At 71.8% G+C, this 57,671-nt stretch carries 46 protein-coding genes; 28 read left to right on the top strand and 18 right to left on the bottom strand.

Features of this window, described 5'->3' with window-relative positions:
- Nucleotides 1-439: 439 nt before the first annotated feature.
- The 4 genes from ACIPFH_RS27195 to ACIPFH_RS27180 all read left to right on the top strand — a co-directional run bounded on the left by ACIPFH_RS27195 (nucleotide 440) and on the right by ACIPFH_RS27180 (nucleotide 4,482).
- Complete coding sequence (locus ACIPFH_RS27195; protein WP_401830320.1) at nucleotides 440-1,147, top strand: LPXTG cell wall anchor domain-containing protein; 708 nt, start codon at nucleotides 440-442, stop codon at nucleotides 1,145-1,147.
- Nucleotides 1,148-1,179: 32 nt separating this feature from the next.
- Nucleotides 1,180-2,019 carry a hypothetical protein gene (locus ACIPFH_RS27190; RefSeq protein ID WP_401830317.1) on the top strand — a complete coding sequence of 280 codons (840 nt, stop codon included), beginning with the start codon at nucleotides 1,180-1,182 and terminating at the stop codon, nucleotides 2,017-2,019.
- A 16-nt stretch (nucleotides 2,020-2,035) separates the two neighbouring features.
- A complete protein-coding gene (locus ACIPFH_RS27185) occupies nucleotides 2,036-3,142 on the top strand; it encodes a hypothetical protein (protein ID WP_401830314.1) in 1,107 nt (368 codons plus the stop codon).
- Between the two features lie 68 nt (nucleotides 3,143-3,210).
- Nucleotides 3,211-4,482, top strand: a complete 1,272-nt coding sequence (locus tag ACIPFH_RS27180; RefSeq protein WP_401831122.1) for a hypothetical protein — start codon at nucleotides 3,211-3,213, stop codon at nucleotides 4,480-4,482.
- Nucleotides 4,483-4,573: 91 nt separating this feature from the next.
- On the opposite strand, the gene ACIPFH_RS27175 is transcribed toward ACIPFH_RS27180, so the two are convergent.
- Entirely contained in the window at nucleotides 4,574-6,070 is a 1,497-nt protein-coding gene (locus tag ACIPFH_RS27175; protein ID WP_401830312.1) for an oligopeptide:H+ symporter, read from the bottom strand.
- A 527-nt stretch (nucleotides 6,071-6,597) separates the two neighbouring features.
- On the opposite strand from ACIPFH_RS27175, the gene ACIPFH_RS27170 reads away from it, so the two are divergent.
- Entirely contained in the window at nucleotides 6,598-7,275 is a 678-nt protein-coding gene (locus ACIPFH_RS27170) for a response regulator transcription factor (RefSeq protein ID WP_020128522.1), read from the top strand.
- 133 nt (nucleotides 7,276-7,408) lie between these two features.
- Nucleotides 7,409-8,683, top strand: coding sequence for an ATP-binding protein (locus tag ACIPFH_RS27165; protein WP_356247210.1), 1,275 nt, complete (start codon nucleotides 7,409-7,411; stop codon nucleotides 8,681-8,683).
- A gap of 15 nt (nucleotides 8,684-8,698) precedes the next feature.
- On the opposite strand, the gene ACIPFH_RS27160 is transcribed toward ACIPFH_RS27165, so the two are convergent.
- A complete protein-coding gene (locus ACIPFH_RS27160) occupies nucleotides 8,699-9,214 on the bottom strand; it encodes a GtrA family protein (RefSeq protein ID WP_401830310.1) in 516 nt (171 codons plus the stop codon).
- A gap of 198 nt (nucleotides 9,215-9,412) precedes the next feature.
- Between ACIPFH_RS27160 and ACIPFH_RS27155 the strand changes: the two genes are divergently transcribed.
- The 4 genes from ACIPFH_RS27155 (at nucleotide 9,413) to ACIPFH_RS27140 (ending at nucleotide 14,114) form a co-directional block, all read left to right on the top strand.
- A complete protein-coding gene (locus ACIPFH_RS27155; protein WP_401830309.1) occupies nucleotides 9,413-10,585 on the top strand; it encodes a 5-(carboxyamino)imidazole ribonucleotide synthase in 1,173 nt (390 codons plus the stop codon).
- A 77-nt stretch (nucleotides 10,586-10,662) separates the two neighbouring features.
- The gene (gene purE / locus ACIPFH_RS27150; RefSeq protein ID WP_401831120.1) at nucleotides 10,663-11,160 is read left to right on the top strand and encodes a 5-(carboxyamino)imidazole ribonucleotide mutase; all 498 of its coding nucleotides are present in this window, start codon (nucleotides 10,663-10,665) and stop codon (nucleotides 11,158-11,160) included.
- Between the two features lie 5 nt (nucleotides 11,161-11,165).
- A complete protein-coding gene (locus ACIPFH_RS27145; RefSeq protein ID WP_401830306.1) occupies nucleotides 11,166-12,344 on the top strand; it encodes a dipeptidase in 1,179 nt (392 codons plus the stop codon).
- Nucleotides 12,345-12,968: 624 nt separating this feature from the next.
- On the top strand, nucleotides 12,969-14,114 hold the full coding sequence (locus tag ACIPFH_RS27140) for a dipeptidase (protein WP_401830304.1): 1,146 nt from the start codon (nucleotides 12,969-12,971) through the stop codon (nucleotides 14,112-14,114).
- A 60-nt stretch (nucleotides 14,115-14,174) separates the two neighbouring features.
- Here the strand turns inward: ACIPFH_RS27140 and ACIPFH_RS27135 are convergent, their stop codons facing one another.
- Complete coding sequence (locus tag ACIPFH_RS27135; RefSeq protein WP_401830303.1) at nucleotides 14,175-14,573, bottom strand: VOC family protein; 399 nt, start codon at nucleotides 14,571-14,573, stop codon at nucleotides 14,175-14,177.
- A gap of 137 nt (nucleotides 14,574-14,710) precedes the next feature.
- Nucleotides 14,711-15,070 (bottom strand): VOC family protein, encoded by a 360-nt coding sequence (locus tag ACIPFH_RS27130; RefSeq protein ID WP_401830302.1) that lies wholly within the window; start codon nucleotides 15,068-15,070, stop codon nucleotides 14,711-14,713.
- Between the two features lie 133 nt (nucleotides 15,071-15,203).
- On the opposite strand from ACIPFH_RS27130, the gene ACIPFH_RS27125 reads away from it, so the two are divergent.
- Entirely contained in the window at nucleotides 15,204-15,809 is a 606-nt protein-coding gene (locus ACIPFH_RS27125) for a CGNR zinc finger domain-containing protein (RefSeq protein ID WP_401830301.1), read from the top strand.
- A gap of 115 nt (nucleotides 15,810-15,924) precedes the next feature.
- Here the strand turns inward: ACIPFH_RS27125 and ACIPFH_RS27120 are convergent, their stop codons facing one another.
- Nucleotides 15,925-17,268: a UDP-glucose dehydrogenase family protein gene (locus ACIPFH_RS27120; protein WP_401830298.1), complete on the bottom strand. Its 1,344-nt coding sequence runs from the start codon at nucleotides 17,266-17,268 to the stop codon at nucleotides 15,925-15,927.
- 200 nt (nucleotides 17,269-17,468) lie between these two features.
- Between ACIPFH_RS27120 and ACIPFH_RS27115 the strand changes: the two genes are divergently transcribed.
- Entirely contained in the window at nucleotides 17,469-18,626 is a 1,158-nt protein-coding gene (locus tag ACIPFH_RS27115; RefSeq protein WP_356247192.1) for an acyl-CoA dehydrogenase family protein, read from the top strand.
- Between the two features lie 230 nt (nucleotides 18,627-18,856).
- On the opposite strand, the gene ACIPFH_RS27110 is transcribed toward ACIPFH_RS27115, so the two are convergent.
- Entirely contained in the window at nucleotides 18,857-19,417 is a 561-nt protein-coding gene (locus ACIPFH_RS27110; protein ID WP_359121713.1) for an acyl-CoA thioesterase, read from the bottom strand.
- 120 nt (nucleotides 19,418-19,537) lie between these two features.
- On the opposite strand from ACIPFH_RS27110, the gene ACIPFH_RS27105 reads away from it, so the two are divergent.
- Entirely contained in the window at nucleotides 19,538-20,818 is a 1,281-nt protein-coding gene (locus ACIPFH_RS27105; RefSeq protein WP_401830296.1) for an LCP family protein, read from the top strand.
- Nucleotides 20,819-20,885: 67 nt separating this feature from the next.
- Here ACIPFH_RS27105 and ACIPFH_RS27100 read toward each other — a convergent pair whose 3' ends face one another.
- Nucleotides 20,886-21,248, bottom strand: a complete 363-nt coding sequence (locus ACIPFH_RS27100; protein WP_356247186.1) for a four-helix bundle copper-binding protein — start codon at nucleotides 21,246-21,248, stop codon at nucleotides 20,886-20,888.
- A gap of 130 nt (nucleotides 21,249-21,378) precedes the next feature.
- The gene (locus ACIPFH_RS27095; protein ID WP_401830295.1) at nucleotides 21,379-22,740 is read right to left on the bottom strand and encodes an LCP family protein; all 1,362 of its coding nucleotides are present in this window, start codon (nucleotides 22,738-22,740) and stop codon (nucleotides 21,379-21,381) included.
- A gap of 222 nt (nucleotides 22,741-22,962) precedes the next feature.
- Here ACIPFH_RS27095 and ACIPFH_RS27090 point away from each other — a divergent pair, with 222 nt between their 5' ends.
- Entirely contained in the window at nucleotides 22,963-24,009 is a 1,047-nt protein-coding gene (locus ACIPFH_RS27090; protein ID WP_401830292.1) for a glycosyltransferase family 2 protein, read from the top strand.
- A gap of 177 nt (nucleotides 24,010-24,186) precedes the next feature.
- On the opposite strand, the gene ACIPFH_RS27085 is transcribed toward ACIPFH_RS27090, so the two are convergent.
- From ACIPFH_RS27085 to ACIPFH_RS27070, 4 genes are all read right to left on the bottom strand, one after another.
- Nucleotides 24,187-25,770 carry an LCP family protein gene (locus tag ACIPFH_RS27085; protein ID WP_401830290.1) on the bottom strand — a complete coding sequence of 528 codons (1,584 nt, stop codon included), beginning with the start codon at nucleotides 25,768-25,770 and terminating at the stop codon, nucleotides 24,187-24,189.
- A gap of 132 nt (nucleotides 25,771-25,902) precedes the next feature.
- Entirely contained in the window at nucleotides 25,903-27,684 is a 1,782-nt protein-coding gene (locus tag ACIPFH_RS27080) for an LCP family protein (RefSeq protein WP_401830288.1), read from the bottom strand.
- Nucleotides 27,685-27,928: 244 nt separating this feature from the next.
- Complete coding sequence (locus ACIPFH_RS27075) at nucleotides 27,929-29,116, bottom strand: LCP family protein (RefSeq protein WP_401831118.1); 1,188 nt, start codon at nucleotides 29,114-29,116, stop codon at nucleotides 27,929-27,931.
- Between the two features lie 516 nt (nucleotides 29,117-29,632).
- Nucleotides 29,633-30,391, bottom strand: coding sequence for a TIGR03089 family protein (locus ACIPFH_RS27070; protein ID WP_401830285.1), 759 nt, complete (start codon nucleotides 30,389-30,391; stop codon nucleotides 29,633-29,635).
- 139 nt (nucleotides 30,392-30,530) lie between these two features.
- Between ACIPFH_RS27070 and ACIPFH_RS27065 the strand changes: the two genes are divergently transcribed.
- Complete coding sequence (locus ACIPFH_RS27065) at nucleotides 30,531-32,129, top strand: N-acetylmuramoyl-L-alanine amidase (RefSeq protein ID WP_401830283.1); 1,599 nt, start codon at nucleotides 30,531-30,533, stop codon at nucleotides 32,127-32,129.
- 231 nt (nucleotides 32,130-32,360) lie between these two features.
- Entirely contained in the window at nucleotides 32,361-33,443 is a 1,083-nt protein-coding gene (locus tag ACIPFH_RS27060) for an NDP-sugar synthase (protein ID WP_356247170.1), read from the top strand.
- 201 nt (nucleotides 33,444-33,644) lie between these two features.
- On the opposite strand, the gene ACIPFH_RS27055 is transcribed toward ACIPFH_RS27060, so the two are convergent.
- The 4 genes from ACIPFH_RS27055 to ACIPFH_RS27040 all read right to left on the bottom strand — a co-directional run bounded on the left by ACIPFH_RS27055 (nucleotide 33,645) and on the right by ACIPFH_RS27040 (nucleotide 38,090).
- Nucleotides 33,645-34,670 (bottom strand): DNA-3-methyladenine glycosylase family protein, encoded by a 1,026-nt coding sequence (locus tag ACIPFH_RS27055; RefSeq protein WP_401830280.1) that lies wholly within the window; start codon nucleotides 34,668-34,670, stop codon nucleotides 33,645-33,647.
- 463 nt (nucleotides 34,671-35,133) lie between these two features.
- On the bottom strand, nucleotides 35,134-36,477 hold the full coding sequence (locus ACIPFH_RS27050) for a coenzyme F420-0:L-glutamate ligase (RefSeq protein WP_401830278.1): 1,344 nt from the start codon (nucleotides 36,475-36,477) through the stop codon (nucleotides 35,134-35,136).
- Complete coding sequence (gene cofD / locus ACIPFH_RS27045) at nucleotides 36,474-37,433, bottom strand: 2-phospho-L-lactate transferase (RefSeq protein ID WP_401830276.1); 960 nt, start codon at nucleotides 37,431-37,433, stop codon at nucleotides 36,474-36,476. Before cofD ends, ACIPFH_RS27050 begins: the two co-directional genes overlap by 4 nt.
- 102 nt (nucleotides 37,434-37,535) lie before the next feature.
- Entirely contained in the window at nucleotides 37,536-38,090 is a 555-nt protein-coding gene (locus tag ACIPFH_RS27040; protein ID WP_401830274.1) for a cysteine dioxygenase, read from the bottom strand.
- 726 nt (nucleotides 38,091-38,816) lie between these two features.
- Between ACIPFH_RS27040 and ACIPFH_RS27035 the strand changes: the two genes are divergently transcribed.
- From ACIPFH_RS27035 to ACIPFH_RS27025, 3 genes are all read left to right on the top strand, one after another.
- The gene (locus ACIPFH_RS27035; RefSeq protein ID WP_020128551.1) at nucleotides 38,817-39,086 is read left to right on the top strand and encodes a WhiB family transcriptional regulator; all 270 of its coding nucleotides are present in this window, start codon (nucleotides 38,817-38,819) and stop codon (nucleotides 39,084-39,086) included.
- Between the two features lie 238 nt (nucleotides 39,087-39,324).
- Complete coding sequence (locus tag ACIPFH_RS27030) at nucleotides 39,325-42,996, top strand: glycosyltransferase (RefSeq protein WP_401830272.1); 3,672 nt, start codon at nucleotides 39,325-39,327, stop codon at nucleotides 42,994-42,996.
- Nucleotides 42,993-44,516, top strand: a complete 1,524-nt coding sequence (locus ACIPFH_RS27025) for a DUF5719 family protein (protein WP_401830271.1) — start codon at nucleotides 42,993-42,995, stop codon at nucleotides 44,514-44,516. The genes ACIPFH_RS27030 and ACIPFH_RS27025 overlap by 4 nt, the downstream gene beginning before the upstream one ends.
- A gap of 73 nt (nucleotides 44,517-44,589) precedes the next feature.
- Here ACIPFH_RS27025 and ACIPFH_RS27020 read toward each other — a convergent pair whose 3' ends face one another.
- Nucleotides 44,590-45,042, bottom strand: coding sequence for a metallopeptidase family protein (locus ACIPFH_RS27020; protein ID WP_359121802.1), 453 nt, complete (start codon nucleotides 45,040-45,042; stop codon nucleotides 44,590-44,592).
- A 294-nt stretch (nucleotides 45,043-45,336) separates the two neighbouring features.
- Between ACIPFH_RS27020 and ACIPFH_RS27015 the strand changes: the two genes are divergently transcribed.
- The 8 genes from ACIPFH_RS27015 (at nucleotide 45,337) to ACIPFH_RS26980 (ending at nucleotide 55,008) form a co-directional block, all read left to right on the top strand.
- Nucleotides 45,337-45,756, top strand: coding sequence for a DUF3499 domain-containing protein (locus tag ACIPFH_RS27015; RefSeq protein ID WP_401830269.1), 420 nt, complete (start codon nucleotides 45,337-45,339; stop codon nucleotides 45,754-45,756).
- Nucleotides 45,757-46,636: 880 nt separating this feature from the next.
- Nucleotides 46,637-48,001 carry a phosphomannomutase/phosphoglucomutase gene (locus ACIPFH_RS27010; RefSeq protein WP_401830267.1) on the top strand — a complete coding sequence of 455 codons (1,365 nt, stop codon included), beginning with the start codon at nucleotides 46,637-46,639 and terminating at the stop codon, nucleotides 47,999-48,001.
- A 434-nt stretch (nucleotides 48,002-48,435) separates the two neighbouring features.
- Nucleotides 48,436-48,606, top strand: coding sequence for a Trm112 family protein (locus tag ACIPFH_RS27005; protein WP_401830265.1), 171 nt, complete (start codon nucleotides 48,436-48,438; stop codon nucleotides 48,604-48,606).
- Between the two features lie 191 nt (nucleotides 48,607-48,797).
- Nucleotides 48,798-49,931: an SIS domain-containing protein gene (locus ACIPFH_RS27000; RefSeq protein WP_401830263.1), complete on the top strand. Its 1,134-nt coding sequence runs from the start codon at nucleotides 48,798-48,800 to the stop codon at nucleotides 49,929-49,931.
- 211 nt (nucleotides 49,932-50,142) lie between these two features.
- Complete coding sequence (gene manA / locus ACIPFH_RS26995) at nucleotides 50,143-51,294, top strand: mannose-6-phosphate isomerase, class I (protein ID WP_401830261.1); 1,152 nt, start codon at nucleotides 50,143-50,145, stop codon at nucleotides 51,292-51,294.
- 136 nt (nucleotides 51,295-51,430) lie between these two features.
- A complete protein-coding gene (locus ACIPFH_RS26990) occupies nucleotides 51,431-52,411 on the top strand; it encodes a cation diffusion facilitator family transporter (protein WP_401830259.1) in 981 nt (326 codons plus the stop codon).
- Nucleotides 52,412-52,735: 324 nt separating this feature from the next.
- Nucleotides 52,736-54,193 (top strand): adenosylhomocysteinase, encoded by a 1,458-nt coding sequence (gene ahcY / locus ACIPFH_RS26985; RefSeq protein ID WP_356247147.1) that lies wholly within the window; start codon nucleotides 52,736-52,738, stop codon nucleotides 54,191-54,193.
- Between the two features lie 194 nt (nucleotides 54,194-54,387).
- Complete coding sequence (locus ACIPFH_RS26980) at nucleotides 54,388-55,008, top strand: hypothetical protein (RefSeq protein WP_401830256.1); 621 nt, start codon at nucleotides 54,388-54,390, stop codon at nucleotides 55,006-55,008.
- 17 nt (nucleotides 55,009-55,025) lie between these two features.
- Here the strand turns inward: ACIPFH_RS26980 and ACIPFH_RS26975 are convergent, their stop codons facing one another.
- Nucleotides 55,026-56,177 carry an RDD family protein gene (locus ACIPFH_RS26975; RefSeq protein WP_401830254.1) on the bottom strand — a complete coding sequence of 384 codons (1,152 nt, stop codon included), beginning with the start codon at nucleotides 56,175-56,177 and terminating at the stop codon, nucleotides 55,026-55,028.
- A gap of 130 nt (nucleotides 56,178-56,307) precedes the next feature.
- On the opposite strand from ACIPFH_RS26975, the gene ACIPFH_RS26970 reads away from it, so the two are divergent.
- Nucleotides 56,308-57,315: a stage II sporulation protein M gene (locus ACIPFH_RS26970; protein WP_401830251.1), complete on the top strand. Its 1,008-nt coding sequence runs from the start codon at nucleotides 56,308-56,310 to the stop codon at nucleotides 57,313-57,315.
- Nucleotides 57,316-57,671 lie beyond the last annotated feature (356 nt).

The raw sequence follows: 57,671 nt of genomic DNA, 5'->3' as shown, positions 1-57,671 counted from the left end.
GGAAACCCGCGGCCGGCCGTGCCCTGTGCTCCGGCCGTCGTGCGTGCCCTGTGCTCCGGCCGTCGTGCGTGCCCTGTGCTCCGGCCGTCGTGCGGGCCTCGGCCTCCGGGGAAGCGGGGGAAGCCCGCTCTCGTGGCACCCGGCCGACGGCGGGTATCCGCGGTGCGGGCATGCCTGCAACGGCCCGGGGCCTCCCGGCCGTCCGCTGCCGACTCTTCCGGAGCGGCATCGGTGTCCCGACGGGACGGTCGCCGTCCCCCACATGCCTCGGCGCCGGGCGGTTCCGCGCGTCCGCACAACCCCCTGAACCCGCGCGCCGGATCGTCACAACTCCGGCGCGTACCTTCTCTTCCCTCCTCATCGCCCCCGGCGTACCTTGACGGCTCAATCTGATGCCTCGTCAGTAAGGGCGGGGTGGTGGCAGTGAGGGGACGGGACCGTGTCGAACCGGAAACGAACCGCAGCGCTCGCGACTGCCGCGGCCCTGGCCGGCTCGGCGGTGTGGATGGCCGCCCCGGCGGCCATGGCCCAGGTCGTGAACGTCAACTACACCTGTGACACGCCCATCGGCGTGAAGACCGCCGTATCGCCGATCGACATCCAGGGCGTCAAGAGCGGCAGCGGCTACAAGATCACCATGTCCTGGCAGAAGGGCGTCTCCTCCAGCCCCATCGAACTCGGCGCGGGCGCCATGAAACCGAGCGCCACGATCAAGCTCGGCGGCGTGGACGGCGGCACCCTGAACGTCACCGGCCCCGCCAACCAGGCCGCGATACCCGAGAACACCCCCATCAAGATCAACGACCTGAGCGGTACGTACACCCCGAAGAAGACCGGCAAGGTCACCTTCACGGCCGGTGTGCTCACCATCAAGGCGATGGGCACGACCACCACCTGTACGCCGAGCAACAAGCCCGGCCCCTCCCTGACCCTCGACGTGACGGCGTCCGGCGGCGGGAGCGGCACGAGCGGCGGCGGGTCCGGCGGCACGACGAGCGACGGCGGCTCCGGCGGCGACCTTCCGCAGACCGGCCCCGAGGACTCCGCCATCGCCCTGGGCACCCTCGGCGGCACGGTGCTGCTCGCGGGCGCGGCGGGCGCTCTCTGGCTGACCCGGCGGAACCAGACGGCACGCGCCCGCCGCTGACCGCCCCCTCCGTACGAGTGCTGGAGCCGCCGATGCCGTACGCCGCCGCCCGTGCCCTGTTGCTGACCCTGTCGCTCCCGCTGCTGCTCGCGGCCACCCCGGCCGACCCCGGCGGCTGGTCGGTCGCGCCCTCCGGTGGCGGGCGGCCGTCCTTCTACGCGGAGGGTGCGCCGGGGGCGGTGCTCCAGGACACGCTCTCCGTGACCAACCGGGGTACGCGGCCGCTGACCGTGCGGCTGCGCGCCACCGGTGGCGGCCTGCGGGTCGCCTTCGCCGAACCGGCCCTCGACATCCCCGCCCGCACCCGCGCCGAGGTGCCCTTCACGGTGACGGTCCCTGCGGACGCGCCGCCCGGCGACCGGGCCGGTCAGCTCGTCGTACGGGACTCCACCGGCCGGGAGTCCGCCGTCCGGCTGCTGATCCGGGTCGGCGGCCCGGAGCTGGCCGCGCTGACCGTCGAGCATGTGGCCGTACGCGGCGACCGCATCACGTACGAGCTGGTCAACCGCGGGACGACGGCCGTCGTCCCGCGGCTCGCCGTGCACGCGGACGGTGTCCTCGGCGCCGTCCTGGACCGCGCTCCGCGCACCCTGCCCGTCCGCCTGGCCCCGGGCCGCCGCCTCGAACTCGACGAACCGTGGCGCGACCGCCCGGCCCTGGACGCGGTCACCGTCCGGCTGACCGTGACCGCACCGGGCGCGGCACGGGCCACCGGCCGGGCGTCGGCGCGGTTCGTGCCGTGGGGCGCGGCGGCGGGTACGGCGGCAGGCGTCCTGTCGGTCGCGGCGGCCGTCGTGGCCGTACGGCGACGCGGACGCCGGGCGGCCGCGGCTGCCACCCGGGCGAGGGGAGCGTTGAGTGAGACGCGCTGACGTGAGACGCGCCGGCATGAGCGGAGCCGGCGTAAGGGGCCGGCCGCGGATCACGGTGCTGGTGACGGCCCTGATCCTGACGCTGCTCCCGCTCTCGCTGCCGTGGGCCGGTGCGGCCGCCGCGGAGGGCAAGCCGGCCGTCACCCTCTCCAAGTCGCAGGCGGGCACAGGCGGTTCGATCACCGTGAGCGGCAGCGGCTGGCGGTCGCGCACGCTGCTGATGCTGCTGGTCTGCGGGCGGGCGACACCGGCCCGGGGCGTGGTCGGCGGTACCAACTCCTGTGCCAACGGCGACGGTCGCGCCGTCACCACCGACGCCGACGGCCGCTTCAGCCGGGCGCTGCCGGTGGCCGAGCCGCCGGTGCCGTGCCCCTGTGTGGTGCACGTGGCCACGGCGACCGGGGCGAAGGCGCAGGCCGACGCGGTGTTCCAGGTGGCCGGACACCCGGTCGAACCGCTTCCCGCGCAGACCGCCGGCGGACGCCTGTCCGTGCTCAGCGACACCCGGCTCGACGGCTCCGGCGGTCTGCTGACCTGGTTCGGCGCGCCGCCCTCGCGCACGCTGGCCTTCACCGTCGGCAACGTGGGCACCGCGGCCGTCAAGGACCCCGTCTTCCAGGTGGGCACCGCTCACGGGGTGTTCGCCCCGCAGTGGGACGAGCGGCAGTGGCACGGCACACTCGGCCCCGGCGAGAAGGCCCGCGTCGAACTGCCCGTCGAACTCACCGCCGGCGCCCACGGCGACTACACCGTCTCCCTGAAGTACGGCGGGAAGGTCCTGGCCGAGCAGCCGTGGGGCGTGGGCCGCCCCTGGGGCGTGACCCTGTTCTGGATCCTGCTCTGCCTGGTGGTGCCGGCGGCGGTCTTCCGCGTCGGGATGGCGGTGGTGGACCGGATGCGCCCGCGCCATGCCGCCCGACGGCCCGCGCGCACCCCGGGACGCAGGCGCAGGACGGCGACCACGCCCCCGCGGCCCGCGCCCCCCACCCCGAACGCGACCCTGCCGTGGTTCACCCCGGACACCGGTCCGGGCGGCCCGGCGGGCCGGCTCTCCGCACCGCACGAAGACCGTCCGGCGAGTCCCACGACTCCCACGACTCCTGGCAGGAAGGGATCCACGTGAGTGAGAGAGCCGTATCACCCCACCGTGCGCCCGCGCGGAAGAGAGCGGCAGCGGCGGGCGCCGCCGTCCTGTTCACCGGGGCGGCCGTCCTGCTCGGCGTGACCGCCGGGCAGGCGCAGGCCGCCGAGGTGTCCTACGCCACCAAGTGCGTTCCGCCCTCGGGCATCGGCCTGCCCGACGTCATCGGCACCACCAAGGTCGACATCTCGGTGCCGGCCACCGCGAAGGTCGGCGACACCGTCGACATCGTGTGGAAGTTCACCCAGGCCGCTTCGAAGAACCCCGACCTCATCGACCTGCCCGCGAACTCGGTCCAGCCGTCCGGCACCCTCAAGGCGGCCGGCGCGCAGACCGCGGACATCGCGATGCAGGGCCCCCGCGAGAACCCGGCGATCCCCAAGGGCGGCGCGATGACGCTGTCCGACATGAAGGGCACGCTGAAGCTGACGGCGGCCGGGCAGGTGACGCTGACTCCGGACGCGTACGTCGTCAACGCGCTGTCCACGGACACCAAGTGCGGGCCGACGGAAGCCGTCCAGCCGGCGGCGACCATCACCGTGACGGCGGGAGGCGGGAGTTCGGGAACGGGCTCGGGTTCGGCCTCGCCGAGTACGTCGCCCGACCCCTCGCAGAGCCAGAGTCAGTCACCCTCGTCGAGCCCGTCCAGCACGCCCAGCACCTCCCCGTCCTCGTCCGCGACCGGCGGTGACGGCGGGCAGACCGACTTCACCGGCAAGGTCGTCGACATCCCCTACACCTGTGACTCGCCCCTCGGGGTGAAGAAGGCGACCTCGCCGATCCAGATCAACGCCAAGAAGAACGGCGGGAGTTACGCCCTCACCGTGCAGTTCAAGAAGTCGGTGATGGACAGCCCGATCGACATCCCGGCCGGCAAGGTGAAACCCACCATGCAGATCGTGCTGGGCGGGGCGGACCAGGGCTCGGTGAAGGTGCAGGGCCCGCTGAACTCCGCGCCGATCGCGCAGAACGACCCGATCGAGATCCCGGACCTCACGGGCGTCTACAAACCCGGCGCGACCGGCACGTCCACGCTCTCCCCGGGCGTCCTGACGATCGAGGCCATGGGCACGACCACCACCTGCACTCCGGACAGGACGGCCGTCTCCCTCACCCTGGACACCTCGGAACAGGCGAGCGGCGCGTCCGGCGGCAGCGGCTCTTCGTCCTCCTCGGGCGGGACGTCGTCGACCGGCGGCGGCCTCGCGGAGACGGGCTCCGGCGACCACGGCACGCTGAAGGCCCTGGGCCTGGTGGCGGGCACGGCGATCCTGCTGGGCGGCGCGGTCTTCACGTTCATGCCGGGCAGGAGGATGCGCTGAGTCCGGCCCGGAGACCCTGAGCCGGAACGGGGGGAGGGCCGTCGTACCCACCCGGGTACGACGGCCCTCCCGGCACGCACGGAAGCGGACGTCAGCGCACGTCGCCCATGAGCGTCCTGACCTTCTTGCGGTACATCCACACCGCGACACCGGCGACCACGGCGAGCATGGCCTCCAGGGTGACGACGCCGGTCTTGTCGAGGTCGACGCCCGCGATGGACAGCAGGCCGGTCGTGGCGTCACCGGCGGTGACGGCCAGGAACCACACGCCCATCATCTGCGAGGCGTACTTCGCGGGCGCCATCTTCGTCGTGACGGACAGGCCGACGGGCGAGAGCAGCAGCTCACCGACGGTCTGCACGAAGTAGATCGCCACCAGCCACAGCGCGGCCGCCTTGTGACCGCCCTCGGCGATCGACAGCGGGGCCAGGAAGAGGAAGAAGGACGCGCCGACCAGGAGCAGACCCGAGGCGAACTTCACGATCGTGCTCGGCTCCTTGCCGCGCCGGTTCAGCGCGAGCCAGGTCCAGGCGAAGACCGGGGCCAGGGCCATGATCAGGACCGGGTTGACGGACTGGTACCAGGAGACCGGGAACTCCCAGCCGAAGACGGTGTTCTCGGCCGACGAGTCGGCGAAGATCGACAGGGTCGAGCCGCCCTGGTCGTAGATCATCCAGAAGACGGCCGCGGCGACGAAGAACCAGATGTACGCGGACATCGAGGACTGCTCGGTGCGGTCCAGGTCCTTGTCGCGCTTGATGCGGGTCAGCACCATGACCGGGATGATCACACCGAGGAGGGTCAGCGGGACCAGGAGCCAGTTCAGCGTGTAGTGGCCGGAGAAACCGACGATCGCGTAGAAGACGAGGGCGATGCCGGCCCAGATCGCGGCCTTGCTCAGCGTCGAGGACTTCTCCTCGGCGGACAGCGGCGTCGGGACGACGCTGGAACGGTCGGCGAGGTGGCGGCTGCCGAGCAGGAACTGGGCCAGACCCAGCGCCATGCCGAGCGCGGCGAGCGCGAAGCCGAAGTGCCAGTTGACGTTCTCGCCGATGGTGCCGATGATCAGCGGCGCGGCGAAGGCGCCGAGGTTGATGCCCATGTAGAAGACGGTGAAGCCACCGTCGCGGCGCGCGTCGTCCCGGCCCTCGTAGAGGTGGCCGACCATCGTCGAGATGTTGGCCTTCAACAGGCCCGAGCCGATCGCGACCAGGCCGAGGCCGGCGTAGAAGGTGCCGGACGTGGGCAGCGCCAGCGTGAGGTGGCCGAGCATGATGACCCCGCCGGCGACGGCGACGGTCTTGCGCGGACCCCAGACCCGGTCGCCGAACCATCCGCCCGGCATCGCGAGCAGGTACACCAGCGACACGTACACGGAGTAGATCGCGGTCGCGGTCGCCGCACCGAGGTGCAGGCCGCCCGGAGCGACGAGGTACAGCGGGAGCAGGGCCCTCATGCCGTAGTAGGAGAACCGCTCCCACATCTCGGTCATGAAGAGAGTGGCCAGTCCGCGGGGGTGGCCGAAGAAGGTCTTCTCGGAACCGGGGGTGCCCGGAGTCACCGAGTCCTTCGTCAGGCTGGACGCCATGGTCGTTCCTTGCTGCTCGGGACGCGCGCCGCGGTGGAGCGTCGCGCGCCCGGTGGGGGGCGGCCGGCACCGGCGGACCGTGTCGTCCACCCCCACGCCCCGGGGGAGTCCGCTCCGGGTCTCGGAGCGGCGGACGGCGGCCGCCGGGATCCACGCCCCTCGAGTCGGGGGCCCGGCCACAGGTCATTCCTTCGGGGGCCGGCGGGGACCGGCCCGCACACAAAGGAGACCCTCGACGTCAAGCCGACCGCCGAAGGTCCGTGCGTGCTACAGGCGTTACTTCACCATACGACAGCACAACGCCTGATATGGAAGGACTTGAGACACGGATCACAGGTGATCAAGGAACCGTGGGCGGTGTTTTGAAGGTCTCCACCAGGATGCCACCCCCCGACCGCAGGTCCGTACCAAGATCGACGGGGGAACGGCCGACCGCTCGGCACGCCGTCTGTCCGGCATGTCCCTGAGTAAGAGACAGCTGGGCGATCACACTTCGGCCGCCGCCCGGCGCGGTCTACCATCAGCTCATGACCCGTGTACTGCTCGCCGAGGACGACGCGTCCATCTCGGAGCCGCTGGCCCGCGCTCTGCGCCGGGAAGGCTACGAGGTCGAGGTGCGTGAGGACGGCCCCACCGCGCTCGACGCCGGAATGCAGGGCGGCGTCGACCTGGTCGTGCTCGACCTCGGGCTGCCCGGCATGGACGGCCTGGAGGTGGCCCGCCGGCTGCGCTCGGAGGGCCACGCCATCCCGATCCTCATCCTGACCGCGCGCGCCGACGAGGTGGACACCGTCGTCGGTCTGGACGCGGGCGCCGACGACTACGTCACCAAGCCCTTCCGGCTGGCCGAGCTGCTGGCGCGGGTCCGGGCCCTGCTGCGGCGCGGCGCGTCCGAACCGCAGCAGCCGCCCGCCACCCACGGCGTCCGCATCGACGTCGAGTCGCACCGCGCCTGGATGGGCGAGGAGGAACTCCAGCTCACCGCCAAGGAGTTCGACCTGCTGCGGGTCCTCGTCCGTGACGCGGGCAGGGTCGTCACCCGCGACCAGCTGATGCGGGAGGTCTGGGACACCACCTGGTGGTCGTCGACCAAGACCCTCGACATGCACATCTCGTGGCTGCGCAAGAAGCTCGGCGACGATGCGGCCAACCCTCGTTACATCGCCACCGTGCGGGGCGTCGGTTTCCGCTTCGAGAAGAGCTGACCGCTCCACCGGGGTCGGCCGACCGCGCGCGTCGCGTCGTCGGTTGCGGGCCGTGGGGCTTCTCGCGCAGTTCCCCGCGCCCCTGAGTCGGTTGCCCGCACCGGCCCTGTGAAGTCACCGTCCGGAGGGCTCCGTGCGTCGCCGTCTCATTCAGTCCACGCTTGCCGTCGTGCTCGTGGTCATCGCCGTCTTCGGGGTCTCCCTCGTCATCGTCGAGACCCGCACGATCAGCAACAGCGCCCAGGAGCGGGTGGACTCCGAGGCGCTGCGGCTGGCCAGCATCGTGGACAGCCGGCTGGTGGGCTCCGAGAACGTCACCTCCGAGATACTGCGCGACCAGGTGACGCAGGACCGCTACGCCGAGATCCGGATCCCCGGCCGGCCGGTCATCCAGGTCGGCACCAAGCCCGAGGGCGATGTCATCAGGGCCACGGCCCAGGGCGAGGAGGGAGAGAGCATCCTGGTCCAGGAACCGCGCTCCACGGTCACCCGGGAGGTCGGCCGCACGCTGCTGATCATCGCTCTGGTGGCGCTGCTCGCGGTGGTCGCGGCGGTGCTGCTGGCCATTCGCCAGGCCAACCGCCTCGCCTCCCCCCTCACCGACCTCGCGGAGACGGCGGAACGGCTGGGCTCGGGCGACCCGCGGCCCCGGCACAAGCGGTACGCCGTTCCCGAGCTGGACCGGGTCGCCGACGTCCTCGACGCCTCCGCCGAGCGCATCGCCCGCATGCTGACCGCCGAACGCCGGCTGGCGGCAGACGCCTCCCACCAGCTGCGCACGCCCCTGACGGCCCTCTCCATGCGCCTGGAGGAGATCACCCTCACCGACGACCCGGACACCGTGAAGGAGGAGGCGACGATCGCCCTGACGCAGGTGGAGCGCCTGACGGACGTGGTCGAACGCCTTCTGACCAACGCCCGGGACCCGCGCACCGGCTCGGCGGTCACCTTCGACCTCGACGAGGTCATCCAGCAGCAGCTCGCCGAGTGGCGCCCCGCCTACCGCGGTGTGGGCCGGGCCATCGTCAGCTCCGGCAAGCGCAATCTGCGGGCGGTGGGCACGCCGGGCGCGGTCGCCCAGGTCCTGGCCGCGCTGATCGAGAACTCTCTGATGCACGGTGGCGGCACGGTGGCGCTGCGCACCCGCGTCACCGGCAACCAGTCCGTCGTGGAGGTCACCGACGAGGGCCCCGGCGTTCCGGCGGATCTGGGCGCCCGCATCTTCGAGCGGGCCATCAGCGGCCGCAACTCCACGGGCATCGGCCTGGCGGTCGCCCGCGACCTGGCGGAGGCCGACGGCGGCCGGCTGGAGATGCTCCAGGCCCAGCCCCCGGTCTTCGGCCTGTTCCTGTCCCGCACGGCCCCGCAGAAGCGGACGGCGGAGGACGGCGAGCCGACGGTCAGGTAGCGCCGGGTCAGCGGCTCAGCCCACCCGCTGTTCGGCCCTCGGCTCGGGCTTGCGGGCCTGCTCGGCCACGGTGAGGAGCGAATCGGCGCCGGCCACGGCCTCCTTGGCCGGCAGCGCCCGGAACACCCACGTCCGGTACGACCAGAACCGGAACAGGGTCGCGATGCCGATGCCGACGAACTTGAACACGTTGCTCTGGAGCGGACTGTCCCAGCCGAACCCGTACGTCGCCGCGAACAGCAGCCCGTTCTCGATCACCAGTCCCACCGCGCTGAACAGCAGGAACAGGGTCAGTTCCTTCGTCCGCCCGCTCTTGTCGCGGTCACGGTAGGTGAAGTAGCGGAACCCCACGTAGTTGAAGACGATCGACACGACGGTGGCTATGACGCTGGCCCGCACCACCTGCAGGTCGGTCACATGCCGGACCAGGTTGAAGACGCCGAGGTTGACCAGCAGCCCCGCGCCGCCCACGGCTCCGAACTTGGCGAGCTCGCGGACGACCCTCCTCAGCCCCGAGGAACCATGTGCCATGGTCGTACAGGCCCCCGTCCGGGATCGGTTTCGTCAACCCAGCCATGCTAACCACCACTCTTGTCGGTTTCCTGTGGTCCGGCTCACGGGTCGGTGACCAGCGGGGAAGAAGCGGGGAAATGACAGGTATGAGACGGGGAAGGTGCCGGTAAGAGACACGGGATTCGGCCTCGGTGGCGTGGCCGATATCCTGGGGTCGTGACGTTTCCGGTAGTCGGCATGGTCGGCGGGGGCCAGCTCGCTCGTATGACACACGAGGCGGGCATCCCGCTCGGCATCAGATTCAAGCTCCTCAGTGACACCCCACAGGATTCCGCGGCGCAGGTCGTGAGCGATGTCGTCATCGGCGACTATCGCGATCTCGACACGCTCCGTGAGTTCGCCCGCGGGTGCGATGTGATCACCTTCGATCACGAACACGTTCCCACCGAGCACCTCAGGGCGCTGGAGGCGGACGGCATCCCCGTCCGCCCGGGCCCCGACGCGCTGGTGCACGCCCAGGACAAGGGGGTGATGCGCGCGAGACTCGACGCGATCGGCGTCCCCTGCCCCCGGCACAGGATCGTGACCGACCCGGCGGACGTGGCCGCGTTCGCCGCCGAGGGCCTGGCCGAAGGCGACGAGGGCGACGGCTTCCCGGTGGTCCTCAAGACCGTCCGCGGCGGCTACGACGGCAAGGGCGTGTGGGTCGTCGACTCGGCCGAGGAGGCGGCGGACCCCTTCCGGGCCGGCGTCCCCGTCCTGGCGGAGGAGAAGGTCGACTACGTCCGCGAGCTCGCCGCCAACGTCGTACGCTCCCCGCACGGACAGGCGGTCGCCTACCCGGTGGTCGAGTCGCAGCAGGTGGGCGGCGTCTGCGACACGGTGATAGCACCGGCGCCCGGTCTGGACGGCGCCCTCGCCCTGCGGGCCGAGGAGATGGCCCTGCGGATCGCCAAGGAACTGGACGTCGTCGGTCACCTCGCGGTCGAACTGTTCGAGGTACGCAACGCCGACGGCTCCTCCGGCGTCCTCGTCAACGAACTGGCGATGCGCCCGCACAACTCGGGCCACTGGTCGATGGACGGCGCGATCACCTCGCAGTTCGCCAACCACGTCCGCGCCGTCCTCGACCTCCCGCTCGGCGACCCGCGCCCCCGCGCCCCCTGGACGGTCATGGTCAACGTCCTCGGCGGCGACTACCCGGACATGTACTCCGCGTACCTGCACTGCATGGCCCGCGACCCCCAGCTGAAGATCCACATGTACGGCAAGGACGTGAAGCCCGGCCGCAAGGTCGGCCACGTCAACACCTACGGCGACGACCTGGACGACGTCCTCGAACGCGCACGTCACGCAGCCGGTTACCTGAGAGGCACGATCACCGAATGAGCCCTGCCCTCCCGTCGCCCGACCACCACCCCTCGACGAGCGCTGACGCGCCCCCCTTCCCCGTGGTCGGCATCGTCATGGGGTCGGACAGCGACTGGCCCGTCATGGAGGCGGCCGCCCAGGCCCTCGACGAGTTCGAGATCACGTACGAGGTCGACGTCGTCTCCGCGCACCGCATGCCGCGCGAGATGGTCGCGTACGGCGAGCAGGCGGCCGAGCGCGGCCTCAAGGTGATCATCGCCGGCGCCGGCGGCGCGGCCCACCTGCCCGGGATGCTCGCCTCCGTCACCCCGCTGCCGGTGATCGGCGTACCGGTGCCCCTGAAGTACCTGGACGGCATGGACAGCCTGCTGTCGATCGTGCAGATGCCGGCCGGTGTCCCGGTCGCCACGGTCTCGGTGGGCGGCGCCCGCAACGCCGGTCTGCTGGCCGCCCGCATCCTCGCCGCCCACGACGAGGAGCTGCTCACCCGTATGCGGGACTTCCAGCAGGAGCTGAACGACCAGGCCACCGAGAAGGGCAAGCGCCTGCGCGCCAAGGTCCAGGGTTCGAACGGCTTCGGTTTCGGAAAGTGACGGAGATGACCTCACTGGACGCGGCCCGCGAGCTCCTGCGCGAGTTCCCCGTCGTCGACGGCCACAACGACCTGCCCTGGGCGCTGCGCGAGCAGGTCCGCTACGACCTCGACGCCCGTGACATCGCCACGGACCAGCACGCCCACCTGCACACCGACATCCCCCGGCTGCGCGCGGGCGGGGTCGGCGCGCAGTACTGGTCGGTGTTCGTGCGCGCCGACCTCCCCGACGCCGTCCCGGCGACGCTGGAGCAGATCGACTGCGTGCGGCGGCTCATCGCCCGCCACCCGCGGGACCTGCGCGCGGCGCTGACGGCCGCGGACATGGAGGCGGCCCGCGCGGAGGGCCGCATCGCCTCCCTCATGGGGGCGGAGGGCGGCCACTCCATCGCCAACTCGCTCGGCACCCTGCGCGGCCTGTACGCGCTCGGTGTGCGCTACATGACGCTCACCCACAACGACAACGTGGACTGGGCGGACTCCGCGACCGACGAACCCAGGGCCGGCGGCCTGTCCACCTTCGGCCGTGAGGTCGTGCGCGAGATGAACCGCGAGGGCATGCTCGTCGACCTCTCGCACGTGGCGGCGACGACGATGCGGGACGCGCTGGACGCGACGGCCGCGCCGGTGATCTTCTCGCACTCCTCCGCGCGGGCGGTGTGCGACCACCCCCGCAACATCCCGGACGACGTCCTCGAACGCCTCCCCGCCAACGGCGGCGTGGCGATGGTGACCTTCGTGCCGAAGTTCGTCCTCCAGGCGGCGGTCGACTGGACGGCCGCGGCCGACGAGAACATGCGCGCCCACGGCTTCCACCACCTCGCCACCACCCCCGAGGCGATGAAGGTGCACCGGGCCTTCGAGGAGACCAACCCCCGCCCCGTCGCCACCGTCGCGACGGTCGCCGACCACCTCGACCACATGCGCGAGGTCGCCGGCATCGACCACCTCGGCATCGGCGGCGACTACGACGGCACCGCCTTCACCCCCGAAGGCCTCGGCGACGTCTCCGGCTACCCCCGCCTGATCGCGGAGCTCCTCGACCGAGGCTGGTCCGAGCCGGATCTCGCCAAACTGACCTGGCAGAACGCGGTACGCGTGCTCGGCGCGGCGGAGGACGTCGCCCGCGACCTCCAGGCGACCCGGCCGCCTTCCCACGCGACGATCGAATCGCTGGACTGCTGACGGTAACGTCGGTCGGGGCGGGCGGCCGATGCGGCCCCCGCCCCTGCCGGGCCGCCCCTGCCGGGCCGCCCCTGCCGGGCCGCCTCTTCCGGGCCGCCCCTGCCGGGCCGCGCCTCCCGCACCGCCTCTTCCGGGCTGCCTCTGCCGGGCCGCCCCTGCCGGGCCGCGCCTGCCGGGCCGCCTCTTCCGGGCTGCGCCTGCCGGGCCGCCCCTGCCGGGCCGCGCCTGCCGGGCTGCCTCTGCCGGGCCGCCCCTGCCGGGCCGCGCCTGCCGGGCCGCCTCTTCCGGGCTGCGCCTGCCGGGCCGCGCCTGCCGCACCGCCTCTTCCGGGCCGCCCCTGCCGGGCCGCGCCTGCCGGGCCGCCTCTTCCGGGCTGCCTCTGCCGGGCCGCGCCTGCCGGGCCGCCCCTGCCGGGCACCCCCTGCCGGGCCGCGCCTGCCGGGCTGCGCCTCCCGCATCGCCGCTCCCGTCCCGGCGCCAGGTCTCCAGGGCCCCGGGCGACGTGGTCCAGCCCCCGGACGGGCGCCTGACCGGCGCGCGTACCCCGAACGCCCCGTCCACCAGGAAGCGTGGCGTCCTCCGTGCGACGGTGACCGTACTGCTGATCGACGTACGGAGACCGCCATGGCCGACCTCCATGACGAGCCGCACACCCTTCCCCGGGACGGTGAGCTCGACGACGAGGCGCAGGCGGAGGCCCCCTTCACCCCGTACACGCGGCTCGCGGCCGAGCAGACCGCCCTGGACGCCCAGGAAGCCGAGAGCGCCCCGCTGGAGCGTGCCCGCGTCCTCCTGGCCGCGCACCCCGTCGCGGACGGCTACAGCGGACTGCCCTGGGCCCTGCGCCACCTGCCCTGGTACGACCTCCAGCTCGGCGAGGGCGCGGTAGCAACGGACGTGCCCCGGCTGCGGCAGGGCCACGTCGGCGCGCTGCTGTGGTCACTGCACCTGCCCGAGGGACTCGCCGCCGGCCGGGCCGTCGGAGCCACCCTGGAGCAGCTGGATCTCGTCCGGTCGGTGATCGCCGCCCATCCCGAGGGACTGCGGCTCGCCCGCAGCGCCGGCCAGGTCATCGACGCCCGCCACTGCGGCCGCGTCGCCGTGGTCCTGGGCCCGGCGACCGCCGCCGCGCTCGACGACTCGCTGGCCGTCCTGCGCATGCTGCACTCGCTCGGAGTGCGCGTCCTCACCCTCGCCGGCACCTCGTGGGCGAGCGACGGGGGACTGACCCGGTTCGGCGAGGAGGTCGTCCGGGAGATGAACCGGCTCGGCGTGCTCGCCGACCTCTCCGGCGCCTCCGACACCACCGTCGGCCGCGTCCTCGCGCTCTCCAAGACGCCGGTCCTGTGCACCCGCTCCGCGGCCCGCGCACTGCGTCCGCACCCCGCCAACCTGTCCGACGACCTGCTCGCCGGGCTGGGCGCGGCCAAGGGGCTGTGTCTGGTGCCGCTGACCGCCGAGCAGACCGGCCCCGGTCTGCGGGACGTCGCCGACCACCTCGACCACGTCCGCGCGATCGTCGGCGCCGACTGCGTCGGCCTGTCCGGCAGCCACGACTCCGGCGCCGCCCATCCGCGGGGCCTCACCGACGCCTCCGGCTATCCGCACCTGATCGCCGAGCTGCTCGACCGGGGCTGGCCCGAGACCGACATCGCCCTGCTGACCTGGGGCAACGTACAGCGGGTCCTGCGCACCGCGGACTTCACGGCCCGCGCGGCACAGGAGCGCAGAGAGCCGTCGACGGCGCGGATCACGGAGCTGGACGGATAGGGCCTCCCGCCACCCGGCGGTCAGGGCGCCCGGCGGATCAGGGCGGGGGAGCCGCAGGAGCTACGGGCGCTCGATCCGGCACAGGCAGAACGGATGCCCCGCCGGATCGGCGTACACCTGGAAGTCCTTCTTCTCCCGGTCCTCCAGGTCCAGCGGCCGCGCGCCGAGCGCCAGCACCCGCTCGTGGGCCGCGTCGATCTCCGCCCAGGTGGCGCCGCCGTCCAGATCGAGGTGGAACTGCTGGGGATTGCGGTCGGCGCGCGGCCACTCCGGCGGGGTGTAACCCTCCACCTGCTGGAAGGCGATCCGGGGACCGCCGGGGACGTCGAGTACGAACCAGTCCTCCTCGCCGTCCTCGGCATCGGGCGTACCGCCCAGAACCGCCGCGTAGAAGTCGGCGAGCGCGCGCGGATCGGGACAGTCGAGGACCACGGAACGGAAGCGGGCGACGGGCGGCATGAATTCCTCCTGGCTCGAGTGCGGTACGGGGCTTGCGCAGTCGTGGCTTCTGCAGTCGTGGCTTCTGCAGTCGTGCGGGCTCCGACGGTCGGACCGGCTTCCATCGCCGGACCGGCCAGAACGGTCGTTGCGGGGGTTCAGCAGTTGCACAGGCAGAACGGGTGCCCAGCCGGATCGGCGTACACACGCCAGCCGCGCGAGCGGTCGTCCGCGTCCAGCGGCTTCGCGCCGAGCGCGAGCACGCCCCGCTCGGCCGCGTCCAGATCGTCGACGGTCAGGTCCAGATGGAACTGCTGCGAGTGCTCCGGCGCGGGCCACACGGGCGGCACGAACCCGGGGGCGGCCTGGAAGGCCAGCGAATGGCCGCCGGGCACCTTCAGATCCACCCAGTCACCCTCGCCCTCGACGCTGCCGCCCAGCACTTCGGCGTAGAAACCGGCCAGCGCGCCCGGGTCGGGACAGTCCAGAACGACGACACCCAGCTTGGCGAGAGCCATGACTTCTCCTCGCGATCCGAACGGACCTGCCTTCGGGGCACCCGAGCCGGGTCACCCGAAGCCGGTTACCCCTAGAGTCGGGTAACCGGTAACGGTTACTGCATGCTCCGGTATAGGCGGTAACGTCGCAAGCATGAATGACCGATCGGTCGCCCCGGGAGGCCTGGCCCTGGTCGAGTCCCTGGTGAACACGCTGGACATCGAGTCGGGCGCGGACGCGCTGGACACGGCGGAGGGCCGGGCCCGGTTCGGGCTGCCGGAGACCATCGGGGGCGCCGAGGGCGCAGACGGCACCAGGGGCGCCGAGGACGAGCTGGCGCGGGCCCGTGAGCTGCGCGAATCCCTGCGCGCTGCTCTGCTGGCGCACGCGGGCCATCCCCCGCACCGCGAGGTGACCCCGCTGGGCGAGCTGCTGGCGGCGGCGCCCCTGCTGGTCGCGATCGACGAGCACGACGGCTCCGCCCACCTGGCCCCCGCCGGTCTCGCCCCCGCCGCTCTCCCCCCGGCGGGTCCCGCTCCCGCAGGTCCCGTCCCCGTCGGCGCGGTCCCGCTGCTCTCCCGTACGGCCGCGGCGGTGGCGGAGGCGCTGATCGCGGGTACCTGGACCCGACTGAAGGCCTGCGAGGCCGTCACCTGCCACTGGGCGTACTACGACCGCAGCCCGGGGGGCCGGGGGCGCTGGTGCTCGATGCAGGTGTGCGGGGCGCGCGCCAAGATGCGGCGGTACCGGGCGAAGTAGTTCACCGGCCGAGGCACAGGCCGGTGGTGCAGAATGCAGCAAGACGCCGGTTCGGCCGACTGAGCCTCGGCCGAACCGGCGTCGCTCCGTATGCCTCCGCGTCCGCGTACGTTTCCTAGGCGGTCGGGCGGCCCATCGCCCGGTACGTCCAGCCGGCCTTGCGCCACAGGACGGGGTCGAGCGCGTTGCGTCCGTCGAGGATCAGCCGGGTCGTCACGACCTCGCCGAGTTCCGCCGGGTCGAGCTCGCGGAACTCCCGCCACTCGGTGAGGTGGAGTACGACGTCGGCGCCCCGGACGGTCTCCAGGGCCGAGTCGGCGTAGCCGAGCGTCGGAAAGACCCGGCGGGCGTTCGACATCCCCTTCGGGTCGTACACCGTGACCTGGCCGCCCTGGAGATGGATCTGCCCGGCGACGTTGAGGGCGGGCGAGTCCCGTACGTCGTCGGAGTCGGGCTTGAAGGTGGCGCCGAGCACGGCGACCCGCTTGCCCAGGAACGAGCCGCCGCCCAGCGCCTGCCGTGCCAGCTCCACCATCTGCCCGCGCTGACGCATGTTGATGGAGTCGATCTCGCGCAGGAAGGTCAGCGCCTGGTCGGCCCCGAGCTCACCGGCACGCGCCATGAATGCCCGGATGTCCTTGGGCAGACAGCCGCCGCCGAACCCGATCCCGGCCCGCAGGAACTTCTTGCCGATCCGGTCGTCGTACCCGATGGCCTCGGCCAGCTTGGCGACATCGCCGCCGGCGGCCTCGCACACCTCCGCCATGGCGTTGATGAAGGAGATCTTGGTGGCCAGGAAGGAGTTCGCGGAGGTCTTCACCAGCTCGGCGGTGGGGAAGTCGGTGACGACGAACGGCGACCCTTCGCCGATCGGCGTCTCGTAGACCTGCCGCAGCAGCGCCTCGGACCGCTCGCTGCGCACCCCGACGACGATGCGGTCCGGGTGCAGGGTGTCCTGGACCGCGAACCCCTCGCGCAGGAACTCCGGGTTCCAGGCGAGTTCGGCGTCCGCGCCGGCGGGCGCGAGCTCGGCGATCGTCCGGGCCAGCCGGTCGGCGGAGCCCACCGGCACCGTGGACTTGCCGACGACGAGCGCGGGCCGCGCGAGATGAGGAGCGAGGGAGCCGATGGCGGACTCGACGTACGACATGTCGCACGCGTACTCACCGTGCTTCTGCGGGGTGTTCACGCACACGAAGTGGACGTCGCCGAAGGCCCCCACCTCGGCCCAGTCCTGGGTGAACCGCAGCCGCCCGCTGGAGCCCTCGAACCCGGGGACGTGCCGGCGCAGCAGCTCCTCGAGCCCCGGCTCGTACATGGGGGTCTCGCCGCGTTCGAGCATCTTGATCTTTTCCCGCACGACATCGAGAGCGAGCACCTCGAAGCCCAGTTCGGCCATGGCCGCGGCGTGCGTGGCGCCGAGATAGCCGGTGCCGATCACGGTGATCTTGAGGGCCATGGATGCTCCTGGTGGGGGTGTCGTCGCTGCAGCGCCCGAGCATAGTCGGGGCGTACCTGCTCCCCCCACCGGGCAGTTGTCGGACAGGGCGGCCCTGTCGCCAAGCTCACGTATCACTCGGATGGGCGGGCCCTTAAAATCTGAGTTACTTAACGGTAATTAGCGTCGGTGACCGTAGCGTTTTTTGGAGCTGAGACACCTTGGCCGGATCGGCTGACTTCGACCTGTACCGCCCGTCCGAGGAGCACGACATGCTCCGCGACGCCATCCGCTCGCTCTCCGAGGCGAAGATCGCGCCGTTCGCCGCCGCGGTGGACGAGGAGGCCCGGTTCCCGCAGGAGGCGCTGGACGCCCTGGTGGCGAGCGACCTGCACGCGGTGCACGTTCCCGAGTCGTACGGCGGCGCCGGCGCGGACGCCCTCGCCACGGTGATCGTGATCGAGGAGGTGGCGAGGGCCTGCGTGTCCTCCTCCCTGATCCCCGCGGTGAACAAGCTGGGCTCCCTGCCGGTGATCCTCTCGGGCTCCGAGGACCTGAAGAAGAGGTACCTGACGCCGCTCGCCAAGGGCGACGCGATGTTCTCGTACGCCCTCTCCGAGCCGGACGCCGGCTCGGACGCGGCCGGCATGAAGACGAAGGCGGTCCGGGACGGCGACCACTGGATCCTCAACGGCGTGAAGCGCTGGATCACCAACGCCGGCGTCTCGGAGTACTACACGGTGATGGCCGTGACGGACCCGTCGAAGCGTTCGAAGGGCATCTCGGCCTTCGTCGTGGAGAAGTCCGACCCGGGCGTCTCCTTCGGCGCCCCGGAGAAGAAGCTGGGCATCAAGGGCTCCCCGACCCGCGAGGTCTACTTCGACAACGTCCGCATCCCGGCCGACCGCATGATCGGCGAGGAGGGCACGGGCTTCCTGACCGCGATGAAGACCCTGGACCACACCCGCATCACGATCGCCGCGCAGGCGCTGGGCGTCGCCCAGGGCGCCTTCGACTACGCCAAGGGCTATGTCCAGGAGCGCAAGCAGTTCGGCAAGGCGATCGCCGACTTCCAGGGCATCCAGTTCATGCTCGCCGACATGGCCATGAAGATCGAGGCCGCCCGTCAGCTGACGTACGCGGCGGCGGCCAAGTCCGAGCGGCTGGACGCCGACCTCACCTTCCAGGGCGCGGCCGCGAAGTGCTTCGCCTCGGACGTGGCGATGGAGGTCACCACGGACGCGGTCCAGCTCCTGGGCGGCTACGGCTACACGCGGGACTACCCGGTGGAGCGGATGATGCGCGACGCGAAGATCACCCAGATCTACGAGGGAACGAACCAGGTCCAGCGGATCGTCATGGCGAGGAACCTGCCGTAGGCGGTCGCTGAGCCGACGGTCGAAGGGTGCCCAGGGGATGGGCACCCTTCACTGCTTCTCAGCTCGAATCCGATCCCGGCCCGGCACCGCGGACACGGCCGGGTCGTCTCCGGCGGCTGTGTGCCGACGCTCATCGACGCGCGATCCCGCCCCCACGGCCCCTCCCCAGAGGATGTCCGCACCTGACAGCGGAAGCCGATCGGGGCAGGGCGTTCGGATGAAGCGCCTGCTCAGTCCCCGAATCCCTCCGCGACCCGGCGCTCGCGCAGTTCCCTGATCGCCCGCCGCCGGGCCAGCCGGTGGGTGCGGCGGATCTGGGCCTCCTGGTAGCGGCGTTCGTCGCGTTCCGTCTCCGGGAACACCGGGGGGACCGCGCGGGGCTTGCCGTCGGCGTCGACAGCGGCGAAGACGAGGTAGGCCGAACCCACCTGGGTGGCCGGAGCGGACTCGTTCCAGCGCTCCGCCAGAACCCGGACGCCGATTTCCATCGACGTCCTGCCGGTCCAGTTGACCTGGGCCTTCACATGGACGAGGTCGCCGACGCGGACCGGCTCCAGGAACACCATCTCGTCCATGGACGCGGTGACGGCGGGCCCGCCGGAGTGTCGTCCGGCTACCGCGCCCGCCGCGTCGTCGACGAGTTTCATGATCACACCGCCGTGCACCGTGCCCAGCAGGTTGGTGTCGTTGTGGGTCATGATGTGGCTGAGCGTGGTGCGGGACGCGGAGGTCGGCTTGCCCGGGATGTCCGTGGTGCTGCCCGAGTCCGCCGCGGTGACCTGGTCTGTCATGACCTCCACCTTATGCCGAGGGGGACAACCCGGGATTTTGTGTCAGCTTGGCAACAGCGGGGCTCTGATTCTCCGACGGCCCTTGTACGGCACACAGCACTGCCCTGCACACTGGTCCGCATGAACGATTGGCCCGAGGGATGGTCCGACAGTGACCGCGGCAACCGGTACGGCGGCGGCAGCGCGAACGCGCAGCCCGAGAGCCCGCGTGTCATGCGGCAGGTCCGCCGCGGCCCGGCCGCGCCGCCGCAGGGCGCCGGCGTCCCGCCGCAGCCGTCGTACGTCAACGGCCAGGGGTACGGCGACTACACGAACGCGCAGAACACCGGCTACGACAGCGGCTACAGCTCGGGCGAGGTCTACGGGGGCGGAGGCGATCCCGGTGGCCCGGGAGACGTCGGCACCCGCGCCCCGCGCCCCGCGCCGAACTGGCGTCGGCGTATCAAGTGGACGGCGATCACCGTTCTGACCGTGCTGGTCGTCACGACGGTTGGCACCTACTTCTGGGCCGACGGCAAGCTGAAGCGCGAGGTCGACCTGTCGAAGGTCATCGACCGGCCCGAGGGCGGCGACGGGACGAACTACCTGATCGTCGGCTCCGACAGCCGTGAGGGCCTGTCCGCCGAGGAGAAGAAGGAACTGCACACCGGTTCCGCCGAGGGCAAGCGCACGGACTCGATGATGATCCTGCACGTCGGCTCCAACGGCGACACGCTGGTCTCGCTCCCGCGCGACTCCGACGTGGAGATCCCGACGTTCGTCGGCTCCGAGTCCGGCAAGACGTACAAGGGCACCGGCCGGCACGTGAAGCTGAACGCCGCGTACGCGACGGACGGCCCGGAGCTGCTGGTGCGCACGATCGAGTTCAACACCGGCCTGCGCATCGACCACTACGTCGAGATCGGCTTCGCCGGCTTCGCGAACATCGTCGACGCGGTCGGCGGTGTCGAGATCACCATCGACAAGGCCTTCAAGGACAAGTACTCGGGCGCCGACTTCCAGGCGGGCAAGCAGACCCTGAACGGCGAGGAGGCGCTGGCCTTCGTCCGCACCCGGCACGCGTTCGCCGCGTCCGACCTGGAGCGCACCAAGAACCAGCAGAAGTTCCTCGCGGCCCTCGCCCACGAGGTGGCGACCCCGGGCACGGTCCTGAACCCCTTCGCGCTCTACCCGACGCTGAGCGCGGGCCTGGACTCGCTCATCGTCGACAAGGACATGGGGCTGTACGACCTGGGGTCCATGTTCTTCGCGATGAAGGGCGTCAACGGCGGCGACGGCACCTCGCTGAACATGCCGATCTCGGGCTCCTCCGGCGGCAACCTCGTCTGGGACAAGACGAAGGTGAAGCAGCTGGTGAACGAGTTGAACAACGACGAGAAGGTCACGGTCACCGGCAACTGAGCCGCCGTGACCCGTTCATGAGCAGGGGCGCCCGCACCGGGCGCCCCTGCTCGCGTTCAGGCGGCGGTCACATCGTGGCGCCGGCCATCGTGCGGCACATCTCGGCGCAGCGGCGACAGGACTCGGCGCAGCGCATCATCTGGGGATCGTCCGGCATGGCCATACACGCCTCGGCGCACATGTCGCACGCCTTGGCGCACATCGCGCACATCTCGGCCGACATGGGCGAGCGCCGCATCATCATGTCGGCGCACATGCGGGTCGTCTCGGAGCAGTCCATGAGCGCGCGCATGATCTGCATCTGGGCCTGGCCGCCCATCTGCATGCAGGAGCTCATGGTCTCCTCGCACATGCTGTGGCAGGACATGCACGCCTCGACGCAGTCCTGCATCTCCTTGCTCATGGTGGTCATGGTTCCGTGCTGGGTCATGGCTCCTCCTGGGGGTGAGGGGGCCCGGCGGGCCCCGTGCGTGCCCTTCCGTCGTACGCCTCCCACCCGCCCCGCGCCATCGGGAGGACGGGACCAATCCGCACGTTTCACACCAGAAGCGCACATCGGCCTAGGAGCAGCCCACCTCGTCCCCCCGCACCACTCCGAACTCCCCTTGCTCCGCGTGAGCCGCCCGCACCTTCCGCACCTGGCGGAAGTCCGTCCCCGCGATGACCTTCAGGGTCGGCCCGAGGCCCTTCACGGGCCGCAGTTCGCTGCCCGGAAGAGCGGTCGCGAGGGATTTCGCGGAGCGGTCCCAGCGGGGGTCGTAGGCCACGACCGTGCGCCGGGCGGTGGGGTGGGCCGCGCTGACCGGCTGCCGGGTGGTGCGGAAGCCCGTCGCGGCCAGCGCCGCGTCCACCCGCTTGCCGAGTCCCGCCGTACGGGTGCCGTTCACGACCTGGACGCGGATCTGCTGCGGGGCCACGTCCACCCGGACCGCCCCGCTGGGCCGGGGGCCGGGGGCGAGGGGCTCGTCGTCGCGCAGGGCCCGGAACAGGCGCCGCGACCTCACCGGGTCCCACTTCAGCGTCGAGCCGATGCCTTTCGCGACGTATCCCATCTGACCGATGGGCACGGTCGTGAACTCGGAGGAGGACGGGGAGAAGGTGCGCATCGCCCGGCCGAGGTCGAGTAGTTCGTCCGTGCCGAAACCCCGGTCCGCCCGTACCGAGCCGAGCACCGCGCGCGTCACGTCCCGGAACTTCAGGGGGTTCAGCAGGACCCCGGAGGAGGTGGCGCGGTCCACCAGGGCCGCCAGAAAGCGCTGTTGCCGCTTCATCCTGCCCAGGTCCGAGGAGGCGTCCGCGTGCCGGGAGCGGACGTACTGGAGGGCCTGGCCGCCCTTGAGCGTGTATGTGCCCGGCGCCAGGTCCAGTCCCGTGTACGAGTCCTTCAGGGGCTCCGCCGTGCAGACCCTGACCCCGCCCAGCACGTCCACCGTCTTCATGAAACTGGTGAAGTCGACCTCCAGGTAGTGGTCGATCTTCACGTGGGTCATGCTCTCGACCGTGCGGACGGTGAGCTGCGGCCCGCCCTCCGCGTACGCCGCGTTGATCCTGACCGGGTGGCCCCGGTGCTCCTCGCCGGTGACCTGGTCGGTGTGCGGGGGCGTCTCCGCGTAGGAGTCGCGCGGGAGACTGACGACGCTGGCCCGCTCACGGTCCTCCGAGATGTGCACGATCATGATCGTGTCGGTGCAGTGGCAGGGGGCCCCGCCCAGGCGGTACCGGAGGCGCTCCGCCTGCGTGATGTCGTCGCGGCCGTCCGTGCCGACCAGCAGGACGTTCATGCCGTGGCCGGCCCGCGGGCGGTTCTTCATGTCCTTGAAGGGGTCGACCCGGGCGATGTCCGCGTCAAGACTGGAGACCACCGAGTGACCGATCCCGGCGGCGGCGAGGAGCACCACCGAGAGCGTGGTCGTCGCCCGCATGGCCCAGCGGGGGCGACCGCGTCGACGGGAGGGGCGGGGTGCGCGGCGCGGTGGGCGGGGGTGACGCGGGGACCGGGGCGGTGTGGTGGGCATACGGGGCACCTCCGGGCGGCCGTGGGCGGGGCGAGCCGTTGGAACGGTAGGCCCATACGATCTGCCGACCGGGGCAGCGCACCCGGCGGCGCGGGCCGTGTCCCCCGTTCGCGGTAACGTGAGCCCCCTATGAACGCCAAGCCCGACGTGCAGCTCCCCGCCGTGTCCGTCATCATGCCCGTCCTCGACGAGGAGCGGCATCTGCGCGGAGCCGTCCAAGCGATCCTCGCGCAGGAGTACGCCGGCGAGATGGAGGTCGTGATCGCCATCGGTCCGTCCACGGACCGTACGGAAGAGATCGCGGCCGAGCTCGTCGCCGAGACGGCCTCCGACCGGAACAAGCGCGTGCACACGGTCCCCAACCCCACCGGGCGTACGCCCGCCGCGCTCAACGCCGCGATCAAGGCCTCCCGCCATCCGATCGTCGTCCGCGTCGACGGGCACGGCATGCTCTCCCCGAACTACATCGACACCGCCGTACGGCTCCTGGAGGAGACCGGCGCGCAGAACGTCGGCGGGATCATGCACGCCGAGGGCGAGAACGACTGGGAGCACGCGGTGGCCGCGGCCATGACCTCGAAGATCGGGGTCGGCAACGCCGCCTTCCACACCGGGGGGCAGGCCGGCCCGGCGGAGACCGTGTACCTCGGTGTCTTCCGGCGGGCCGCGCTGGAGCAACAGGGCGGCTACAACGAGGAGTTCATCCGCGCCCAGGACTGGGAGCTGAACTTCCGGATCAGGGAGGCCGGCGGGCTCATCTGGTTCTCGCCCGAGCTCAAGGTGTCGTACCGGCCGAGGCCCACCGTCAAGGCGCTCGCCAAGCAGTACAAGGACTACGGCCGTTGGCGGCACGTCGTCGCCCGCTACCACGAGGGCTCCATCAACCTGCGCTATCTCGCCCCGCCGACCGCGGTGTGCGCGATGGCCGCCGGGATCGTGGTGGGCGCCGTGCTCACCCCGCTGGGCTTCGTGATCCCCGGCGGCTACCTCGCGGCGATCGTCGCCGGTTCGTGGCCGGCCGGCAAGGGGCTGCCGCTGAAGGCACGGCTCCAGATCCCCGTGGCCCTCGCCACCATGCACATGTGCTGGGGTTTCGGCTTCCTGACCAGTCCGAAGGCGCTGGCCAGGAAGGTCATCGCGTCGCGGCGCCCCGCGGTCCTCAGCGACGCGCACTGAGCAGCGCGAGGCGCGCACCGAGCACCTTCGCAGCACACCTTCGTATCCGCTCCGAAGCGCTTCCTTCGCAGCACACCGTCGTATCGCTCAGAAGCGCCTCAGAAGTGCTTCGAAGCGCCTTTGATGCCGCCTCCGGAGTGATTCCGGAGGCGGCATCGGGGCACCACGGGACCCGGGCTACCAGGTGTAGTTCGGGTCCACGTGCATGCACTGGGTGGTGTCGGAGGCGTTGATCGCTCCGGCCGTGTCGGGCGTCTTGTCGTCCTTCACCGGCGCCTTGTAGGCCGTTCCCGACCGCCAGTCGGCGCCCACGACGAGCGTGACCCCGGAGACCTCCGTGGACTTCTTCACCTGGCTCGCCGGGATGCCGAGGGCCTTGGCGACGGCCAGGGCGTCGCCCTGGAGGTCGGCGCTCGGGTAGCGGACCACCGTGCCCGGCGAGGCCGTGGCCGACGAGGTGTCCGCGACGGCCTCGGTGAAGCCCTTGCCCGTCAGCAGCTCCTTCACCGCCGTCGCCCGCCCGCGGACCGCCGCCTGTGTGCTCGTGGACGTCCCGTTGTGCACCTGCACCGCGATCCGGTCGTTCGCGGCGGCCGCGTCCGTGACCGTCGGGGACGGGCTGGGGGTGACCTTCTTCGCGTCCTTGCCGTCCAGGGCGATGTCCTCGCGCACCAGACGGAACAGCTGCTTGGCGTCCTCCGTGGGGACCACCCGGCTGCCCTGGTAGCGGTTGGGCATCGTCGTCATCGTGATGCGGTCGGTGGGCACCTTCTGCAACTCGCCCGCCAGGTCGTACATCTTCGTGATGGTGTCGAGGCCGTCGTCGACGGTGATCGCCTTCGTGGCCGCCTCGGCCAGCTTGCGCAGCTTGTTGGGGTTGGTCAGCTTGGCGTTGGCGCGCAGCTCGCGGACCATCGAGTTCATGTACATGTGCTGCGCCTTGGCGCGGGCCAGGTCGGTGTCGTCCTCGAAGCCGTAGCGGGTGCGCAGCCACTGAAGGGCCTGCTTGCCCTTGACCGAGTGCGTGCCCTCCTCCAGCTTCAGGCCGGATCCCTTGCCGCTGCTCGTGTGCGAGTAGACGTTGGCGTCCACGCAGACCGGCACACCGCCGATCGCGTCCGCCATCGAGACGACACCCGCGAAGTCGATCATCATGAAGTGGTCGATGTGGATGTCGGTGAGCTTCTCCCAGGTGGCCACCGTGCAACCCGGGCCGCCGCGGCTGAGCGAGGCGTTCGTCATCTCGCCCTGCAGTGCCTTGTAGGTGGTCCCGTCGTCGGGGTCCGTGCACTTGGGGATGTCCAGCAGGGTGTCGCGAGGCATGCTCACCACCGACATGTTGCTGCGGTCCGCCGATATGTGCAGCAGCATCTGGACGTCCGCCAGCGGGGGACCGCCGAAGTCGTACTTTGCGCCGCCGAGCTTCTGGTTCGCCGCGGTGTCACGGGCGTCCGAGCCGATCAGCAGGATGTTCAGCGCCGTCTGGCCCTCGGAGTTGGCCTTGGTTCCGGCTGCCCGGTCCTTGGCGTCGCCGATGTTCAGGTCGTCGTGCTTGATGTTCGAGTTGAGATGCTCGTAGTAGAGGTATCCGGCCCCCGCGCCGCCGAGTATCACCACCGCGAGCACCGTCGCCGACCAGCGCAACGCGCGTCGACGTCGGCGTCTGCGATCCGGGCCGCGGCCCGCGCCGCGCCCCCTGCCGCGTCTGCCGCCCCCCTCGGACGCGCCCTTGTCCTGTTGTTCCCGCGTCGTCAAGGACATCGTGTCCTCGACCGCGGGAACCTCTCTCCGCACCCCGCTGCTCCCCGCCAATTCCCCTGCCCCTCCCCGCCGTGCGCCTGACACGGGCCCGTCCCGCGTCAAGTCAGACGCTCGACGGGCCCGAAGGGTTACCTACTTGGCGCACTCGACCTTGTCCGCCGTGGACTTCTGGACCGTGTCCGGCACGGCGGTCGGAGTCGTGAGCGAGACGCCCGCGCCCTTGAAGTCCTTGCCCAGGGTCAGCGTCATCGTCGGCAGACCCTGGCTGTTCTCGACGCTCTTGCCCGGCTTCAGCGCGGTACCGGGCAGCCCCATGATGGCGGCGAGCTTGCGTGCCTGGTCGGCCTGGTCGGGCGCGTACTCGAGTGTCGTCCTGCTCAGCACCGCGGGCGCGTTGCCCGCGTTCTCGGACTTCGTCACGCCCTCATCATTCTGCAGCCAGTTAAGAGTCTCCTGTGCGCTGCCGGCCGGGGCGCCGCCGTTCATGACCTGCACCCGCACCGCGGAGGCGGCCGACCGAGTGCCCTTGAGACGGGCCGCCGCGGCCGCCGCGGCCGCGTCCTTCGACGCCGCCGCCTGCTCCTTCACCGCGGTGAAGGAGACATCGTCCTTGATCATCTGGAAGACGGTCGGCGCGGTCGAAGTGTTCACGACGACCGTGGCCTTGACCTTCTCGGCCGGGTTGTCGACGACCGGCACGGTGGTGAAGGTCAGGTTCTTGACGTTGAGCTTGCCCAGCTCCAGACCGAGGTCCTTGAGCTTGTCGATGCTGTCCAGCTGGGAGTCGACGGTCAGCGCCTTGGTGCCCGCCTCCGCCAGCTTGATCATCTTGGTGGGGCTGGAGAGCGTGTCGTTCGACTTCAGCTTGCGCATCAGCGCGCTCAGGAACTGCTGCTGCAGGGCGATCCGGCTCAGGTCGCCGCCGAAGCCGACGGAGTGCCGGGTGCGCACGAAGGCCAGCGCCTGCTCGCCCTCGATGGTGTGCGTGCCCTTCGACAGTTTCAGATGCGAGTCGTCGTCGTCGATGTCCTTCGCCAGGCACACCTCGACGCCGCCGACCGCCGTGGTCAGCGTCTTGACCGCGTTGAAGTCGGCGACCATGAAGTTGTCGGCCTGGATCCCGGTCAGCTCGGTGACCGTGCGCACGGTGCAGCTCGGCGTGCGCTCGTCCTGCCCGAGGCTGGTGTTGAAGCGGACGTTGTCCGTGCCCTTGATGACCTTGGTGGAGCCGTCCGCCTGCTTGGTCTGGCAGTCCGGCACGTTCACGATCAGGTCGCGCGGGATGCTGAGCGCGGTCGCGTTCGTCCGGTCCTTGGAGACGTGCAGCAGGATCGTGGTGTCCGCGTGGCCCACGCTGCCGGAGTCCCCGTAGCCCTCGTTGCCCGAACCGGTGCGCTTGTCGGTGCCGATCACCAGCAGGTTGATCGCCTTGTCCTTGCTGAAGCCACCGGTGCTCGCGCCGTCGTCGGAGACGGACGTGATGTTGTCGTTGAGGTGCTCGAGATAGAGGTAGGCCGCACCGGCGGTGCCCACCAGGACGAAGGCCATGATCCCGCCGGTCCACAGCAGGATCTTCTTCGCCTTCGACTTCTTCTTCACCGGCCGGCGTCCACGCCGGTTCGCCGCCGGTTCCTCCGCCGGTACGCCCCGGCGACGGCGCGACGAAGGCACCTGCGAGCCCGGCGCCTCCTCGGACGGCGACGAAGGCGACTGCCGGCCCGGCGCCGCCGTACGGCCGCGCGTCGAGCCTCCTTCGCCTCCGGTCCGACCGGAGTCGGATCTACGAGGACCGGGCACCGCCGACTGCGGTGCGGAAGCACTCAGTCGCAGTTCGTATTCACCGGTGTTCGGATTGAGCACCCACTGGTCTGCGGGATCGATGTTGTCCGCCCGCCCACGGCCTTGCGCGTCCACGGTTGTCCGAATCCTCCGTCGGGGCCACGCGGCGCCTTTCCCCCTTCAAAGGCGCTCGGGTCTCGGTCACTCGGTGCGCGACCCCAGGAGAGACCTCGTGGCCGGGTGCACCGGATCGCTCACACTATCCGCCCTGTTCGGCGTCGAGCGACGGCCGTGACACATTCCACGCCCCTACAACCGGGCAATCCGCCCTATTTCTTTGAACTCGTGTTCGTTGCGAGGGGTCGACTTGGCAAGCGCTTTACCCGCAGTCGTCCTCGGCGGCGGTGTTCCCGCGGAACGTGGGGGCGGGCGGAGTGGGTGAAACCGGCCCGGAAGCCGCACGTCCCGCCGCCCTCGTTCCGAACGGGCCGTGATCGCCCGACTCCGCGGGGGCGGGGTTCGTGGGAATCTCCTGAGAAACAACCACCGGCATGTCCGTTCGCAGCCGTTCGAAGAGTTTCTCCGCCTCGGGCTCCACAAGTTGGTCGCGATTGGCGTTGTAGACGTACGACTCCCGCGGAACGGTCAGGAATTGCACATGTTCGGTGGGAATGTCCCGCAGTCCGCGCACGAGTTCGTACAGTCCGCGCAGACTCGCCAGATCCGGGTCGGTGGTGAGTGAGGACGTGGCCGAGTCCAGCAGCGGATACAGCTTCACCGGGTTCAGTAGGACGTCATTGCTCCGCACCTTGTTGACGAGTGCCCCGAGGAACCGCTGCTGCCGGTCCATCCGGTCGGTGTCACTGCCGTTCCCGAGCGATTTGCGGGCCCGCACGTATCCGAGCGCCTGCTCCCCGTCGAGCGTGACCTTCCCGGCGGGCAGCCGCAGTTTGGCGGCCTTGTCGTCGATCGGCTCCTTCAGGCACACCTCCACCCCGTCCACGGCGTCGACCATGTCCTTGAACCCGCTGAAGTCGACGACCACGTGGTGATCGATCCGCACCCCCGTCAGCTTCTCCACCGTCCGGATCGTGCAGGCCGAACCTCCGCTCTGGAAGGCGTAGTTGAACATCGCGAACATCGGCTCGGTCCGCTTCCCGTCCGGCCGTAGGCAGCCCGGTACGTCCACCATCAGATCGCGCGGGACGGAGACTGCGGTGGCGCTGCGCCGCCCGGCCGCCAGATGCAGCAGGATCGTCGTGTCCGACCGCTCGGTCCCGGAGTCCCGCCCGTACTCGCGGTTCCCGTCCCCCGACCGTGAATCGGACCCGATGAGCAGGACGTTCTGCGCGTCCTTCACCAACGAGGTCGGCCGCTCCTTCGCGTACCGCGCGAGCTCCGCCGCGGCCGCGTTGTCGGGCGTGATGTTCCCGTCGAGCTTCGCGTAGACGACCCACCCCGCCACCCCGGTCCCCAGCACGACCACCCCCACCGCGCCCGCCCCGTACCGCACCCACCGCCGCCGACGCCGCCGTATGAGCCCCCGCCCGTCGGCGGACGCCCCCACCCCCGGCCCGAGGGGCCCACCCGAACCCGCCGCTTCCCTCACGTGCGATCCACCCCTCCCGCTTCCGGTCCCACGTCGGACGAGCGTGCAGAGCTGCCCTTACGACGATGCCGCGAAGCAGGCCACGGGGCCGGGCGGGGCGGGCCGAACGGGTGAGGCGGCCGGCGCGCGTCCGGCGTTCGGTGGGCGGCGGACGGTGAGCCCGGCCGTCCGGCGTTTGGGTGGGCGGCGGACGGTGAGCCCGGGCGCGGCAGGAGCCGTGGGCACACTGGCGGGCACTGCGCGGGGGCGCGTGAATCCGGCTCGTCCGGTGTCTCGTGGGTGGGGGGACGCAAAACCAGCCCGTCCGGCGCCTTGTGGGCGGGGGTACGTGATAACAGCCCGTCCGGCGTTTGAGGACGAGGCCCCTTCAGGGCCGAAGCGGGGGTCTGGGGGCGCCCAGCGCCCGGCGCCGGCGCCGACGCCGATGGGAGCTGCCGCCCGCGCCGGCGCCGTCCCTGCCGCCGGCCCGCGCGGCTACCGAGCCGTGGCCGTCACCCGCTCACTCTCCACCCGCCGGGCCACAGCCTCCTCCCCGGCCTCCGCCAGGTTCCGGCACAGCACCACGGACCCCCCGCTCGCCAGCGGCGCGTACAGCCCGGCGCTGAGCCCCTCCCACGTGTCGTACGGCAGTCCCGACAGCAGCCGGGAACCGGGCCCCGTGAGTCCCAGCCCCGCCGCCGACGCCCGCGCCCGCTCCACGATCTCGGCCCCGGTGTACTCGGCCCCGGCCACGATCAGCGAGGGTTCCTCGGGGTCGACGGGGGCATACGGCGCGAAACGGTCCCCGAAACTGGGGACGTTCACGGCGTAGTCGTCGTACCCCTCCGGAGGACCCGGCACGAACCGTCGTCCGAGGGGCGCCAGCGACAGCGCGTACCGCTCGCCCCGGCACGCCAGCCCCGCCTCGAACTGCCCGGGCCCGGCGACGACGAAGTCCGCCCGCGCCGGATCCCCGGCCACGTCCGCGACGACCCCCACGGACGAACACGCCAGCAGCCACACCGCCGTCTGCCAGTGCGCGGGCAGCAGCAGCGCGACCCGGTCGCCGGGCTCGGCGGACAGTCCGTCCTGAAGGAGGTTGGCGGTCTTGGCCACCCAGTTGGCGAAGGTGGCCACGGACAATTCGACCCGCTCGCCCGTGGCGTCGTCGTAGAAGGTCACCAGGGGGCGCGCGGGCTCCGCGGCCAGCGCGGAACGCAGCAGGTCGGCAGGGGTGCGATCGGTAACAGTCACCCGCGCAAGCGTACGCGCCGCCGTGGTCGACCCACCGGGTGCCGGGCCCTCGCGGAGCCACCGGTTCGGCGGAACGCGCCCGACGCCCCGTCAACTCACCGATGGACAGAAATGTATGACTATGTCCAGGATCGTTGGCATGCGTGGATTGCTTGCTTCCTCGATCGGTGTCACCTGCGCGGCGGCACTCGCCCTCCCGCTGACGCCGCCCGCCAACGCGGCGACGGCACGACCGGCGCCGGCCGCAGAGGCGGCGCCCACCGGGACGACCAGGGCCACGAGCCCCGACACCCCGACCACCCCATCCCTGCCCGACCGACCCGACCGACCCGACAACCCCGCTCGCCCCGACCTTCCCGACCTCCCGGGCAGTACCCAGTCGCTGCCCCTCACCGCTCTCGCCGGGAACCGGGACCTGGGCGGCGCCGGCGCCGCCCAGGGCCTGCCCCGCCGGGACGTACGCCACTTCTCCCTCCTCGGCGTCGTCTGGGACGACCCGGCCACGGAACTTCACGGCCGCGTCCAGGTCCGCACCCGCCCGTCCGGCACCGGCCGCTGGTCCGGCTGGCAGGACGTCGAGACCCACAACGCCGACCACGGCGCCGACCCCGGCACGCCCGAGAGCGCCTCGGGACGGGTCCGCGGCGCCACGGCCCCGCTGTGGGTCGGTGACTCCGACGGCGTCGAGATCCGCGTCCATCCGGACACCGAACTCCGTACCGAGGAGACGGCCCGGGGCACCCGTACCTCCTCGACCATCTCCCCGCTCCCCGCCGGCCTGCGCCTGGAACTCGTCGACCCGGGATCGGCGCCCCCCGAACACGCCCCCGCGGGCCCACCCCGCAGCCGGGCACTGGCCACCGGCTCCGGCCCGGCGGACGTCCCGCAAGCGGCGACCGCGGCCGAGGCGCCCCACGGTCCGGCGGGCGCTGAGAACGCGGGAGGCGCCGCGGCCAGGGAAGGCGTCAAGACCGCCGCCATGACCGCCGAGGCGACCGCGGCCTCCGCCGCCAACGCCCCCCTCGCCCCACTCGGCGCCACGGAGATCCCCGCCCTGGACCGCCCGGGCACCGAACGCGAGCTCTTCAGCCTGCGCGGGGCCGACCTGACGGCGGCTCAGCGGGCGAAGCCGTACATCGGCGCGCGCCCGGGCATCGTCACGCGTCGGGGCTGGGGCGCCGACGAGAATCTGCGGGAGAGCGGCTTCCGCTACACGACGACGGTCAAGGCGGCGTTCGTGCACCACACGGCCTCGGGCAACAGCTACAAGTGCTCGCAGGCCCCGTCCGTCATCCGTGGCATCTACCGCTACCACGTCAAGAGCATGGGCTGGCGCGACATCGGTTACAACTTCCTCGTCGACAAGTGCGGGAAGATCTACGAGGGTCGCGCCGGGGGAGTGACGAAGGCGATTCTCGGCGCCCACACCCTCGGTTTCAACACCAACAGCATGGGGATCGCCGTCCTCGGCACATTCACCAGTGCCAAGCCGAACACCGCCACGGTCGACGCCATCGCGCGACTGACGGCATGGAAACTCGGCCTCTTCGGGGCGAATCCGCAAGGAAAGACATACCTGAAGTCCGGGGGTGGCAATCTCTACGGAAAGGGAAAGAACGTACGACTGAATGTGATCTCGGGTCACCGGGACGGGTTCGCCACGGAATGCCCCGGAAGGCAGCTCTACGGCAAGCTCGGCTCGGCCCGCTCCACCGCGGCGCGCTACCAGGGGCGTTGAGGCGGGCGATTCGGTTCGGGAGCCCCGGGGCCTGGGGAGGCCCCGGAGGCCGAAGGCTCCGGACGGCCGGAGCACACATCCAGATGGGGCACATTCAGCAGCCGTCAGGGGGGACAGTCTCCCGAGACTGGGACGGAACACCAACGGCCTGGAAGTCGCCACACAACGGTCTGCATACACTGGCCGGCCGAATGACAGTTCGGCCGGTCCCGGCAGGAAGCAGAGACGACGGTGACAGAAGCGATCCTCCTGGTCGGCGGCAAGGGCACCCGGCTGCGCCCGCTCACGGTGCACACACCCAAACCCATGGTCAGGGCGGCGGGGGTACCGTTCCTGACGCATCAACTGGCGCGGGCGAAAGCGGCGGGCGTGGACCACATCGTCCTCGCGACGAGCTATCTGGCGGAGGTCTTCGAACCGTACTTCGGCGACGGCTCGGCCCTGGGCCTGCACATCGAGTACGTGACGGAGGACGAGCCCCTGGGCACGGGCGGCGCGATCCGCAACGTGGCGTCCCGTCTGCGTTCGGGTCCCGACGATCCGGTCCTGGTCTTCAACGGCGACATCCTCACCGGCCTGGACATCAGAAGGCTGGTGGCCACCCACGAGGCGACGGAGGCGGACGTCTCCCTGCATCTGACGAAGGTGACGGACCCGAGGGCCTACGGACTGGTCCCCACCGACGGGACGGGCAAGGTCCTGGCGTTCCTGGAGAAGCCGCAGACGCCCGAGGAGATCGTCACCGACCAGATCAACGCGGGGGCGTACGTCTTCCGCCGCTCGGTGATCGACACGATCCCGCAGGGCCGCCCGGTGTCGGTGGAGCGCGAGACGTTCCCCGGTCTCCTCTCGGCCGGAGCCCACCTCCAGGGCATGGTCGACTCTACGTACTGGCTGGACCTGGGCACCCCGGCGGCCTTCGTCCGGGGCTCGGCGGACCTGGTGCTCGGCAAGGCCCCGTCGCCCGCGGTTCCCGGCCGCTGCGGCGACCGCCTGATCCTCCCGACGGCCATGGTCGCCCCCGACGCGAAGCTGACGGGCGGCACGGTGGTGGGCGAGGGCGCGTTCGTCGCGGAGGGCGCGAGGGTCTTCGGCTCGACGATCCTCCCCGGCGCCGTCATCGAACCGGGCGCCGTCATCACCGACTCCCTGATCGGCAACCGGGCGCGCGTGGGCGAACGCTCCGTGCTCACCGGCACCGTCATCGGCGACGGCGCGATCGTCGGCCCCGACAACGAACTCCGCGAGGGCGCACGGGTGTGGTGCGACGCGAGAATCCCGGCGGGAGCGGTCCGCTTCTCGTCGGATCAGTAGGGCGATGCCCCTGCGAGCGGCGGGACCGGAATTGCTCAGCCCGTCCGGGGGTGCCCACCGCGGGGGAGATCGAGGACGCGGCCGCCCAGGCCGACACGATGGTCCGGGGAGCAGCACCCGTTAGCTGCACCCCATGGTGAGGATGGGAACGGGTAGGGGCGGCGGGGCGAAACCCCCTCGCCCCGGTTCCCGCAGAGCCCCTCACAGCTTCCCGATGTCGCCCCGCGTCATCCGCGGCGCCCGCCGAGGCGGCACCCGCCCGCTCAACAGGATCAACCGGGCCGCCCGATGCCGCTGCCCCGCATACGGCTCCAGCAGCTCCAGCATCACCGAGTCGTCGGCCCCGCGATCCCCCGCCAACGCCCATCCCACGATCCCCGGCAGATGCAGATCCCCCACGGTCACCGCGTCCGGCGCCCCATGACTGCGCTGCACAGTCTCCGCGGACGTCCACGGCCCGATCCCCGGCACGACCTCCAGGCGGGCCTGCGCCTCGGCCGGAGCCATCCGCATCGCCTCCTCCATCCGGGCGGCCACGCGAACGGCCCGCAGAATCGTCGACGCCCGCTTGTCGTCGACCCCCGCCAGATGCCACTCCCAGGACGGAATCAGCGCCCACGTCCGCGGTGCGGGCATGACCCACAGCCGGCCACCCGCCGCGGGCCCCGGCGCGGGCTCGCCGAACTTGCGCACCAGCAGGCGCCACGCCCGATACGCCTCGTCGGTGGTGACCTTCTGCTCCAGCACGGAAGGGATCAACGACTCCAGCACCAGCCCGGTCCGCGTCAGCCTGAGCCCCGGCCGCCGGTGCCTGGCCGTCGCCACGACGCGATGCCGAGGCACGAACGCCTCCGGCGCGTCAGCGGCCCCGAGCATCTCCGGCAACCGCTCCAACAGCCACTGCGCCCCCGGCCCCCACGCCTCCCCACGCACCGCGCCGCCGTCCGCCGCGACGCGCAGCGTCCCCGGCCCGGCGGGGGTCAGACTGGCCCGCCACACGGACCCGTCCGGCATGGCGCGGAACGTCGGGTCGCCGGGCCCACGCCTGAGCGGTCCGAGCACCAGCCCGAGATCGAGCGGCCCCTCGGGCACCCAGGTCCGCACCCGCCCCGGCGCCGAGACCTGCCGCGGCACTCCGACATACCCGCCGCGCACGGGGACGGGGGCGCCTCCCACGCCCTTGGGGCTGTGGGGGAGGCGGGGGCGGGGAGAGAACCGTCCTGACACGAATGAAGTCCCGGCTGGAGAAGAGGAGCTGCGACGAGAGGCGCAGGAGCGCCACGAGAGCCAAAGGGCTGCTACGAGAGTAGGCGCACCCCGGGCACAGGTCACCGCACGGCGCACACGACCGCGGACACGCGCTCATCACGCGAGGCGGACGGGCGCACCGCCCGGCAGCCCATCGCGGCCGTGCCCGGCACACTTCTCGGGCGCGCACATCACGCGAGGCGGACGGGCGCACCGCCCGGCAGCCCACCGCGGCCGTGCCTGGCACACTTCTCGGGCGCGCACATCACGCGAGGCGGACGGGCGCACCGCCCGGCAGCCCACCGCGGCCGTGCCCGGCACACTTCGCGGGCACGCGCTCATCACGCGAGGCGGACGGGCGCACCGCCCGGCAGCCCACCGCGGCCCACCACGGATCACCTCGCACACCTCACGCGAGCCACATCCCGTCGCGCCGCGCGCCTCACCGGACCTCGACGAAGTCCCCCACCTCCCGCTCCCCACGGGCCCGGGGCTCCTCCGCCGCGTGCCCGACCGCCACCGCTCCCATCGGGTCCCAGTCCTCCGGCAGCCCCAGCACCTCCCGCACCACGTCCCGGCAGAACATCGTCGACGACACCCACGCGGACCCCAGCCGCTCCCCGGCCAGGGCGACCAGGAAGTTCTGCACGCCGGCCCCGGCCGCGACCACGAACATCTCCCGCTCGGCCGCGTCCCGTCGCGCGTCGCCGTAGGTGTGAGACCCGTCCATCACCAGGCACGGCACCACGAGATAGGGCGCGTTGCGCAGGACGTCCCCCCGCCGCACCCGCTTGGCGACGGAGTCCTCCGACTTCCCGTCCCGCCGCAGATCCGCGATCCACGCGTCCCGCATGGCGTCCAGCAGCCGCACCCTCGACCCCGCCGACTCCAGCAGCACGAACCGCCACGGCGTCGTGTGATGCGGCGCCGGCGCCGTGACGGCCGCCGCCACCGCCCGCCGTACCGCTCCGGGATCCACCGGCTCGTCGGTGAACGACCGCACGGTCCGCCGCTGGGTGACGGCCAGCCGCACCGCCTCGGACGTACCCAGCCGGAACATGTCGTCGCGCGCACCGCGCACCATGACCCGCGCCCCGGTGTCGCTCCCGGCGGACCCGTCCTCGTCGCCGCCGTCGCGCTCGGTCAGGACGACGTGCTCCAGCCCCCGCACCACGGCCACGGGCAGCCCGGCGGCCTTCCCCTTCACGAGGTCTCCGGCGGCGGCCAGTTCGTCCGCCGTGGCGACCACGGTCGCGCTCAGCGGATTGCCGTGCGCGTCCGTGCCCCCGCGCAGGTCGTCCAGCACCCGCACCCCCGCGGCCCCGATCGCCACGTCCGTGAGCCCGGCGCGCCAGGGCCGCCCGGAGGTGTCGGTGACGACGACCCCTACGTCGACGCCGAGCGCGTCCCGCAGCCCGTCCCGGATCGTCCGTGCCGACGCGTCCGGGTCCTCGGGCAGCAACAGCACGGTCCCCGCGGGGGTGTTGGAGGCATCGACCCCGGCGGCGGCCATGACAAGACCCTGCCGGTTCTCGACGATCCGCAGCGCCCCGCGCCGGGCCACCACCCGCACGGTCTCGGCGTCGATCGCGGCCTCCCGGTCGGCCGCCCGGACGATCCGCCCCTCCGCCTTGGACACGATCTTCGAAGTGACGAGCAGTACGTCACCGTCGGCGAGACCCGGCTCGGCGGCGGCGATCAGTTTCACGAGGTCGTCCCCGGCCCGCACCTCGGGCAGTCCGCTCACGGCCCAGACCCGGTAACCGGTTTCGAAGGACCCGCTCATACCCCGCGCACCTCCTCCGCCAGCGCCAGCGCCTCCCGGGCCATCCGCGCGGTCGCGTCGAGGTCGCTCATCATCAGCGGGACGGCACGGCAGCGGATCCCGGCCGTCTCCACCCGCTCCACCGTGCCCGCGTCCACGGTGTCGACCAGCCAGCCGTCCAGGAGACCCGAGCCGTAGTGCTCGGCCACCGCCGCGGCCGTGGACTCCACGCCGACCGCCGCGAGCACCTTGTCGGCCATGCCGCGCACGGGCGCGTCCCCGACGATGGGCGACAGGCCCACCACCGGTACCCCGGCCTCGGCGATCGCCTCGCGGATGCCCGGCACGGCGAGGATCGTGCCGATCGACACGATCGGGTTGGACGGCGGGAAGAGGATCACGTCCGCCGCCGCGATGGCTTCCAGCACCCCGGGGGCCGGCTTCGCCTGCTCGGCGCCCACGGGCACGACCGCCTCCGCCGGCACGGACGCCCGCAGCCGCACCCAGTACTCCTGGAAGTGCACGGCCTTGCGCTCGCCGTCCGCCTCGACCGCGACATGGGTCTCCACCCGGTCGTCGGTCATCGGGATGAGCCGGACCCCAGGCTTCCACCGGTCGCACAGGGCCTCGGTCACCGCGCTCAGCGGGTACCCGGCGCCGATCATCTGCGTCCGCACGATGTGCGTGGCGAAGTCCCGGTCGCCCAGCCCGAACCATCCGGGCCCGGCGCCGTACGCCGCGAGCTCCTCCTTCAGGTGGAAGGTCTCGTCGGCCCGCCCCCAGCCCTGCTCCTCGTTGATGCCGCCGCCGAGCGTGTACATCACCGTGTCGAGGTCCGGGCAGACCTTCAGCCCGAAGAGGTGGATGTCGTCGCCGGTGTTGCCGATGACCGTGATGTCCGCGTCCGGCACGGCCTGCTTCAGACCGCGCAGGAACCGGGCACCGCCGATGCCGCCTGCCAGAACCACAATGCGCATGGGAGTCAGTCTCGCAGGCGGCCGCGACAGTCCGTCGGCCGGTTGTGGACAACCACCCGCCTGTGGAAATCCGCCCCACCCGTACGAGCCGACGGCGTCCGCCTACTGGCTGACGACGTCCCTCTGTCCGTAGGTCTCGAGCGCCGCGCAGGCGATGGGGGCCCCGCCGGCCGCCCCGGTCGAGTGGAGCCGGGATTCGGGGAGCATGGGCATCTCCGTCAGTCCCGGGAAGTACACGTGCAGGCTCACCGCAGGCTCCAGCGCGTCGTTGACGACCTCGTGCGCGTACCCGGGCGCGAAGACCCGCTGCACCCCCGCCCCGAGCACCCGCTTCCCGCGCTCCGTGCGTTCGGTCAGCTCGCCGTCCAGGACGGTGAGCACACCGGAGGAGCGGCCGTGGTCGTGCAGCCCGCTGCCCTGGCCGGGCACCCAGGACAGCAGCCACACCTCGTAGCCGGGGCCGGTGCGCAGCCGGTGGTACCAGCGCGTCGTCGCGTCGTACCGGACCAGGTGCTCCCACTGGGTCCGGTCGGCGGCGATCGAGCGGGCCAGGCCGACGAACTCGGCGACGGTGGCCGGGTGCTCGCGCGGTGCCTGGAGGAGGTGCGGGACTTCGAGGATGTCGCCGGCGATCTGGAGGTCGCTGTCGCTGTTCATGGGGTGCGTTCCTCGGCGGGAGAGGCGGAAGGAGTGGGGGGCTGGGTGTCGCGTACCGTCCGCCCGGATCACGGGTGGAACAGAGGCGCCCTGGTGTGGGCCGGGGGAAACAGCAGCCGAGTCGCGGTGGACTCAGGAGGAGCAGCCGGAGCGCGTTGGGCTCAACAGCTGGAACGACGACAACAGCTACAGCGAGCGCGGGCAGCACCGTGGGACCCGGCGGAGCCGGTCGAGGTGAGTGCCAAGTTCGCGAGCATGCCCACAAGGACAGCGGTTCACACCTCCACTGTCAACTCGACGCCCGGTATGTGGGACCTGGTTCACCTCATCCGGTTCCTCTGCGAGGTGAAAGGTTTGTGCACGGGCCTACCGGGACACATGGCGCACATGCCGGGCGCGCAAGCCTCACGGCGATCCCGTGATCCGACTGTGATCCGGTTCGCTTTCGCGTGCGTGCCGCAACGGGATCGCATCTTTGGGCGTCCTTCCCCGTACGAGCGCTGTGCGGGGCCGGTGGCCCTCCGGGGCTTCGTCTGCTTGTCAAGGTTTATGGCGATTTGAACACTTACCGCTTGGCCTTGGTTCCGCAGAGTGAATAAGACGCCCAATAGCAGATCCCGGCTTGACTCGCCCGGAGCAGCACACTTGTAATTTCACTCGTGTCGTTCAGCCGAAATCGGTAACGGCCACGTCACGGGGACGCGAAAGACAGAGCGAGGGGCGCACATGACCGAGCTGGTGCAGCAACTGCTGGTCGACGTCGACGACGCGGACGAGGAACTCGGCTGGCAGGAGCGCGCGCTGTGCGCCCAGACCGATCCCGAGTCCTTCTTCCCCGAGAAGGGCGGCTCCACCCGCGAGGCGAAGAAGGTCTGCCTCGCCTGTGAGGTCCGATCCGAATGCCTCGAGTACGCCCTGGCCAACGACGAGCGCTTCGGCATCTGGGGCGGCCTGTCCGAGCGGGAGCGCCGCCGGCTGAAGAAGGCGGCGGTCTGACCACCGCCCACTCCGACCGGCACAGACAGGCACAGACAGGCACAGACAGGCACAGGGGGCAGCGCGGCATCGCGGTGCGCGGACACAGCGGTCCGAACGGCCCGTCGCACGTGGGTTGTCCACAGGCGGCGGGCCGTCGTCCTGCCCAGCCGATAGTGTGGGCGCTCGTCCGAGACACCCCGCCGCCCACACGGCGCAGGCGTCCACCGCAGTCCACCGAACCGGGGCCCGTACCTCGATGTCCGTGCACAGCCACACGGCAGCCCAGCAAGACAGCGCTGCCACACCTGAGTTCCCGCGTCATGTAGTGACCGCGGTGATCGTCTCCCACGACGGTGCCCGCTGGCTGCCCGACGCGCTCGCCGGGCTGCTCGGCCAGGAGCGCCCCGTCCAGTCCGTCATGGCCGCCGACACCGGCAGCTCGGACGACTCCGCCCGCCTGGTCGCCGAGGCCCTCGGGGACGACCGTGTCCTGCACCTCGCCCGGCGCACCGGGTTCGGCCAGGCCGTCGAGGAGGCCAACCGGACGGCCCCGGTCCTCACTCCCGAGGAACTGCCGTACCTGAAGCGCCCCAGCGGCTGGGACCCCGTCACGCGCACGTGGCGCGACGACGCCTACGACCTGCCGGAGCTTCCGCACGGAGAGCCCGTCCAGTGGTTGTGGCTGCTGCACGACGACAGCGCCCCGGAACCGGGCGCACTGGCCGAACTGCTGCGCGTGGTCGACAACGAACTCGAACTGGGCCGCGACGACGTGGCCGTCGTCGGCCCCAAGCTCCGCGGCTGGTACGACCGCCGCCAACTCCTCGAGGTCGGCGTCACCATCGCCCACTCCGGCCGCCGCTGGACCGGCCTGGACCGCCGCGAACAGGACCAGGGCCAGCACGACCACGTCCGGTCCGTACTGTCGGTGTCCACCGCCGGCATGCTGATCCGACGGGACGTCTTCGACCAGCTCGGCGGCTTCGACCGCCGGCTGCCCCTGATGCGCGACGACGTCGACCTGTGCTGGCGCGCGCAGGCCGCCGGCCACCGCGTCCTCATCGCCCCCGAGGCCGTCGTACGGCACGCCGAGGCCGCCTCCCGCGAGCGCCGCACCGTCGACTGCGCGGGCCGCACCAGCGCCTCCCCGCACAAGGTCGACAAGGCCGGCGCCGTCTACACCCTCCTCGTCAACAGCCGCACCGCCCTGCTGCCCTGGGTCCTGGTGCGCCTGGTCCTCGGCACGCTCCTGCGGACCGTCGCCTACCTCGTCGGCAAGGTCCCCGGACAGGCCCTCGACGAGATCCGCGGCCTGCTGGGCACGCTGCTGCGGCCCGAGCGGATCATCGCCGGGCGGCGAAGGCGCGGGAAGCCGGCGGTCGACAAGGATGAACTGCGCCCCCTGTTCCCGCCACCCGGCGCGACCGTGCGGGCCACCGTCGAACAGGCCGCCGGCGACTTCTTCGGCTCCTCCGACCCCGAGGCCACCTCCGGCGCGGGCCGGCACGGCGGCGCCGTCGAATCAGGACCCGGCGGCGACGACGCCGACTTCCTGGAGATCGAGCAGTTCGCCCGCCTCAAGCGCGTCGCCCGCAAGCCCGGCCCGGTGCTCTTCCTGGTCCTGCTGCTCGTCTCCCTGGTCGCCTGCCGCAACCTCCTCGGCGGCGGCGCGCTCGCGGGCGGCGCCCTGCTGCCCGCCCCGGCCGACGCCTCCGAGCTGTGGTCGCGCTACCTCGACGCCTGGCACCCGACCGGCGTCGGCGGCACCCCGTCCGCCCCGCCCTACCTCGCGATCATCGCGGCGCTGGCCACCCTGCTGTTCGGCTCGACCGGCCTCGCCCTCACCGTGCTGCTCGTCTGCTCGGTGCCGCTGGCCGGCCTCACCGCCTACTTCGCTTCCCGCCCGCTCGTCGAGTCACGCCTCCTGCGGGCCTGGGCGGCCGTCGTCTACGCCTTCCTGCCCGCCGCCACCGGTGCGCTCGCCGGCGGCCGGGTCGGTACCGCCGTCCTGGCCGTCCTGCTGCCGCTCATCGCCCGCGCGGGCGTCGCCGCGAGCGGCCTCACGCACGGGTCCGGAGCCCGCGGCAGCTGGCGCGCCACCTGGGCGTACGCGCTGCTGCTGACGATCGCCACCGCGTTCACGCCGATCGTCTGGCCCGTCGCGCTCGTCCTCGGCCTCGCGGTCCTGGCCGTGCGCCGCCGCGAGATCACCCCCTACGGCCTGCGCTTCCTGGCCCAGCTGGGCACGCCCCTGCTGATCCTCGCGCCCTGGTCGCTGTCCCTGCTGCCGTTCGGCTTCTTCACCCAGGCCGGTCTCGACCACGGCCCGTCGAGCGCCACCGCCCTCGACCTGCTCGGAGCCAGCCCCGGCGGCCCCGGCACCGTCGACGGCCTGATGCTCATCGGCATCGTGCTGGCCGCGCTGGCCGCGCTGCTGCGCTCCGAACGCCACTTCGGCGTCTGGGCCGCGTGGGCGGTCGCCCTCGTGGGTCTCGTCTTCGCGGTGCTGTCCAACAGCTCGACGTGGGCCGGGCCCGCCACCCTCGTCTACGGCATCGCCCTCCTCGCCGCCGCCGTCATCGGCGCCGACGGGGCACGCACGCGTGTCGCCGAGCAGAGCTTCGGCTGGCGCCAGCCGGTGGCCGCCCTCATCGCCTTCGCCTCGGCCGCGGGCCCACTGCTCGTCGCCGCCGGCTGGATGATCGGCGGCGCCGACGGCCCGCTGGAGCGCCGCGACCCCGTACAGGTGCCCGCGTTCGTCGCCGAGGAGGCAGGCAACCGCGATCAGGCCCGCACCCTCGTCCTCGACAGCGACTCCGCCGCCCACGTCGGCTACATGCTGGTGCGCGGCTCCGGCGCCCGCCTCGGCGACGCCGAACTCGCCGCGGCCGACGGCGAGAACAAGCAGCTCGACAAGGTCGTCGCCAATCTCGTCGCCGGGTCCGGCGCCGACCAGGCGGACCAGCTCGGCAAGTTCGCCGTGGGCTACGTCCTCGTCCACAAGGGCGCGCCCCGCGAGGTCACCCGCGTCCTGGACGCCACTCCCGGCCTGAAGCGGCTCAGCCAGCAGGACGGAAGCGCCCTGTGGCGGGTCGACCAGGAGGTCTCCCGCGCGGCCGTCATCGCCACCTCCGGCAAGGGCACGGCGACCCCGGTCGCCGCGGGCCCCGTCGACATCCACACCACTGTCCCCGCCGGCTCCGGCAGCCGCGTCCTGCGCCTGGCCGACGCCGCCGCCGACGGCTGGACGGCCACCCTCGACGGCAAGCCCCTCACCCCCACCACCGTCGACGGCTGGGCCCAGGGCTTCGAACTCCCCTCCTCCGGCGGGAAACTGGACGTCACCTACGACGACCCGTTCACCCACACCGCCTGGCTGTGGGCGCAGGGCTTCCTCGTCCTCGTCCTCGTCGTCCTCGCCCTTCCCGGCCGCCGCCGGGACGTCGACGACGACCTTCCCGAGGAGGAGCCGATCCCGGACCGGGCGACCGAGGGCGAGGGCCGTCGCGCCCGCCGCCTGCGCGCCCAGGCCGAGGCGGACTCCGAGTCCGAAGAGCCGGGCGGCGACGACGAGTTCCCGTCCCCGGCACAGGAGGAGGTCCCGCTCGCGGTTCCGCAGCAGCAGCCGTACGGCGAGTGGGAGCAGGCGGACTACGCGGGCGCCGGTTACGCGGGCGAGCAGTACCAGGGTGCCCAGCAGTACCCGGCGGGCGGCTACGACCAGCAGGGCTACGACCCCTACCAGGCCGGCCAGTACGACCCGTACGCCTACGACGGCCAGGCACAGCAGGCGCCGTACGACCAGACCTACCAGCAGCAGGGCTACGACCCGTCGGCCTACGGCCAGGGCGGCTACGACCCCGCCTACGACCCGGACCGGCACCCCCACGGCACCGGCAGCGAGCGCCCCGACGGGAGCCAGCAGTGAACCGCACCACCCTGTCCCTGATCGCCGGCACGGCCGCGCTCGCCGCGGTCACCGGGTTCGCCACGCTCAACCAGCCGGACACGTCCGCCCCGGACACCGCCAAGGCGGCCGCGGAACTGCCCGTGGAGCGCACGAGCCTGCTCTGCCCCTCGCCCAGTACCTCCGACCTCGCCGAGACGACGTACACGTCCTTCACACCCGTCACCAAGGGCACGGACGGCGACGGCACGGCCGAACTCGTCGCGGCCACCGCCGAGTCGCCGGCCGCGACGACCGACAAGGCCGACAGCAAGACGACCGACAAGGCGAGCGGCAAGAAGAAGGCGACCAAGCCGGTCCTCACGCCCAAGGCGCCCGGCGCCCCGGCCGTCGGCGACACCACCGGCGGCGGGACGCCGGCACTGCTGGGCGTCGCCGAGGGCAAGTTCGCCCCCGGCTGGACCGTCCAGGAGACCACCGAGGTCACCGCCGGCAGCGGCCGCGGCCTCCAGGGCGTCACCTGCACCGCACCGGACACGGAGTTCTGGTTCCCCGGCGTCAGCACCGTCGCCGACCGCACGGACTACGTCCACCTCACCAACCCGGACGACTCCGCCGCCGTCGCCGACATCGAGCTCTACGGCAAGGACGGCGCCCTTCCGACCACGGTGGGGGAGGGCATCACGATCCCGGCGCACTCCAGCGAGCCGATCCTGCTGTCCACGCTCACCGGCGAGAAGCAGGAGGACCTCACCGTCCACGTCAACGTCCGCAGCGGCCGTGTGGGGGCCGCCGTCCAGGCCCTGGACGAGAAGCTCGGCGGGGACTGGCTGGCGGCCTCCACCGACCCGGCGGGCACCCAGGTCGTCCCGGGCGTCCCCAAGGACGCCACGGCCGTCCGCCTCATCGCCTACGCGCCGGGTGACGCCGACGCCGACCTGAAAATCCAACTCGCCTCCCCCTCCGGCCTGATCACCCCCGCCGGACACGAGACACTGCACGTCAAGGCGGGCATGACGGCCGCGGTCGACCTGGGTGACGTCACGCGCGGGGAAGCGGGCTCCCTGGTCCTGACCCCGACGGACCGGTCGGTACCCGTCGTCGCGGCCGTACGGGTACTGCGCGGCAAGGGCGCCAAGCAGGAGTCGGCGTTCATCAGCGCGAGCGCCCCGGTCGGCACGCGCGCGTCCGCCGCCGGCAACGGCGCCAAGGGCTCCACCCTCTCCCTGACCGCGCCCAAGGGCACCGCCAAGGTCAAGGTCACCGCGTCCGCCGGCAGCGGCGGCGGCACGTCCGTGTCCAAGACGTACACGGTCAGGAGCGGCACCACCCAGGACGTCGAACTCCCGGTCCCCACCGGCCTGAAGGGCACCTACGCCCTCACCGTGGAACCCCTCACGGACACCCCGGTCTACGCCGCCCGCACCCTGGCGGTCACGGAGGAGGGCGTCGCGGGCTTCACCGTCCAGAGCCTGCCGGACGACCGGGGCACGGTGGCGGTGCCGGAGGCCGACGAGAACGTCGCGGTGTTGCAGAAGTAACCCGAAAGGGCTGTCGAGGCACCCGGAAGAGGGACACAGGAGCGCAGGGGCGCCGGCCGTGCCAAGGGGGACGTCAGTCCTCTCCGTAGCGCGGATCCACCGTCTCCGGCGTCAGCCCCAGCAGTTCCGCCACCTGCTCCACGACCACCTCGTGCACCAAGGCGGCCCGCTCGTCGCGCCCCTTGGTGCGGATCTCGACCGGCCGCCGGTAGACGACGACCCGCGCCCGCCGCCCCTCGCGCGCGGGCATCGTCCCGCCCAGCGGAACCGCCTCGTCGTTCCACGGTTCCGTGGTCGCGTCCAGGCGCGGCACTTCCAGCACCATGAAGTCGATGTCGGCCAGCTGCGGCCACCGCCGCTCGAGCCGCTCCACGGAGTCCTGCACGAGATCCGAGAACACGTCGGCGCGGCTGGCCGCCAACGGAACCTGGGGCGGCGCGATCGGCCCCCGCATGCCCCGGCCGTGGCGATCTCGACGACGGGGTCCGGGGCCTGCGGCGGCGGGGGGCGGTACGGGGCTGTCCATCACTACTGAAGCGTAGTCCTCGCCCCGATCCGGTGCTCCGCCTCCCACGGCAACCCGGCCGCCGCCGACCGTCGTGCCCCGCATGTCGTGGGATGACCATTCCAGCCAAGGTTGGGCTCGATTCCGTATCTCTCCGAGACCGGCGAACTCATCGCAATTGATGCTGTTTGTGTCGAGTGGTGACCACGAGCTGATGTCTTCCTGTGTTTAACCCCTGGTGTTCCTGCAGGTCAGCGGGGTATGACTGGAGAGGCGCGTGGGGCGTTTCACAACCCGACACGGTGGAGTGACCTGGTGGAGAGTCGTCGCGGCCCGCTCAAGAGTGCGGTACCGTCCAACGTCGTGAGCCCTGTACGTCGCTGTTCGCGAACTGCCTGCGGCCGACCCGCCGTCGCGACGCTGACGTACGTCTACGCCGACTCGACCGCGGTCCTCGGCCCGCTCGCCACCTACGCGGAACCCCACTGCTACGACCTGTGCGCCGAGCACTCCGAGCGCCTCACCGCCCCGCGCGGCTGGGAGGTCGTCCGGCTCCTCGACGGTTCGGCTCCCGCACGCCCCAGCGGGGACGACCTGGAAGCGCTTGCCAACGCCGTCCGTGAGGCGGCCCGCCCGCAGGGACGCGCGGCCGGGGCCGGCGGCGGACGTACGGCGGACCCGATGGAGGTCGCGCGCCGCGGCCACCTGCGGGTATTGCGCTCGCCGGACAACTGAGCCGGTTTCCAGCCTCCCGTTCGCACGGACCGATGTACGCCCATCGAGTGCGCCGTCCTCGCAGTCCGACCATCCATTCGGCCGGGGAGGGAAAGCGCTTTCCATGGGATGGGGGCGCGCCCTGGAGGGGTGATCGGTGTCGGGGGCGCCCGTCGCCCTGCGGGCCTGGCCGCCTGCCACCGGCCGTACCGCACGCTGCGGAAGTGCACCGCTCCGTCCTGCCGGGACGGCTGAGGCATGCACGCGCGTAACCACCCCGGAGCGGTCCGAGGGTCCCCGCCGGCGGCACCCGCGGTGAGGGCCGGCTCAACGGGCCCGCCCACGGCTGCCTCGCCGGGCGGCGTGCTCGTCCTGGCGGCCCCGATTCGCCACTGCCGCCGTACTCGACACCCACGCGCGCGTGGCGCTCGGGCAACAAGCCGCGGCGGTGCGCGAGTTGAGGCACGGGATCCTCACCGCGGCCACCGCCCCGACCCTCGCCCAACGTCCTTACCCCTCCGAACAGGCCGCCACGAGCGGTCACTTCGCGGCGAAGGCCGACGCGCAACGCACTTCCTGTCGAGCCCGGCCCCGGCGGGACGATCCCGCCGCAGACCCCCGCCGCCCGCGCCACCGTCGGACTCGCGGGCACGGAGAGCGACCTGCTGCCCGCGGTGGTCGCAAGCAAGCATCGGACGGCTCCGCGCGATGTGCCCGAGCGTGGTCGACCGGAGCTCGCCCGCGCCGGAACCGGCCGCTCCTGTGGCGGCGGCCCCACCTCGGACGACGGCGCGGAACGGCGGCCCGGTCACGTATGTGGGTCCACTCGGCGGCCCTCCCGCGGACGGCGAACCGGCCCGGGTAGTTTGTGGTGACCTACAGGACTTCAGGAAGGTTGGCCGTGGCTGCTGATCTGTCACAGCTCGTGAAGGCGTACGACGTACGCGGGGTGGTCCCGGACCAGTGGGACGAGTCCCTGGCCGAGCTGTTCGGGGCGGCCTTCGCCCAGGTGACCGGCGCCGAGGCGATCGTCGTAGGCCACGACATGCGCCCTTCCTCGCCCGGTCTGACCGGCGCCTTCGCGCGCGGTGCTGCGGCCCTCGGCGTACACGTCACCGAGATCGGCCTCTGCTCCACGGACCAGCTGTACTACGCCTCCGGCGCGCTCCACCTGCCCGGCGCCATGTTCACGGCCTCGCACAACCCGGCCCGCTACAACGGCATCAAGCTGTGCCGCGCGGGCGCCGCCCCCGTCGGCCAGGACACGGGCCTGACGGAGATCCGTGAACTGGTGGAACGCTGGACGGACTCGGGCCGCCCAGCGCCGGCTCCGACCCCGGGAACCATCACCACGGCCGACACGTTGAAGGACTACGCGGCGCACCTGCGCGCACTCGTCGACCTGACCTCCGTCCGCCCCCTGAAGGTCGTGGTCGACGCGGGCAACGGCATGGGCGGCCACACCGTCCCCACGGTCTTCGACGGTCTGCCCCTGACGCTCGTCCCCATGTACTTCGAACTGGACGGCACCTTCCCCAACCACGAGGCCAACCCCCTGGACCCGGCGAACCTCGTGGACCTCCAGAAGCGCGTCCGTGAGGAGTCCGCCGACCTCGGCCTCGCCTTCGACGGCGACGCCGACCGCTGCTTCGTCGTCGACGAGCGGGGAGAGCCCGTCCCCCCGTCCGCGATCACCGCCCTGGTGGCCACACGCGAACTCGCACGCAACGGCGGCAAGGGCACGATCATCCACAACCTGATCACCTCCTGGACCGTCCCCGAGGTGGTGCGGGAGAACGGCGGCACGCCCGTCCGCACCCGCGTCGGCCACTCCTTCATCAAGGCGGAGATGGCACGCGCCGGCGCGATCTTCGGCGGCGAGCACTCCGCGCACTACTACTTCAAGGACTTCTGGAACGCCGACACCGGGATGCTGGCGGCGCTCCACGTCCTCGCGGCCCTCGGCGGCCAGGCGAGCCCGCTCTCCTCCCTGGTCGCGGAGTACGACCGCTACACCGGCTCCGGTGAGATCAATTCCACGGTCGCCGACCAGGCCGATCGCATCGCCGCGATCAAGGCGGCCTACGGCGACCGCGAGGACGTCACCCTGGACGAACTCGACGGCCTGACCGTGTCCTCCACCGACTGGTGGTTCAACGTCCGCCCCTCCAACACGGAGCCCCTCCTCCGCCTCAACGCGGAAGCCCGCGACGAACCGACGATGGCCAAGATCCGCGACGAGGCGCTCACCATCATCCGAGCCTGAAGGCCCCAGGGGGCCAGGGGAGCAGCACCCGCAGGGAATGAAGCGAAACCTCCAGGGGATCGAAGAGGCGAAGCCCCTGGGAGTGGGGACGGGCAAGGGCCGCGGCGCGACCCCTCAACGCCCACCCCCAACCTCAACGCCGGACCCCCGGTGTGCCGGCCACCAGCCCCCTTCCGTACCAGCCCCTCAACGCCGCCCCCGGGTGCGTCGGCCACCAGCTCCCTTGGGCCCCGTCCCTTCCCGCCCGCCCCCGGTGCGCCGGCCACCAGCTCGTTCCCGCCCCACCATGAGGCGTCGGTCACCAATCCCTCCCACCTCATCCCCTCCCACCTCATCCCCTCCCCCTCCCCGTCCCATCTCGCCCAACCCCTCCGCCCCAACCCCACCAGCGGTACCCTGACCAGGCACATCCGGACACCCCGAAGGGACACCCCATGCCGCTCGAAGCCGGCCTCCTGGAGATCCTCGCCTGCCCCGCCTGTCACGCCCCCCTCAAGGAGCAGGACGCGGAGCTGATCTGCACGGGGCAGGACTGTGGCCTGGCATACCCCGTCCGCGACGGCATTCCCGTCCTGCTCGTCGACGAGGCCCACCAACCCGCGTAACGCACGCCGCGCGACCGCACCCACGGCCCCCGCCAGGCCCGTTGCCGCCCGGTCCGAGTGACCCCGGTGCCCCGGCGTTCCGCCGCTCCGCGCCCGGTGCCACGCACCACCCCACCCGGGCGGGACCGCGCCGCATCCCGCCCCCCGGCTCCGCACACCGACGACGCCCCAGGCGATCGGAGACTGCCGACATGCTCGACGACTCGCTGCTCGACACGCCGGAGGCCCTCGCCGAGGCCGACCGCCGGGCCCTCCTGCGCGGTGCGGCCGAAGCGGGTGCCCGGGTCCGCACCGCCGCCCGGCACGCGGCCGAGGCCGGCGTCCACTCCCTCCAGCCCGACGGCCGCCCACGCGCGATCCTCATCGCGGGCCCCGGCGCCGCCGCCACCTGCGTCGCCGACCTCCTCGGCACGCTGGCCGGTGCCGCCTGCCCCGTCATCCGCCTGACACCCACCGGCGTCGCCCCCGCCGCAGGCGCCCTGCGCTGGGAACTCCCCGGCTGGGCCGGCTCCGTGGACCTCCTCCTCATCGCCACCCCCGACGGCAGCGAACCGGGCCTCTCCGTCCTGGCCGAACAGGCCTACCGCCGCGGCTGCACCGTCGCCGCCGTGGCCCCCGCGGAATCCCCGCTCACCGAAGCGGCAGGCGCCGCCCACGGACTGTTCGTACCGCTCGCGACCGCACCGTACGAACAGGACGAGCGGGTCCCGGCCGCGGCCTCCGCCCCCGGCGTCCTCTGGGCCCTGCTCACTCCCCTCCTCGCCCTCCTCGACCGCATCGCCCTGCTCTCCGCCCCGCCCGAGGAGCTCGAACGCGTAGCCGACCGGCTCGACCAGGTCGCCGAGCGCTGCGGCCCCGCCGTCGCGACCTACAGCAACCCGGCGAAGACCCTGGCCGCCGAACTGGCCGACTCCCTCCCGGTGATCTGGACCGAAGGCACCTCGGCCGGCCCGGCGGGCCGCCGCTTCGCCGCCGCCCTCGCCGAACTCGCGGGCCGCCCCGCCCTGGTTGCCGAGCTCCCCGAGGCCCTCGCCGAACACAACGCGATCCTCGCCGGACCCCTCGCCGCCAGCGCCGACCCGGACGACTTCTTCCGCGACCGCGTCGACGAGGCCCCCGCGCTGCACGCGCGCGTGGTGCTGCTGCGCGACCGCCCGATCGGCGGCCTCACCGCCGCCCCGGCCGCCCGGGACCTGGCCCTCAGCCACGACACGCCGATCAGCGAACTCGAGCCCGAAGCAGGCGACGAACTCGTCACCCTCGCCGAACTGATCGCCACCACGGACTTCGCCGCCGTCTACCTGGCGCTCGCCTCGGGAGCCTGACCCCGACCCCGACCGCCTCCCAAGAACCGTCAGACGGCGGCCGACAGGCGACAGAGGCCAAGCGACAGGCGTCGAGTGACAGACATCGAGCGACAGGCGTCGAGCGACAGACGTCACGCGACGGACGACGCACGACCCGACAGACCGAAACCGGCCGACGGACAGACCGGCAGACCCGCAGACTGGCAGACCCGCACGCAGAGAGAACCGCATGGACCGCCTCGACAACACCGTCCGCCCCTACGCCTGGGGTTCCCCCACGGCGATCCCGCACCTGCTCGGCACCGAGCCGACCGGCGAACCGCAGGCCGAGATGTGGATGGGGGCCCACCCGGGCGCACCCTCACGCACCGACCGGGGCACCCTCGTCGAGATCATCGACGCCGACCCGGAACGGGAACTCGGCGCGGCGACGGTCACCAAGTTCGGCCCCCGCCTCCCCTTCCTCCTCAAGATCCTCGCCGCCGGCGCCCCCCTCTCCCTCCAGGTCCACCCCGACCTGGCTCAGGCCAAGGAGGGATACGAGGACGAGGAACGCCGCGGCATCCCCGTCGACGCCCCGCACCGCAACTACAAGGACGCCAACCACAAGCCCGAACTCATCTGCGCCCTCACCGAGTTCGACGGTCTGTGCGGCTTCCGCGCCCCCGCGCACGCGGCCGACCTCCTGGACGGCCTCGGCGTCGACTCCCTCAAGCCGTACGTCGACCTCCTGCACGCCCACCCCGAGGAAGCCGCCCTGCGCGAGGTCCTCACGGCGATCCTCACCGCCGACCGCGAGGAGATGGCCCACACCGTCGCCCAGGCAGCGGCCGCCTGCGACCGCCTCGGCGGCGACTACGCCCCCTACGCCGGCATCGCCCACCACTACCCCGGCGACCCCGGCGTCATCGCCGCCATGCTGCTCAACCACGTCCGACTCCAGCCCGGCGAAGCCCTGTTCCTCGGCGCCGGCATCCCGCACGCCTACCTCGACGGCCTCGGCGTCGAGATCATGGCCAACTCGGACAACGTCCTGCGCTGCGGCCTCACCCCCAAGCACGTGGACGTCCCCGAACTCCTGCGTATCGTCCGCTTCGAACCCGGCGACCCCGGCGTCCTGCGCCCCGAAGCCGCCCCGGACGGCGAAGAGGTCTACGACACCCCCATCGACGAGTTCCGCCTGTCGCGCTACGTCCTCTCGCCGGGCGCCCCCGCCCACGACCTCACCCTCCCCACCCCGCAGATCCTCCTGTGCACCGCGGGCGCCGTCCGGGCGGGCGAGCACGCCCTGACGCCCGGCACGTCTGTCTTCGTTCCCGCGGGGCACAAGGCCGAAGTGACCGGTGCGGGTACGGTCTTCCGAGCCACGGTCGTCGTCTGACCCCGGTCGCGACGACCTGACGCACCGCTGCCGGACGGGGCTGCAACAATGATCCCCCGGCAAAGGACGGGCAAAGCCGAAGACGGGCCGCGCCCAGCACGGCGTACGCACGAAAGCGAAGGGACAACGCGAACACATGAGCGCGTCAGGCGGCACCAGGGCGATCGTGGCGGCACTCGGCGCCAACCTCGCCATCGCGGCATCGAAGTTCGTGGCGTTCGCGTTCAGCGGCTCGTCGTCGATGCTCGCCGAAGGCGTGCACTCGCTCGCCGACTCCGGCAACCAGGCCCTGCTCCTCATCGGCGGCAAGAAGGCCCAGCGCGAAGCCACCCCGCAACACCCCTTCGGCTACGGCCGCGAGCGCTACATCTACGCCTTCCTCGTCTCCATCGTCCTCTTCTCGGTCGGTGGCATGTTCGCCATCTACGAGGGCTACGAGAAGATCAAGCATCCGCACGAGATCGAGCACTGGTACTGGCCCGTCGGAGTCCTCGTCTTCGCGATCATCGCCGAGGGCTTCTCCTTCCGCACAGCCATCAAGGAGTCCAACCCCCTGCGGGGCGACCACTCCTGGAAGGAGTTCGTCCGCCGCGCCAAGGCGCCCGAGCTCCCGGTCGTCCTCCTGGAGGACTTCGGCGCACTCGTCGGTCTGGTCCTCGCCCTCGGCGGCGTCGGCCTGGCACTGCTCACCGACGACGGCGTATGGGACGGCATCGGCACGCTCTGCATCGGTGTCCTGCTCATCCTGATCGCGCTCGTGCTGGCCGCCGAGACCAAGTCCCTCCTTCTCGGCGAGGCCGCCACCGGCGAAGACGTCCGGAAGATCGAGGCGGCGGTCGTCGACGGCGACACCGTCACCCGCGTCATCCACATGCGTACCCTCCACCTCGGCCCCGAGGAACTCCTCGTCGCCGCCAAGATCGCCGTCCAGCACGACGACACGGCCGCCCAGGTCGCCACCGCCATCAACGCCGCCGAGGCCCGCATCCGCACCGCGGTCCCCATCGCCCGCGTCATCTACCTCGAGCCCGACATCTACAGCGAGGCCGAGGCCGCCAAGGGCTCCGATCGTGAGGCGACCCCGGGCGGCCCCGCCCAGCACCCGACCGGGCACTGACCCGCACCGCCCCCACAGGGCCCGCCCACCCCGGGCGGGCCCTGTCTCATCTCCCCCTCACCTACCGTGATCGGCGCGATCCGATCGGAGATGGACTGGGGCCGTCCCGCCACTCCGGTGTAGCTTGGAACGGAGCCAGACGTCGCTGCTGATGGCGGTCGGGCGGTCCCGGTACGGACCGTCCGAGGGAGAGAGGGCCTCCGACGGACTGCGCTGCGCGCGCGAGGGCATGCCCGTGCCCTTCTTCGGGCACCCCTGTGTCCGCCGCCGCGCAGGCCAGCCGTACTCCACTCTCTCGACCCACACCCCGAGGAGCAGCTCACCATGACGACTGTCGACAACCGACAGGACTTCAAGGTCGCCGATCTCTCCCTGGCCGCTTTCGGCCGCAAGGAGATCACCCTGGCCGAGCACGAGATGCCCGGCCTGATGTCGATCCGCAAGGAATTCGCCGCCACCCAGCCGCTGGCCGGAGCCCGGATCATGGGCTCGCTGCACATGACCGTGCAGACTGCCGTCCTGATCGAGACCCTGGTCGCCCTGGGCGCCGAGGTCCGCTGGGTGTCCTGCAACATCTTCTCCACCCAGGACCACGCGGCCGCGGCCATCGCGGTCGGCCCGAACGGCACGCCCGAGGACCCGCAGGGCGTTCCCGTCTTCGCCTGGAAGGGCGAGACCCTGGAGGAGTACTGGTGGTGCACGGAGCAGGCGTTGACCTGGCCGAACAGCCCCACCGGCGGCCCGAACATGATCCTCGACGACGGCGGTGACGCCACCCTCCTGGTCCACAAGGGCGTCGAGTACGAGAAGGCCGGCAAGGTCCCCTCGGTCGACACCGCCGAGAACGACGAGCACCGCGTCGTCCTCGAGCTGCTCAACCGCACCATCACCGAGGGCTCCCAGAAGTGGACCCAGATCGCGTCGGAGATCCGCGGCGTGACCGAGGAGACCACGACCGGCGTCCACCGCCTGTACGAGATGCACCGGGACGGCACCCTGCTGTTCCCGGCGATCAACGTCAACGACGCGGTGACGAAGTCGAAGTTCGACAACAAGTACGGCTGCCGGCACTCCCTGATCGACGGCATCAACCGCGCCACCGACGTCCTCATCGGCGGCAAGACCGCCGTCGTGTTCGGTTACGGCGATGTCGGCAAGGGCTGCGCGGAGTCGCTGCGCGGCCAGGGCGCCCGAGTGATCATCACCGAGATCGACCCGATCTGCGCGCTCCAGGCGGCGATGGACGGCTATCAGGTCACCACGCTCGACGAGGTCGTCGAGACGGCCGACATCTTCGTCACCACGACCGGCAACAAGGACATCATCATGGCCGCCGACATGGCCAAGATGAAGCACCAGGCCATCGTCGGCAACATCGGCCACTTCGACAACGAGATCGACATGGCAGGCCTCGCCAAGATCCCGGGCATCGTCAAGGACGAGGTCAAGCCGCAGGTCCACACCTGGACCTTCCCCGACGGCAAGGTCCTCATCGTGCTGTCCGAGGGCCGCCTGCTCAACCTGGGCAACGCGACCGGCCACCCCTCCTTCGTGATGTCCAACTCCTTCGCGGACCAGACGCTGGCCCAGATCGAGCTGTTCACCAAGCCGGAGGAGTACCCGATCGACGTCTACGTGCTGCCCAAGCACCTCGACGAGAAGGTCGCGCGCCTCCACCTCGACGCGCTCGGCGTCAAGCTCACCACCCTCCGTCCCGAGCAGGCCTCGTACATCGGTGTCGAGGTCGAGGGCCCCTACAAGTCGGACCACTACCGCTACTGAGTCCGCGGCCCCGTCCGCCGAAAGCGCGTCCGCGCACTGACGCGCTTCTCGGCACCGGGTAGATCCTCCGAGGCAGGCCCCCGCACCCCCGTGCCGGGGGCCTGCCCCTTCGGCCCAAGGCCGGACCGGCCGTCAACCTGTCCGGCCGGCTCGTCGAGACGGACCGGACCAGCCCGTCACACCCCAGGACCCCCATGCCCCGCGGCCGTTATTCGCTCCACGATCCGCACGATCACACCCCCCTCGCACACGAGCACTTCCAATGCGCCCCCGGCCCGTCCGGCTGGCGCTACGTCTCGCGACTGACCACCCCCACCGGCGACCACACCGGCTCCGTCGACCTCACCCTCGACGACCTCGGCCGCCCGCTCCGCCTCGAACTCCACGCGAGCAGCTGGCAGGTACGAGGTGCGGCCCTGGACGGCGTCACCTGGGTCCGCACCGACCCCACCGGCACTCAGGCAACAGAAGGCAACGTCCCCGCCCACGCCTTCACCGGTACATCCCCCGCCTTCCTCATCGCCACCAGCCGACTCCTTCGCCTCACCCCCTCGCCCTCTTCCTCCGCGACCCGAGTACGACTCGTGGCCTTCACCGATCCGGTCCTGGCCCCGCGCACCGTCGACCAGTCCTGGGCCTTGCTGAGAAGCGAAGCACACGCCACTGACAGCGGCCCCCTGACCGTGGACGAATACCAGGTCACAGCCCTGGACACCGGGGAACAACACACGCTGCACATCGCCGGGGACGTCGTCCTGGCGGCCCCCGGCATCGAGCTGGAAGACCTCGAGACGCCCCCGTCGACCTTCGACTGACGTCACCCCGGACCCGACTACGCCGGAGGCACGAACCCGGAGGCCGGCCCCTGGCCCCGATCGGCAGCCGACTCCTCCGCAGGCCCCACGGACCGCACCGCGTCCGACAGCGGATCTCCAGCAACCCCGGACGCTGACTGCGCCGCCCCAGACCCGGAAGAGACCGCCGGCCCGGAAGGAGCGGGCGCACCGTACGGACCGGGCGAACCGTATGACATCGGCGAACCGTACGGCGCCGGCGGGCCGTATGAAGTGGGGGCACCGTACGGAGCGGGCGGGCCGTACGGAGCGGGCGGGCCGTACGGAGCGGGCTGAGCGCATGGGGTGGGCTGACCGTACGGCGTCGGCGGGGCGAAGGCTCCCGGCGCACCGACCCCCGCTCCGAACTGCCCCTCACCCGCGGGCCGCGCCGCCACCGGGCCGCTCCCGAATGCCCGCCGCGCCTCGCGGACCTGCCGCTCCTGCGCCACCGCCGCCAGATACGCGGCGGGCGGCACCTCCGGGGGTACCGGCGTTCCCGTACGCGCCGCGAGATCACCGGCCAGCCGCTCCGCCATCGCCCGGCCGACCTGCGGATCCAGCTGGTTCATCCGCCCCAGGTACTGCCGGACCGCCAGCCACAGCCCGTCCGGCACCGCCGAGAGATCGAGAGCCTGAAACCGTCCCGCCAGCCAGGGCGGGGGTGGCGGGACGAAACCGGACCGCGCCGCAGGCACCCGCTCCCGCACCACCAGCGTCCCGGCGAAGACATCACCGAGGCGCCGTCCCCGTGCCGACACGAGCGAGGCGATACAGGCCACCACCCCGATCGTCAGCAGAATCTCCACCACCCCGAGCGCGCCCCGTACCAGCGCGTGCCGGAAGCGGATCGGCCCACCGTCGTCCCGGACCACCCGCAACCCGCACGCCGCCTTCCCGAGCGACCGCCCATGGCTGAGCGTCTCGACCGCGATCGGCCCACCGACCAGCACCAGCAGGAACGAGGCGATCGACAGGGCGATCTGCGCCGCCTCGTCCAAGGACGCCGTAGCCGCCACCAGACCGACGCTCACGGCGATGTAGGCCACGAACGCCACGATCAGGTCCAGCAGCGTCGCCAACGCCCGGCTGGGCAGCCTGGCAGGCCGCAGCTCCAAGGCCACGGCCTCACCCGTCACCAGCTCACTCACGCCCGTCATCCCTTCCCTGGCCCGCCCCGAGAACGGCCAGTCTGCCAAGCTGAGGGCACATCGCGCCGCAGTACGACAAGCTGACACCCATCACCGGCCGCCGACGAACAGCCGAGGAGCAGGCACACCGATGGACCTCGACGTCTTCGTCTCCGCCCACCGGGCCGAATGGGACCGTCTCGACGCCCTTCTGCGCCGACGGCGCAGCCTCACCGGCGGTGAGACCGACGAACTCGTCACCCTCTATCAGCGCACCGCCACCCACCTCTCCCTGATCCAGTCCAGCGCCCCCGACCCGCAACTCACCGGCCGGCTCACCCAACTCGTGGCACGCGCGCGCAGTGCTGTGACAGGGACCCGCCGTGCCTCATGGCGGGACGCGACGCGCTTCCTCACCCAGGGCTTCCCCGCCGCGGTCTACAGGGCGCGCCACTGGTGGGTGCCCACCGCGCTCCTCTCCACCGCCGTGGCAGCGCTCCTGGGCTGGTGGATCGGTACCCACCCGGAGGTCCAGTCCTCCATAGCGGCCCCCGACGAACTGCGCGAGCTCACCCGCCCCGGCGGCCTGTACGAGACCTACTACTCGAGTCACGAGGCCGCGGCCTTCGCCGCCCAGGTCTGGACGAACAACGCCCAAGCCGCCGCGATGTGTCTGGTCCTGGGGGTCTTCCTGGGCCTGCCGGTCCTCTGGATCCTCTTCCAGAACATGCTCAACCTCGGCATCGGAGCCGGCCTCATGTCCTCGGCAGGCCGGCTCGACACTTTCCTCGGCCTCGTCCTCCCGCACGGCCTGCTCGAGCTGACCGCTGTTTTTGTCGCGGCCGGCACCGGGCTGCGCCTGGGCTGGACCGTCATCGACCCGGGCCCGCGGTCCCGGCGCACCGCCCTTGCCGAGGAGGGCCGGGCGGCGGTGGGCATGGCGATCGGCCTCGCCCTGGTCCTCTTCGTCTCCGGCGCCATCGAAGGCTTCGTCACCCCGTCGGGACTGCCGACCTGGGCCCGCATCACCATCGGCATCACAGCCGAACTCGTCTTCCTGACCTACGTCTACGTCGTCGGCGGCAGAGCCGCCCGGGCCGGGGACACGGGTGACGTCGAGGCTGCCGAGCGCAGCGCCACGGTGCCGACGGCCGCCTGATGTGCGGATGGCCCCGCCGGGCTGCTAGTCTCCTCTTCGCCCCGCAAAAGCCGTTGACACGGAGTGCGCGGGGAGGTAGATTCGAACAGTTGCCTGGAACTGGACAACGTCCGGTCGGCAGTGGTTAGTATCTGTCAGCCTCTTGAATCTCTGATTCCACAGAGGTCCCCCGATAAGTCGGAAACAAATGGTCGGTCAAACCGGCCTGGAACTTCTGATAAAGTCGGAACCGCCGGAAAGGAAACCGCGAAACAAAAGCGGGAACCTGGAAAGCACCGAGGAAATCGGGTCGAGAAAAGATCTGATAGAGTCGGAAACGCAAGACCGAAGGGAAGCGCCCGGAGGAAAGCCTGAGA

The sequence above is a fragment of the Streptomyces sp. NPDC088157 genome (assembly GCF_044741545.1).
In the GTDB taxonomy this organism is placed as follows: domain Bacteria; phylum Actinomycetota; class Actinomycetes; order Streptomycetales; family Streptomycetaceae; genus Streptomyces.
This window is presented reverse-complemented; position numbering and strand designations above follow the sequence as displayed.

Bases quoted from the DNA above. Each gene is read 5' to 3' on its own strand.
- ACIPFH_RS27190 (WP_401830317.1), top strand. From the start codon at position 1,180: ATGCCGTACGCCGCCGCCCGTGCCCTGTTGCTGACCCTGTCGCTCCCG.
- ACIPFH_RS27185 (WP_401830314.1), top strand. From the start codon at position 2,036: ATGAGCGGAGCCGGCGTAAGGGGCCGGCCGCGGATCACGGTGCTGGTG.
- ACIPFH_RS27175 (WP_401830312.1), bottom strand. From the start codon at position 6,070: ATGGCGTCCAGCCTGACGAAGGACTCGGTGACTCCGGGCACCCCCGGT.
- ACIPFH_RS27170 (WP_020128522.1), top strand. From the start codon at position 6,598: ATGACCCGTGTACTGCTCGCCGAGGACGACGCGTCCATCTCGGAGCCG.
- ACIPFH_RS27160 (WP_401830310.1), bottom strand. From the start codon at position 9,214: ATGGCACATGGTTCCTCGGGGCTGAGGAGGGTCGTCCGCGAGCTCGCC.
- purE (WP_401831120.1), top strand. From the start codon at position 10,663: ATGGGGTCGGACAGCGACTGGCCCGTCATGGAGGCGGCCGCCCAGGCC.
- ACIPFH_RS27145 (WP_401830306.1), top strand. From the start codon at position 11,166: ATGACCTCACTGGACGCGGCCCGCGAGCTCCTGCGCGAGTTCCCCGTC.
- ACIPFH_RS27140 (WP_401830304.1), top strand. From the start codon at position 12,969: ATGGCCGACCTCCATGACGAGCCGCACACCCTTCCCCGGGACGGTGAG.
- ACIPFH_RS27135 (WP_401830303.1), bottom strand. From the start codon at position 14,573: ATGCCGCCCGTCGCCCGCTTCCGTTCCGTGGTCCTCGACTGTCCCGAT.
- ACIPFH_RS27130 (WP_401830302.1), bottom strand. From the start codon at position 15,070: ATGGCTCTCGCCAAGCTGGGTGTCGTCGTTCTGGACTGTCCCGACCCG.
- ACIPFH_RS27125 (WP_401830301.1), top strand. From the start codon at position 15,204: ATGAATGACCGATCGGTCGCCCCGGGAGGCCTGGCCCTGGTCGAGTCC.
- ACIPFH_RS27120 (WP_401830298.1), bottom strand. From the start codon at position 17,268: ATGGCCCTCAAGATCACCGTGATCGGCACCGGCTATCTCGGCGCCACG.
- ACIPFH_RS27110 (WP_359121713.1), bottom strand. From the start codon at position 19,417: ATGACAGACCAGGTCACCGCGGCGGACTCGGGCAGCACCACGGACATC.
- ACIPFH_RS27105 (WP_401830296.1), top strand. From the start codon at position 19,538: ATGAACGATTGGCCCGAGGGATGGTCCGACAGTGACCGCGGCAACCGG.
- ACIPFH_RS27100 (WP_356247186.1), bottom strand. From the start codon at position 21,248: ATGACCCAGCACGGAACCATGACCACCATGAGCAAGGAGATGCAGGAC.
- ACIPFH_RS27095 (WP_401830295.1), bottom strand. From the start codon at position 22,740: ATGCGGGCGACGACCACGCTCTCGGTGGTGCTCCTCGCCGCCGCCGGG.
- ACIPFH_RS27090 (WP_401830292.1), top strand. From the start codon at position 22,963: ATGAACGCCAAGCCCGACGTGCAGCTCCCCGCCGTGTCCGTCATCATG.
- ACIPFH_RS27085 (WP_401830290.1), bottom strand. From the start codon at position 25,770: ATGTCCTTGACGACGCGGGAACAACAGGACAAGGGCGCGTCCGAGGGG.
- ACIPFH_RS27065 (WP_401830283.1), top strand. From the start codon at position 30,531: ATGCGTGGATTGCTTGCTTCCTCGATCGGTGTCACCTGCGCGGCGGCA.
- ACIPFH_RS27050 (WP_401830278.1), bottom strand. From the start codon at position 36,477: ATGAGCGGGTCCTTCGAAACCGGTTACCGGGTCTGGGCCGTGAGCGGA.
- cofD (WP_401830276.1), bottom strand. From the start codon at position 37,433: ATGCGCATTGTGGTTCTGGCAGGCGGCATCGGCGGTGCCCGGTTCCTG.
- ACIPFH_RS27040 (WP_401830274.1), bottom strand. From the start codon at position 38,090: ATGAACAGCGACAGCGACCTCCAGATCGCCGGCGACATCCTCGAAGTC.
- ACIPFH_RS27035 (WP_020128551.1), top strand. From the start codon at position 38,817: ATGACCGAGCTGGTGCAGCAACTGCTGGTCGACGTCGACGACGCGGAC.
- ACIPFH_RS27030 (WP_401830272.1), top strand. From the start codon at position 39,325: ATGTCCGTGCACAGCCACACGGCAGCCCAGCAAGACAGCGCTGCCACA.
- ACIPFH_RS27020 (WP_359121802.1), bottom strand. From the start codon at position 45,042: ATGGACAGCCCCGTACCGCCCCCCGCCGCCGCAGGCCCCGGACCCCGT.
- ACIPFH_RS27005 (WP_401830265.1), top strand. From the start codon at position 48,436: ATGCCGCTCGAAGCCGGCCTCCTGGAGATCCTCGCCTGCCCCGCCTGT.
- ACIPFH_RS27000 (WP_401830263.1), top strand. From the start codon at position 48,798: ATGCTCGACGACTCGCTGCTCGACACGCCGGAGGCCCTCGCCGAGGCC.
- manA (WP_401830261.1), top strand. From the start codon at position 50,143: ATGGACCGCCTCGACAACACCGTCCGCCCCTACGCCTGGGGTTCCCCC.
- ACIPFH_RS26990 (WP_401830259.1), top strand. From the start codon at position 51,431: ATGAGCGCGTCAGGCGGCACCAGGGCGATCGTGGCGGCACTCGGCGCC.
- ahcY (WP_356247147.1), top strand. From the start codon at position 52,736: ATGACGACTGTCGACAACCGACAGGACTTCAAGGTCGCCGATCTCTCC.
- ACIPFH_RS26980 (WP_401830256.1), top strand. From the start codon at position 54,388: ATGCCCCGCGGCCGTTATTCGCTCCACGATCCGCACGATCACACCCCC.
- ACIPFH_RS26970 (WP_401830251.1), top strand. From the start codon at position 56,308: ATGGACCTCGACGTCTTCGTCTCCGCCCACCGGGCCGAATGGGACCGT.